Genomic DNA, 57,671 nt, shown 5'->3' with positions numbered 1-57,671 from the left:
CATATAACCCTAATATATTCGCAGGAGGATTGGGTGGATCTTTTTATGGTTTACTCTATGCTTACTCTGCTTTAATTAACGTTACTAACGGACAAGCAATTCCAGTAATAGTAACTTCTTGGAACTTCTCCCCATCAAATTGGCAACAAATTTGGCAGACTAAACCAATAAATGTCACATTAGTTATTAGAAACGATACTGGTTGGAGTAATGGGCAACCCCTAACAGCTTATGATCTTATGGCAACATGTTTAATACTAGATATGTTTGGTGCGCCTCCATTCCCAAATTACACTGTAGTTAACAATTATACGCTAATTGAGACCTGGCCCAACAATACTTTATCACCAATATTGTATACTACTACACTAATTAATACGGTAGGCTTAGGGGAAGTTGCTATTATAATACCGTATCAGGTTTGGAAGCCTATAATTAATCAGATACTAGGGAATTGGACGAAAATACAAAACACTAGCAATATGAAACTTGCACAACAGATAATTAAGAATATTAGATCAGAAATTACTCATTTTAGACCCGATCCTACAACATATCCGTATAGTGGCCCATTTTACCTATCACAACTGTCATCAAATGAGATAGTATTGAATAAGAATCCCTATTACTATAACGCCAAATATATACCATTTAACCAAATAATAGTGTATCAATATGGACAAGCAGATTTAGCAGCAGCTGCAATAACTGGGGGTCAAGTTTCTCTGGACTGGTCGGGTTTGACTGGATTATCACCAACCCAACTAGAGAGTTTGCCAACTACGCTTGAGGTTATCAAAATACCTCAACCATTCGGTTGGGGTTTGGCATTTAATTTGAAGAATCCTTGGCTAAGAGACTATCAAGTTAGGGCTGCAATCGCATATATTCTAAATAGGACTGCAATAGCAGAAGTGGGTGGTCCTTTAACAGCACCAGTTACTATCCCTAATGCAATTCCCAACGTGTCATACTATTCATTCATGACATCTCCGCAATACTATTCATCGTTAAATCCATATAATATCAATTTAACGAAGGCTGCGCAACTACTTGAAAGTGTAGGGTTCTATCAGAAATCCGGCGTGTGGTACACTCCTAACGGGACACCATTTACTTTAACTATAGGTGCAGGTGCGCCACCAACACAAGCCTTAGCTATGATGGAAGAGGTTCAGAAAGAATTACAACAATTTGGAATTAACGTACAGTTGCATGTATATACTGTAGTTAGTCAATGGCATCAGGCATGGCAAAATGGCACTGGCTATGATTTATGGTTTGAGAATTGGGGTAGTTCATATTCCCCGGGTACTGCACCATGGAGTTTAGTACTTTCATATTTTGGAGGATACCCATGGAATGTTACCCAATGGAATGAAAATCTTACTCTGCCTAATGGTACTGTAATTGACTTCCATAAACTACTTGAAGAAACCGAGTCTCCTAATAGTACACAACAGCTAATACAATCTAATCAGCAGTTATCATATTATATGAACCAATATTTACTTCCAATTTTACCTCTAGTTGAGATTGAGAATTACGTCATCGTTAATCCTTCGCTTCTTATTGCAGCTCCACCGGCCAATTCATGGATATGGTCGGAGGCACAATACGGTATAGGTGGTACTGCAATGATACAAGCTCTAATAGATTATTGGTATGCTCCATTATATAAGAGTACCATAGTTACGACAACAACGACCTCAGTGAGTACAACTACTGTTCCTACTACTTTAACTACAACAACCACGTCTGTAGCTACGACAACCACAGCTGTGGTCACTACTTCTGTTACTACAACTACAGTTACAACGACATCATCTTCAATTATTCCAATTGTCGCTGCTGTAATTGTTGTCATCATCGTTATTATTGCAGTTGTGATATTCTTGATGAGAAGGAGATAGAGAGAGGATAATATAAAAAAAGTTATTTGATTTTTCACTCTTTATTTGTATGATCTTATTCGAGGATTAGATATTTCGTCAATTCCGTAACTTAGCAATATCAGACCACTCATAAAGCCCACGATTGCAACCGTGGGAAAGGCTAGATAATATATTGCCTTTCCACCTAGGGCTGCTCCATAAGAAAGTGCTTGTTGTATCATTGCTCCCCAATTATTTGGGTTATAGGGTAATACTCCTAAGTAGTATAATCCTACTTCCGCGTAAACTGCAGCTTCTACGTTAAATATATAGTGTATTATAATATATGAACCCAAGGTTGGAGCTACTTCCCTAAATATGATATATCCCCTAGACAATCCCAATACCCTTAATACTTCTATTGTCGGGGAATTTCTAATTACTAGAACTTGAGATCTTACAGCTCTAGCTAATCCAGCCCAACTAGTTATACTCAATATCAGAGAAAGGATAATTGGATTACTAGTCTTGAAAGCGCTTACTACTACAATTAATAATATTATACTAGGTAAAGTTAGCACAATATCAGTTATTCCCATGAGTATATCATCAATTATTCCACCTAGATAGCCTGCCACTATCCCTACGGCTATCCCTATTAGTGTAGCGAATAGGCCAGCTAAGAAACTTACCTCAATTACTGACTCAGCGCCTTGAATGATTTGCACTAATATACTTTCCGCAAATGGACCAGTTCCAAAGATTAGATAAAAGTTTGATAATTGTGGTGGCATGAATATCGTAGTTGAGCTAGGGTGTAGAGAGTACGTCGTAGGAAATATAATTTCACCAAACACTGCGATTAAAATATAAAATACAGTTATAATTAATCCTACCCTAGATTTTTTGTTCTTCCATACAAGCCAGAGATACTCGAATAATTTATTCTGCATCATAATATAAATTTGCTTTACACCCTTTTATTTTCTCGAGAAGAAAAATCTATAAGTAACAAATACAAGCTATATACATGTTATGATATTGGAAGTTTATAATCTGAATGTGATTTATGATGAGGGTAATAATAGGATTGTAAGGGCGGTTAATGATGTCAGTTTTGGAGTTGAAAAGGGTGAAGTTCTTGGAATTATCGGTGAAAGTGGCTCTGGTAAGTCTACACTCATTAACGCTATACTTAGAGCTATAAGACCCCCAGGTAAAGTAGTCTCTGGGAAAGTAATCTTTAGTGGCATTGATTTATTTGCTATTCCTATAGACGAGTTTAGAAAATTATTGTGGAAAGAAATTTCATATGTCCCCCAAGCTAGTCAGAATGCCTTAAATCCGGTTTTACCGGTTAGTGAGACTTTCTATTATATAGCAATGAGTCACGGAGAAGCAGATAAGAAAAGTGTAATTGAGAGAGCAAGGGAATTATTGAAATTAGTAAGTTTAGATCCTAATCGTGTTCTTAGCATGTATCCATTCCAATTATCTGGTGGTATGAGACAGAGGGTTATGATAGCGTTAAGCCTTCTCCTAAATCCTAAGTTAATATTAATGGACGAGCCAGCAAGTGCGTTAGATATGCTTAATCAAGAATTATTATTAAAGTTAATAAAAACTATAAATCAAGAATTAGGAGTTACAATAATTTATGTAACGCATGATATACTTAATATAGCTCAAATAGCTAATAGATTGTTGGTTATGTATAAAGGCTATGTCATGGAAGAGGGCAAAACTGAGGATATCATTAAAAATCCATTAAACCCATATACATCATTATTAGTGTCCTCGATTCCTTCCTTAAAAGGAGAAGTGAAGATCATCAACGTTCCCTTAGAGGAACTATTACTGTCAAAAGAAAAGGGTTGTCCTTTTCTAAATAGATGTCCCAAAGCTTTCGGAAGATGCAAAGAAGAATTACCCGAGATTCGTTTAGTAAAAGATAGAAAGGTAAGGTGTCACTTATATGGGTCTAATGGAGCTTAAGAAAATTTCAGTAGTTTTTGAAGATAAGGTTGGATTATTCAGAAAGCGGCAATTCCATGCTTTAAAGGATATATCTTTGAGCATAAATCAAGGGGATCTACTTATAGTATTAGGTGAAAGTGGAGCTGGTAAAACTACTTTAGGACGAGTAATTGTCGGTTTACAAAAACCAACGTCCGGTGAAGTAATTTATGATGGATATAATATCTGGAAGAATAAGAGAAAAATATTTAAGAAATATAGAAAGGATGTTCAACTAATTCCTCAAGACCCCTACTCAACACTTCCCTTTAATAAGACTGTGGAAGAGATCTTAGCAGCTCCCATATTACGTTGGGAAAAGATCAACAAAGATGAGCTAAGAAAGCGTTTAATTAACTTATTGGAATTAGTAAAATTGACACCTGCAGGGGAATTTTTGAGTAAATATCCCCATCAGCTTTCAGGAGGACAGAAGCAAAGGCTTAATATAGCTAGAAGTCTTTCAGTAAACCCCAAGATAATAGTTGCCGATGAACCCGTAACTATGGTTGACGCTTCTTTGAGGATTGGTATACTAAATACACTAGCTGAAATAAAGAATAGACTCAATCTCACAATGTTGTTCATTACTCATGATATCCCAATAGCCAGATACTTTTATCATCTATTTAACAAGGGTAATGCAATAGTAATGTTTGCTGGTAGAATAGTAGAGAGTGGAGATTTGGAGGAAATACTGAAGGACCCATTACATCCTTATACAAAGGACCTGATAAAACTTACACCATCTATCGATAATCTATATAGGGAAGTTGACGTTAAGATAAATTACGAAAGGGTAGAAAAAGGATGTCCGTATAGGCTAAGATGTCCATTTGCAATGGATATATGTAATAATGAAGAGCCTAGATTATTTAAATACTCCCATGATGTTGCTTGTTTCCTATATGGCAAGGTGAAGGAAAGTGAACAAGTGCATTAGAGGGTTAGAGATAATAACACCATTAGAAAGTTTTAGAGATGATATAATAATATTAGATGGAAAAATAAGAAAAATTGGAAGTGAAATATGCAATGAGGAAATAAAGATAGAGAAAGGCAAGTACGTAGTACCTGGGTTAATTGACATTCACACCCATGGTATAGGAGGAATTCTAGTGAATGACGTTAAGAGTGTTGAAAGTTATGAAAAGATGACAAAATACTACTATTCACATGGCGTAACGACTTTCATTCCATCTACAATTTCTGAGAATGTTGAAAAATTGATTAGCATAGCGGGAATTCTGAATGAAGCTAAAAGTATTGGAATACACCTTGAAGGACCTATAATAAATCCGAATAGAGCTGGGGCGCATAAATTCTTCACTAGATTCGATGAAAGAATTTTAGAAATTTCGAAACTATTTAAAATTAAAAGGATTACTGTAGCACCCGAGATTATGAGTGATAGAGAATTGGAGACCCTCGTAGACAACTTTCAGGTTTCTTTAGGTCATACAGATGCTAACTCAGATGATACCAGAAGAGCCATAGGCTTTGGTGCATCATCAGTTACGCATTTGTTTAATGCGATGAGGCCATTTCATCATAGAGACCCTGGAGTAATTGGTGTATCATTGACTTCTCCAGTATACACTGAAGTAATACCAGATTTAGTGCATGTTAATGAGATTACAATAAATATTATAAGTAAGTTAAAAGGGGATAATACAATACTAGTATCAGATTCCTTACAAGCTGCAGGGTTAGGCGAAGGTGAATTTTTACTTTATGGAGAAAAAATTATCTGTAATAAGGCTTGTTTTGAAGGTAATAACAAGCTTGTAGGTAGTAACATAACTTTAGATGAAGGTGTAAGAAGGGTTAGTAAAGTTGTTGGACTGAAAGAGGCAATTAAATATGCAACGTATTCTCCAGCATCCTTACTTAACTTAGATGATAGAGGACAGATATCTAGGGGTTATGTTGCAGATTTAGTTATATTGGACGAAAACCTTAACGTGCTGATGACGTTAAAAAGTGGCAGTGTAGTCTTCTCAACTTTTAAAAAATCATTGTAAAAGCTAAGGATTATCACTGATATTATACAAATCCATCATAATATTCATGACATTGTTATTGAATATTTTTTAACGTAGCTTATCCAAAGCTAATTTCACTAACCAAACCGAAGTACTTCCTATATATGACATTAACCCTACATACTTTCCTTCTATTGCGTCTATTCTAGAAGATTGATCAAAAGGGTTGAGCTCCTTAATCGTTTCCCATTCCCTTTTCGCTACTTCCATTCCCTCCTTAACCATGCCCCTTAATATCATATGTGCCGCTACTGCAAAGGAGACTCTAGGCCAACATGATCTAAGTTGACCTGTTGAAGTATCTATGTTTCCATCTTCCTTCACTGCATTGGTTAAACAGTATTTAGAAGCTCTAAAGTTTAGCTCATAAATACTTCTCAAAGCTGTGTTTATCTTATCATTATCAGTAATAGGCGGTAATCCCAAAATATCACACCAGAATTGACCTAGTAATTGTGAGTTTAGGCAAGATCTATTTTCCTCATCGTTCTTCTTCCATAAAACGAAATATTTCCCATTCCATAATGAGTTAAATGTCTTCTTGCCACACTCTAAAAATCTATAATATTTAGCGTCAATCTTAACGTCTAGTATTTCAGATATTTTAATAAATGCAGTTAGTGCTGAAAGGAACATTGATGCAACATAGGATGAGGCTCCATACATATGAGTTCCATCATAAGAGTTGTCGTAACCACCCTTTGAGTCAGGTATACAATCGTTATCCATGTCCTTTCTTATGAGCCAATCAATTATCTCCTTTATTTTATTATAATTTTCCTCTAAAATTCCCCTATTAGAAGTAGATATATAGTCTCTGTACAGCATTAAGACTAAGGTTGGTCCCAGGTCAGTCCACCAGTATGGATATGACGCTCCGTAAATTGGATCTTCAATACTTTCCTCCCCGATATCGTGGGGTGTTTCCCCATTATTTATATAGTTCACGAAATAATTGTCGGCTGATATCACTAAATCTCTATAAAGCTCTAAAAGGGTAAATCCGAGGCCGTCAAAGGTCATAGAACCAATAGTGTTCATTAATTTACTAATGTAAGGATCTTCATATACGGCAAATCTGCCATCTTTAGTTAACCAAGTATTTGAGGTTAGGATGTACAAACTATTTACCAAAGCTTCCTTTAGCCACTCTACTTTTTCCTCTATACCTAAATCTGGTTCTAACTTAAGAGTGTATTCTGCAACATCTATCGAATCTTTAAAGAAGTTCTCGTAGTAATGCCCATATGGATAATGATGAGGTCTTCCGTTGAAAAACCATGAAAGGATAAACGTTTCTTCTTCATTTACATCTTTATATACAATACCCCCTATTTCCTCTCTAGCATAAGGTCTTATTATATATTTTTCATCATATTCTTCCAAATTATAAAAATAGGTGATATCTTCAGTCATTCCAACCTTAGCTGGCTTATAGTAGGCGAAATTTGTTATAACCTTACAGCCTACACATCCCAAGAAAATTTCTCCATAAGCAGGATCGGAGTTTAAGGCTTTTTCATTTCTCATTATAACACCATTTAACTTTCCCTTATAGCTCTCATTTGTTCTTCCAGCTCTTTTACTTCCAATTATATTTGGAAAAGAAATTGCAAATCTTCCTTTTCCTTTTATTTTAAACTTTAATGCTGGGAGAGAAGAATTCTTAATATCATTTTTCCTTAAAACTGAATATACTTCTATTTCAGCAAGAGGCGTTGAATACTTAATAACTGGGAACTCTACCGACATCTCCATATCCTTAATGTAAGTATATCGAGGGGGTGTTTCCACGTTTTTTCCAGGATTAGTTTGAAGAAAAATAGGTTCCCCATCTAGAAATGTTAATATGTGAAAACCCCTTATTCTTCTAAGTGGATTTGACCAGTTGTTTAGAATAGTTATATCATCAATCGTAAGATCTGGGTGGAAGTTTATCTTCCCTGTTCCTATTCCACCTAAAGGTACACCAAAATACTTCTCTATCTTCATCACTAATTTTTTATTTACACTTCTATTTATATAGGTATGCAAAACGTGGAGAAGTATGAAATTTTTCTGGATTTTAATGGATATGATTATGAAGGCATAGAGAAAATATACCTTACCTCAAACGAAGAAAAATTAGAGCTTGATAATCTCAATCTCGAAATAGAAAGTGTGAAATCCGATGGTAGAGAGGTTAAATTTGAAGCAAAAGGTGAGAAATTAATAATTTATGATAAGGTTGAAAGAGAACTTGAAGTAAGGTTTAAAGGAAAAGCTTCTCGTGATTCAATTTTGGGAATTTACGTCGCTCCATATAATGGCAAAGGAATGATTACAACACAGTTTGAGGCGATATATGCTAGAAGATTTATCCCATGTTTTGATCACCCTGCAATGAAAGCAAGATTTAGATTAAGTGTTAGAGTAGAGAAGGGATTAAAGGTAATATCGAACATGCCGGTTGAGAAAATAGAAGAGGATGCAAACGGTAAGGTAATTTATCATTTTCAAGAAACTCCTAGGATGTCTACATATCTGCTATACTTAGGAATAGACGATTTTGAGGAAATTGCAGATGACTCAAAGAGACCTACCATAATATTGGCTACAGTCCCTGGAAAGTCGAAGAGAGGACTATTCGCAATTAACGTTGCCAGAAAGGTTATCGAGTTTTACGAAAATTATTTTGAGATACCTTATCAATTACCGAAAGTTCATTTGATACAAGTTCCAGAGTTTGCAGCTGGGGCTATGGAGAATTGGGGGGCAATTACTTTTAGGGAGACTGCTTTATTGGCTGATGATTCTTCTTCTGTTTATCAGAAGTTTAGGGTTGCTGAGGTTGTTGCTCATGAGTTAGCTCACCAATGGTTTGGTAATTTGGTTACTTTGAAGTGGTGGGATGATTTATGGTTAAACGAGAGTTTCGCAACTTTCATGAGTTTTAAGAGTCTAAAGTATTTATTTCCACAATGGGATAGTGAAGGTCATCTTATTTACAGCGAAACTTTAAGCGCGCTGGAAGATGATTCCCTCACTACTACACACCCAATAGAGACACATGTAAGGGATCCACATGAAATCGAGCAAATGTTTGATAATATTAGCTATGGTAAGGGGGCTAGTATTTTGAGGATGATTGAAGCTTATGTTGGTGAGGAGAATTTCAGAAGGGGTGTAGTTAATTACCTAAATTCATTCAAATTTGGCAATGCAGAGGGCAAGGATTTGTGGGATTCTATTTCCAAGGCGGCTGGGCAGAATATAGGGGAGATTATGGCTGATTGGATTACAAAACCCGGTTACCCTGTAATTTTTGTTAACACTTATAGTAATTCCATTAGGTTTTCTCAAAAGAGATTTATGCTCCTTGATAGTGGGTTAAATGAGACGTACAAGGTTCCACTTACATATGAGATTAACGGTAAATTTAACACTCTTCTTTTAGATAAGGAATCTACTGAAATAAAGTTAGAAGAGGGTTTGAAGAGTATTAAGGTTAATGTAAATAGGACTGGATTTTATAGGGTGCTTTATGATTCTCTTGATTTAGCTTTTTCGTCCAAGCATAATGTTTATGAGGAGTTAGGGCTGGTTAATGATTATTGGAATTTCCTATTGGCTGATTTGATAGACGCAAGGACGTACTTTGATTTACTTAGCAGATTTACAAATACTTCTAACTCTTTCGTATCAAGGGAGATTACCTCCCAACTTCTAACATTATACTATCTATTTAAGAAACATTATGGAAAAGATTTTCTAGTTAATCAAGTGAAGATATTTAGGAAATTTAATGATGACTTAGGCAAATTAGCGTACTCAGCAATTATCAATGCTTTAGCTACAATGGATGAAGAGTTTGCATTAGGGTTATCTACCCTATTTGATCAATATGAAAATATAGATAGTAACATGAAGGAGGCTGTTGCAATAGCTTATGCAGTCACTACTAACGATTTCAACACTCTTCTAGAAAAGTATAAGAAGTATACCATAGATGAGGAGAAGAATAGAATGTTGAGTGCAATTTCTTCACTTCGTGACCCATCAATTGTAAACAAGGTTTTCTCATTAATATTTAATAGGACTATAAAGGCTCAAGATACTAGATTCGTTATATCTTCACTAGTACATAATCCACATATAAGGGAGGAAGTATGTGGGTATATGATGAATAATTTTGATGAAGTTAAGAAATTTATAAATACGGTTTATGGAGGTCCTTGGGGTTTAGGTTCTATAGTTAGGAGTATGTCATTCTGTGGTGTAGATAAACCTAAAGAAATTATAGACTTTCTCGAAAAGGTGAAGTTTAAGGAGATCGAAAGGCCTATCAAAGAATCTGAAGAAAGGATAAAAATATATTCTCGATTAAAAAAGAAGATGCCATAAATTATGATCTTTGTACTATTTCATCTATTTTTTTCATAAGCTGTGATTCAACATGTTGGTTCCATAACATTTCCGGTACGTCAACTACTAGGAATAATTCAGATAGTAAAAGTGTTTCTACTGCAGTTATTGCCAAATTCTTTATCCAACTGCCTACTCCTGCAGTTACCTTAAGACCTTGAGGTGTATTCTCAAATGTAAACGTTAAAGCTCTATCTGCAGCGATTATGTCTCTTAATATTCCACCTTTCTGTGCTTGAACTATTGCCTTATTTCCCTCTACTTTTTGTTGTACTTTCCATTTATCGCTATTTAGGTAAGATACAAACTCATTAACTACCTTATTTAAATCAACTTGTTTAGGATATGTTTTTTCTTTTTTAAAAGGATTCATACTATAAATGAAGACACATTATATAAAAGGTTTTCCGTAAGTCGCAATATAATTTTTTATTTTTAATATAAAATAAGTCGCATGTGTCAGATGAACTAATAGTTTTATCGTTCATAGCTTCGATTATGGTTATCATCATAATCTTAATCCTTTACTATATAGAGAAGATAAAAACTTACGTTGGAGTCTTCTTCATCTACTTTTCCCTCGTAATGATGATAACTATGTTCATTGGGGCATCAGTTTATTTAATCTCTCCATCAACCTTATCGTTGGCAATAGCGTTTGGTATAAACACTTTCACAATGATACCCCTAATTGTTTATTTTTTATTAAAAGTAAGCAAATTTTCAAATACGAAGTTTGATGGAGAAAGAATCCATATTGTCATTTTCTCACTGCTATTAGTATTGAATGAAATATTAATGGGATCTACTTTCGGTATTGCTCAATTTGGTCCATCCAGGTTTTTAACGCTATACTATGCCTTCTACTACTCGATAAATAGCTACTGGTTTTTCTATCCCATGATGGCCGAGATGCTGGCTTTATATTTATTGCATTATTTAAGGGGGTTAACGTATAGAGAGGTTTTCCCATTAATTGGAGTAGCTGCTTTTCCACCAACTGCATTTGATTATCAAGATTGGTTTTATTCAGCTCTCATATTCTCACTGGGCTTTTCTGCATTTGGTATCATGATTTCAAAGGATCTTTGGAGATATGTCTACTCCGTCCTAGCGGTATGTATCTTAATTCTCTTTTTTAATACTATAGCTTATGATGTAGCAATAATTGCCTCAATGATCCTATACTATATAAATTTATTAAGGAGGTAAATTTTCTCCGACTATTTTCCCATTAACTATGACAATAAAGAATGGAATGATCATTGATGAAGTATAGCCATTAATATTCAATATACTTTCGTTTGTTGGAATTACAGTAGGTAGATTGTAACTATAGAAGGTATAGTTTGGTAAGTTAGACGTACCATTAAACATTATTGAAAGGGATACATTAGTCAAGGAAAAATTGAGTACAAATGGAGGGGAATATGAGGTAACATTATATGTAACGTTCATAATTATTGGCAAGCTAGTTAATTGTTGTGAATTGTTGTAGGCTATCATAAAAGAGGAGATTGTGTTGTTTAAATTGTGGTTATCCATGACGTTTATTGTTATGTTTATTGGCAAATAGCCTAAGAATGTAGTAGAACCTCCGATAAGGATGGAGTTTAAACTACTATTATTGGCGTAGTTTATCATAAAATCGTAATAGTAGTAGTAAATATTACTAGTGCCAGTATAAGCTATATTAACGTTTGCTTTCGGCTTAATCCATAATTGACTATAGTTTCCTATTCTAATATATCCAGAACTTTGATTGGTAACATTGTAAGTATATAATATCATGCATAGTGGGACATATCCGTTACTGACTTCGTGGATATTAATTTTGTAATTACTAAGGAAGTTTACTGGACCATAAGTGTAATAGAAGTATGTAGTATTGTAGGAGATATTGAAAGAACCAATACGTACAGATTTTTCATCTATGTTTCCATAGACCTCACCAATCCAGTAGCCATAGCCTAAGTAAATGAGATATGTTTCATTATTCTTGGCATCAATAACCTTTACTGGGGTTACATTTTCAAAATAAGTAATATCAACCTTGTAAGAATCATATGGTATTGGAGATTCTACTGGAGGGAACGTTTCATTGTATAACGGAGGTGTTGAGTCAAAGATTAATTCATCACTCGTAATGTTTTTAGGCCCTATCAACTTCTCATTTATTGTCTTTATGGATAATATACTCTCATTTCCTATGGCAACGACGGTATAATTCTGGTTATATTCATTTGGTAAAAGCGTTTTAACTGAGGGTGGAAATAGGGCTAAGGAGAAAGAGTTTCCCGTATTGCTTACAAAACTTATTTGCCCACTAGTGATATTTGATCTAATTACTATTGCATCTCCCGGACTCAAAACTACTCCATATTTAGCTAATGAACCATTGGTAAAGATCATCAAGTTTTTGACTGGGAATGTGTAAGTCTGTCCGTTAAATGTGGTTTCTAAAATGCTTTGAATATTGTATACCCCCTCAGTATCTAGTATATATACATGAGGTATGAAGGAAATTGTTCTGTTTTTTAACTCTTCTACAACCCAATAATAACCTACTTTAGCCTTACTTAGTTTTTCGCTATTTATATTACCTTGAACATTATAGAATTGTGTAATATCATCATGGTTTAATATTATTACACCAGCTAAAATGGAAAATAGTAGTATAACCGCTAGAGTTATTGCAAGTAATCCTAAACTATCTTGCATTAATAAAATTACGGAAAGAGAAAATATAAACGTTTATATCGAAAAGGATCTCAAGATTATTGGTTCTAATACGCTAAAGAAGTGTATTGAGAGTAATGCGAGGACTAACCCAATTAACGGCATTATCATGTATTGTACAGTACCATATAGTGCTTTAGCTACCAGCAATCCTATGGCGAAGGTCGACATTAAAATGAATATGAACATTTCAGCTAGGATAAACGGAGATAAAATAAATTGGGTAATTATGTTTGGGAATTGAGGTACACCCAAGGTGCTTGCCGGTAAAGTTACTACTGTGAATGAGCTAATGATTACAATCGCTATAAGTATAGTGGCAATTAGGAGGATAGGTGTAAGAATTCCTAAAACTTGATAGGCTCTCATCCTTGAGAATGCTTCTCTCTTTGATTGTATAAAGTTAAGTGTAAATTCAGTTAGATATTCTAATAGATCTGGTCTTACCGCACCGCCCTCTATCAATATCTGAACAGTGGTAAGAGAGAACTTGCCTAACCAGCTTCTAGTGTTTATTTTAGCTCTAGTTATTGGAATCCCCATGGAATCTTGTTTTACTATCTCGTCTAGAACCCTATTAAACTCCCTTCTATATTTCTTTTCCCCAGCCAATGTTTTAATAGCCCTATTTAGATCATAACCTATCTTTCTGAACTCTGTAATATCTCTCAGAAATTGTGGTAGCGAGTTCTCTACGTCATTAATTTCTCTTATTTGGTTGTACATGAATATTGTTGAGACTATAGAGAACATCAGTAGTCCTAAACCAATTGCGTAATATATTTCATTAAGAAATATTTCAACTGTTCCCGCTATTAGAAGTGCAGCAAGAAAGGCCATTAGTAGCTGTATCTTGTTAAGACCTATATTATCCATATATCGAGGTCTATTGCTAGTTGTAATTGTGTATAATATTGTACCAAATAATATTGGTATTACAAGCAAGAACGATATAACTGCACCGTTTGTGAAGAACGCTAATGCAATTAAGAACATGGGGAAAATGAGGAATAGGATTACTATTAATTCTCCTAGGAATGAGGTTCTTTCTGAGTAAAACCTCCAACGAAACTGGAGCCAATTAAGAAACTCTCTAGCTTTTTGAAAAAGGTATGCTTCAATATCGCCACCACTCCTTATAATCGAAGTATAACCTGCTAAAAACCAAGAGTAATCTCTATTAAACGTTAATCGAGCTCTATGTTCTAAAGCGTCAAGCGGAGATTTTCCGAAGAAATCTATGTCTCTTATAATGAGCAATGCTTCCTTTTTCATAGCTTTAAATAATGGGAACTGCACAATTTTTCTCATCCCCTCATATATAGTCGTACCGCTGGCGTTAATGATAGTAATTAAGGTGACAAAGAAAGGGATCTCATCTTGGATGTTATCTCTTACTTCCCTAGCCCTACTTTTGTATTTCTGTTCTGGATAAAAGACAAAAATAAACGGAAAAAGTAATAATAGAAATGGTAGTGGAGACAATAATATTATACTTAATGCTAGTGATATCGGTATTACGAGAAGTAATGAGATCAAAAAATATGCGACGTATCTAACACCGACTTCAGTAGGGCTTTCCAGGTCAGCACTTGCGTTAATATACCTCTTACTACGCTCGCTTATCCAATTTGCTATGAAACCTAATCTACTGCTTGTAATTATCCTAGATTTCAGAATAGTTGATAAAGGAACACCCTCTTCATATTCACTCCTTATCCGCGTTAAATTTATTGTAAAACTTATACTTAAAATAACTATACCACCAATAAATAGACCTAAAAGCGACGCTTGAAGGACAAATAGAAAACCTAATGCGTCTCCTAGAGCTACCGAAGGGTTATTTACTATATATTGAAAGAAACTAGAAATTACGTACAGAATTCGTTCTCTAAATAACGTAATGATTAAATCTAGTAAACCCGATAGTAAAACTAGAAACAAGAAGTCATATGAGATTATGCTAGCCAATTTGATTCTTCTTTCAGCCATCTCTATCACCATTTATATAATATTTAACTAACTCTTTTGCCAACGCGTCGTAGTCGTAAACTCCCCTTTCAGCAAGCCCCCTTAGTAATAATAGTCTATTTTCTATCTCCTTATACAACTTATCCCTACTCCAGCCTAATAATTCTCTAGCTTTTTCCAGCTGTATACTACTAATTTCTTTTGAATTATTGGGAAGGAAGCTCTTCCTTTCATAATCATATTTAAATACTTCCCTAAATCCGTTTCCATCATTTTCAACAATGGATATCATTTTCCTATTCATCTTTCTATTCTCAGTTTCAATTCTCTTTATGATTGCAATTACTGAAATTAGCTGTTTAAATTGTAACGATAGATCCTGACCCAATAACCCACTAATTCTAGTTATTAAGTCAACGTGATTAGATCCATGAAAGGTTGTGAGCCCACCATGACCACTGGCAACAGCTTGAACTAGCCATTCTATTTCTTTCCCTCTGACTTCCCCTACTATAATGTAATCTGGTCTATATCTTAAGGAGAGTCTGACTAGTTCATAATAACTGATATCCTTACTTCCTTCATAGCTTGAAGGTCTAGTATAGAATTGTATCCAATATTTGTGAGGTAATTTTAGCTCCGGTGTATCCTCAATCGTTAAATATTTCGCTAATGGATTAAGTAGCATTAATAGTGAGTTTAATGCAGTGGTCTTTCCGCTACCAGTTGGGCCTACGAGAAATGTAAATAGCTTAGCCTCAGCAATTATCCATAAGTAAACTGCCATTAGCTCGCTTAATGTGCCATACTTGTAAACCAAGTCAATAATCGTTAGAGGCTTTTCTGGGAATTTTCTTATATTAAATGTCGTTCCTCTACTTATTTCTTCACCGTAACTCACTGCAACTCTATGACCTTCGGGTAACATGAAATCTTGTAATGGTGTAGCTGTACTTACGCTTCTCCCACCTAAAGATGCTAGCCTCTCTACTATTCTTCTAATCTTCAGCTCACTCCCTAAAATGATATTAGTCTCCAATCTAGGCCATTCACTATGTCTGCTATGGACTACTGAAATTGGTGTCGTTGGGGATACTAGTTCTATCTCTTCAATGAAAGGGTCACTCATTGGTACTTGTAGGACTGAGTATTTTATCTCTCGAGTTATATAGTACATATATTTCTTTAAGTTTCTCTTTACGTCACCTATTACTCCTAATTTAGCCGAAATTTTCAATACATCTTCTTGTAGTTTTTCCAAGTCAATTTGTTTATTTGAAACCACAGTTGTGGGAGAATATATTAAACCGTCAAGAATCGCTAATAAGATCTTCTCTTCTCTCTGATCAAGCTGTGGTTCGTTTACTAAATAGTAACCAATCCCCTCTTTTTCGACAATGTAAACTTCAACGTCAAAGTTTTTTAGAGAATAGTGCTCTACGATATTGTGATTTTCCAGGTTAGCTCTAAGAGATATTATTCCCGATTCATCAATCGATTGAAGATAATAGGATAATTCTTCAAATTTATTATGTGATTTCTTTTTACCAATAAGTACCATATACCTATTTAAAAAAATAAAAATAAAATACTTTATTGTAGTCACTCATCAATAACTTCTACCGATGTAGCATAGGTTTGTCCGTTATTGTACTTAACAATCACAGTAATAACGTAATTATTGCCTTCAATTGCTTTAGGTACAGGTAATGTAAAGGCATATGATTGGCCAGGAGGTATATTTAAACTAGAATTAGTATAGTTTGATATAACCGTACCGTTATTTTGAGGATGTACTTGAATTGTAATACTAGTTATATTACTAGCTCCTTGATTTATTAAATCTCCAGTTATAATTCCCCCCACCATTTGGACATTACTTATACTTAGTCCAGTAGTGATCATACTATGTCTAAGTACGCTAAAGAAGTAATAACTGATAAGGCTAACCGCAGCTATTGCAACTAATATTAACAATACAGTAACTAAGGCGTTTTCTAAGCCTTTTTTATACTTTCGCATAATGATATATCTCTTATTTCTCCTTTTTTACTTTTTCCCAGAAGGTGGCGCAATATAGAAACTATTTCCATAAGATGTTATGATAACATACCCATTAGCAGACTTAACGTGTATTATCACGTTAGTATTGGGTGGTACTGTAATGTTTTCGGGTATAATCGTCACATTGGTTCGATTTATTAATAATATAGCAACAATCTTAGTTACTACCGAGCCAGAATTATATATTGACAAAGAATTGTTCACATATCCTATTAATAAATTCTCTTTAGCCTTATTTGCAAGTATTTGAGAGGCTTGTAAATATTCTTTTTGTAAGCTCATATATGAGGTACTTAAATATAGTACTAAGCCTATTGTTGCAAGTATTAAGAAGAAGATTACTATCATCGCAATTACGGAAGCTTGCCCCTTCATTTTCAAGCCTCCAATTGTATCAGGTTATTGTTAGAAGTTTGTATTATTATGTTAGTAGTGTTATCGTAGACCTCTATTACATAAACAATTTGCGGATATAATATCCTAACGTTTGTATTGGTAGCGTTGTATATTATAAACTTCACCATCGTGTGATTAACGTAAATCTTACTAACGTTAATTGGTATATTTCCTATGTTCTCTACGTAAAAATAGGAACGATTATCAGTCTGATGGTAATAAACAACGCTAACCATTTGCCCAGTTGCAATGTAATAGTTTTTTAGTTCTTGGGATAAGCCATATTGGTTAAGGTTTACTACGTGAAGATAATAAATAGAAACTATTGCGATTGCAATTAACGTAACTAGAATTAGGAAAACAACTGTTATTGCTTCAGAAATACCTTTTACATTCATCACTTAAATACAATGGGTCTACTCACTTATAATTATTTTCCTAATTCAGTGGGAAAAATTAACTTATGTCCCTTACCATGATGTAGGTTAAAATTGCAGTGTAGGGTATGGTGAATATATTTACAATTGGTATTAGGCTAAGTAAAGATCCAACTAAAATTACTGCAGATGCGGCACCGTCTACATTAAATGCTCTTGAGTACCAATTTATTGCCTCGGTTAAACTCATAGGTCTATTAAGTACAGTTGCTGACGAAATTATGAAAAGTGGTATTCCAGCTAGTCCTAATACAATCCAAAGAACTCCCAAAAATCTAGTAAATCCTAATAATAGTCCCAAGATTATTAATACTATGATAATACTAGATAACTTACTTAAGGTATTCATGGCGTTACTAAATGCACTGCTTGTATTTGTCTTAATTCCCCTAACAGAATCCTGAGCCATGAAAGTGGTCGTATGAACCGTAATACTGAAAATTATTGCATATATAATTCCTAATATTACGCTGAATATTAGTGCAGTAACTAAAGCAGCAGTTGGTGAAATGAAGGAAATTCCACCAGTTATTGCAGCTAAAATACCAGCTAATACTAGTTCAATTATTAACATGATTATAGGAGGTAATATGAGTGAAAGGTTTTTGGTGAAAATATTGAATGCTGTAGTTAGCCTATCAGGTTGTGATGGACTTTGAGGTTGAGGCGAAAGAGGATAACCGCATTTTACACAATAATTTGCATCATCCGGATTTACGTATCCACATCTAGGACAAATTTTAGGCATTAGCAATCACTCATTTGATCAAGTATAAAAATTCTTACTAATATTTTATCAGGTTTGCGCCCGGTAATTCACCAATCATTTCGGCTGGACAATACGTTTTCTCCTCATCTATAAATACTTTAAACTATAGGTCATATAAAATCTTATGAGAATAAAGGATGCTGTAAACATGATTAGATGGAAATATAGGGAAAAGATTGATGATTATGTTGTTATAATTATAGATAGAGTAACTGAAAATGGATTAAAAGAAATTTCATTTAGCGAAATAGATGCTGTGGATAATAATTACTTGTATTTAAAAAGTGAAGAGAATACTGTGATTCCACTCCATAGAGTACTTATGATTAAAAGGAAGAGCGATAACGCACTGATTTGGAAGCGTTGAGGTTAACTGTTTTTCTTTCTTGATAAAGTTTTTATTGTTCTTTTCGTATATGATCATTCATGAGTAGTAGAAAAGTTATCCCTACTAGGTTACCAGTAATTGGGGGCAATGAAATTTTACCAGGGTTACCACAAATTTCACCTACAGCTTACGAAGAAATAATGCTAAGATGTAAAACATGTAATCAGATTGTATCAGTTTCCAAAGCTCTTGAGCATCAATTAATGCATAAGAATAAGGGAGAGGAAGCTTGCTTCACAGTTGAGACAAGCCAACCCAAACGTATATGGTATTCTAACGAGATAATTTAACTTGACCTTTTTCTTCTGCTAGAACATCACAAGATAAGATAGACTGGCTGTATTTTTTGACGTGATTTATGGATAGTTTTATTAGCTCAATTATTTCTGGGCTTGACATAGAATAGTACGAAAACTTACCATCCTTTCTGACTTTAACTATTCCACAATTTCTCAGACAAGCCATATGATGAGATATTAATGATTGTGATTTGCCCAGAGATTTACTTATTTCATCTACAGTAGCTTCTCCCTTATCCAATAGAAAGAGCACTATTTTTAATCTCGTCCCATCTGCTAGGGCAGAGAATAGAGATTCCAATTCATTTGTAAGAGGTTCCACATTTTTATAATGTCAATAGGCGGAAATAAGTCTTTCTATGAACATATGTTCATATGAAAAACTTTTATATTAATTAATAATAAGTATAAATAGGTGAGTTAGATGGTTAATCTAAGGCTAAATCTAAAGCAAGACGAATTAAAATGTGAGAATTGTGGTGCTAAACTATCTGAAGATGAGATATATGTAAGAGAAATCAATGGTAAAGAACATTACTTCTGTTGCTCTCATTGTGCTTATAAATATGAGGCAAGATTTAAGTAAGCATTTGGATCATCATGTTGCTAGGAGGGGATAGATAATGGAAGATCTGGTGATCATAGGCTATGGTGCAGCTGGATTTGCAGCGTTAATTAGGGCAAATCAGCTCGGAATAAAGCCACTAGTTGTAGGTTATGGAGAAATAGGTGGAACTTGCGTTAACGTAGGATGTGTCCCCTCTAAGAGAATGTTGAGAATAGGTGAGTTGTACAATAACTCTTCAAAAATAGTAGGAAAAAAGCTATTTCCAGAATTTTTCCAAGCATTTCAAGACAAGGCTGAAATCGTGAATTCGCTACGAAAGGAAAAATACGAGGATGTGATAAATTCATATGATGTTAAATTAAAAATTGGTAAAGCGCATTTCATTTCGCCTAACGCGATTAAAGTAAATGGGGAGACAATAGAGGCTAAAAAGTTTATAATAGCCACGGGTTCTTCTCCAAGTATACCTAATATCAAGGGTTTAAATGAAGTTGGGTTTTGGACTAATGTGGAAGCCTTATCGCCAAACAAGAAAATATCATCCTTGGCTATCATAGGTGGAAGGGCTTTGGCTTTAGAATTTGCACAAATGTATAGGAGACTAGGAGTTGATACTATAGTTCTTCAAAGGAGCGAAAGAATATTACCAGATTGGGAACCGGAAATTTCTCTAGCTGTTAAAAACTATTTAGGAGAGAATGACAGTATTCCGATTTTTACAAACGTTAGGGTTAAGGAGGTAAGAAAGGGAAATGGAGGAAAGATAGTAGTTACTGATAAGGGGGAAGTTGAGGCTGATGAAATTTTGTTGGCTACCGGAAGGAAGCCTAATGTGGAAATGAATTTAGATGCAGCAGGAATTGAGTTAAACGACAAGGGAGGCATAAAAGTTAATGAAGAACTGAGGACCTCAAATCCTAATGTATTTGCTGCAGGCGATGTAATTGGCGGTCCTATGTTGGAAGCTTTGGCTGGCAGACAAGGTTCAATTGCAGCAGAGAACGCAATAATGAATGTAAAAAGAAAAATTGACATGATTAGTGTTCCTCAAGTTGTATTTATAGAACCCAATGTGGCTAAAGTTGGTCTTACTGCATTAGAGGCAATGAAAGAAGGCTATGATATAGACCATAGGGTTGTTAAGATGAATAGTATAGCTAAGGCGAGAATATTAAGGGAAGATTATGGATTAATAAAGATGGTTATAGATAAGAAGTTTAGGAATATTTTAGGTGTCCAGATGTTTGGTAAATACGCTGCAGAGGTGATAAATGAGGCGGCGTTAGCGGTTAAATTTAGGGCTACAATAGATGATTTGATTGATACAATACACGTTTTCCCTACAATGGGAGAGAGTTTGAGGATAGTAGCACTAGCTTTTACTAGTGATGTTAGTAAAATGAGTTGCTGTGTCTAACTCGATTCCTTTTCTTTTTATATAATTAGTTGTTCTATTGGTTAAGTGATAAAGAAAAATTCTCCATATAGTAACACGTTTATTTCTATGTAAGTTATGAAGGTAAAAGTTTAAATACTATAAACAGTATAAATAGCATTATGCCAGAAGTTAAGAAATTGCATGAAGACGAAGAGGTCGAGGAGATAGCCCTACGTATAAGTGATGAAGAGGTAGAAATTATAGATCACAGTGGAGTTATTAAGGGGAAAATTTCATCTAAACAACTAGCTAAGAAAGCCTTAGAGAAGAAAACTTTAAAGTTTAGAATTAAAGAGGCTATAAATACAAAAATTACAACAGAAGATGAGAAATCTTTACCAAGTTTAAGAGAATTATACTTTGATCCCCACCTATTGATATATGGAAAAAGGGCTGGAGAAGTAAAAGGCTCTGGTTACGTATGTCCAATATGTGGAATTGAAATAGACGAGTATGGCTATTGCGGTTGTGGTGCTGGGTCAAGTTAATCTATATATTTTTTTCTTACGAGAGTTAGTCTCTTTCTTTATATATGTCTTTTAAACTTTCCTCTTGTAAAGTATAATTGTTAAACACTGTTAATGGTAAATAAAGTTTAAGTTGTAGAAAGAGAAAAGTAATCTATGAAACTTAAAGACGTTTTCAATAATACTAGACCTATAAAAATCGACCGACATACTAGTCTTTCTGAAGCATTAGAACGCATGGATAAACAGGGAGTTAATTTTGCTCTTATAGTTGATAATAGTAAAGGAGATGATGTCATAGGAATAGTAACTAGGAGTATAATTTTAAGGTCAATTGCCAAAGGTCTCTCACAAAATGAACCGGTATCGAAAGTTATGATCAAGAACGTGATTACTATAAACGGAGAGGAGGATTTGATAGATACTTTTATGTTCATGATGAAGAATAATATCAGTCACCTATTGGCAATTAATGAAACGGGGAAAATAATAGGCGTAGTCACCTTAAGGGACGTTCTTTCTGCCATAAATAAGGAGTGTGAAAGAAATATTGATTAGAGCAAATATTTACTAAACCATTCTAATTTAGTCTTTAGTCTGTCTATCATATTCTTAGGCTTCCCTCTTCTAGCGTGTTCATGACTGTCACCTTGATATCTTACTAGTGCAGTCGGGACTCCCTGCATTCTTAATGCCACATAAAATTGCTCAGCTTGTTCAATTGGACATCTATAATCTTCCTCACCGTGGATTAACATGGTAGGTGTTTTAACGTTTTTCACATAATAAATTGGTGACATTTTCATTAGTTTCTCTATCCCTTCAGTACTCCATGGATCACTAATCCCGGATTCAATAGCATTAAACCAGAAACCTATATCACTAGTACCACACATACTAACTAGATTCGATATGCTCCTTTCACTTATGGCAGCTGAAAACATATTAGTCTTCGTCACTACCCAATTGGTCATAAAACCTCCATAAGAACCGCCAGTAACACCAAGCTTACCTTTTAAACCATACTTTTCCTTGACGGTATTAACGAAGTTTATTAGATCCTCAAAATCCTTTCCACCCCAATCTCCCACACAAGCCTTAGCGAAATCCTCACCATATCCTTGACTACCTCTAGGATTTGCGTATATTACGTTAAATCCATTATCTACGAAGAACTGAAATTCTATGAAATAACCATAGCCATACGCCATGTGCGGCCCTCCATGGACAAATAATATTGTCGGTGCGTTAGGATCTCTAATTATACTCCATCCCTCGACTTCCATTCCGTTAGAGTTTATTATAATTCTCTCTGGAGTGTATCCTTTAACGTTAGGGTTAGGGTCATATTCCATATCTCTATATTTTAATATTACGGGCTTTTCTGGAGTGGAATAGAAATAAGCTAGCTCACCATTACTATACTCAAATCCCCTAACCATTATATTTCCACTAGTTATCTTATCTACCTTATTGTCAGAGATTTGATAGATATGTGACGTACCTCCTTCTTGGCCTAAGGAGAGTATTAGATCCCTTTCGAATACGATCTTATCCTTTATACCATCAAATAAATCAGTTAACACTTTATTACCGCAAGTTTTTCCACAAATGTAACTCTTTCCTTCTTCTGGTAACATTATTTCGAGAGAAGCCCATGGGGTTAGTCCTTTCCTATGTCCTAAAAATGCTATTTTCCCCTCGCTGTTCATAGTGATTGCTTGTACAGTTCCATCCTCCTTCGTTATTCTGTTTAACTCCCCAGTTTCTATGTTTACCTCATATAAATTTCCTAATCCATAATCATCTCCATCCTTAGTTGCTGAAATTACAACCCTATTGCCATTTGTAGCCACATCTGTGACGTCAAAGTTCCCTGTGACAAGCTTCCTCAAATCCTTACCATCAAATAAATAAAGTGATTGTCTAGCTCTCAATAAACCTCTGCTATCAAACCTATACTTTATCTTCTCTGCTCTAAACGGTAATGTTTTATCTGTATTTTCCTCTGCTATCACCAAAATTCCCTTATTATGGAAGTCATATTTTAATATTCTACCAGAAAATGTAAACACTACTTTCGGCTCGCCATAGAGTTGCGCTTCGAGTAGAGATGATTTCGTCTCCTCATTTCTTATAAAGTAAAGCTTGTCGTTATTGAACTTTGGCGAGGATTCGTTTCCTTGAAAAGTTATCCTATTAAGGTTTAAATAAATTGATGATTTGTATTTATCCTCTTCTATCCATGTCTCCACGTGAAATATTTTTCCCTTCCCTATTGCTATTTCGGGTATTAATTTAATCGAATGGTAGTAGTCTTCTGGTTTCATAATGTTAGTATATTGCTCTAAGTAATAACTTTGATTATCTTATCGTTTTATAAACTTTTAGAGCGAGTAATATGTGTGCACTCCATAACCACATATTGGTGGAAATATTATCTAGCATCCTTCTTCTCCATTCTAGTAATTGGCATAGTGGTATCATCCTTAAATATAAATCTACCCTATTTCTTTTTAATTCAAATAGGGCTAGTATTTGGTCTCTGGTACCTCATTTCTCCAATTATAATGATACTTGTATTTAAGATGAGAAGAGCTTCTCAGGATATTACCTTGATGGTAGAAGAGCTTTCAAAGAAATTTAACGTTAAGCTATCTAAAATCTACATTATAAATGATAATTTCCTTAACGCTTTTGCCTTTGGTAATATAATTTTTAGAGGAATAGCAGTTACTTTGCCACTCTATGAAAGTCTAACCCAAGAGGAGTTAGCAGCGGTTCTCTCTCACGAGATTGCCCATATAAAGAATTACGATCCAGAAGTTATGTTACTTACAATATTTTCCATTAATTCTATTTATGCAGCACTTATTTATTATCTGCCTTTAGTGTCCTTATTTTTCCTTATAATATACCTTGTTATCTTATTGCCCTTAGTCTTTTACGTGCATAGAAAAATAGAAATGAGGGCTGATTTAACTGCAGTTAAGTTTAACCCTGAGATAACTTATTGGCTAGAAAGTTCCCTAATAAAAATTGGATATTTAAGTAGAAGTATTCCGACTAATATGCTAAGGTATGTTCTCCCAATACAGATACTATTGGCTAAGGAATTTATTGTAAATAATACTGTTGATAGAAAAGGTGTTCTCTCCTTTAGAACTCATCCGTCTCTAAGGGAGAGATTGTTATATTTATCTCAATATGAAAAACAAAAAATGTATTATATTTGAAAATTACTTCTTTTCATGTGGATGACCAATACGTGGTGTAGTCTTAATAGCCCTTATCGCTTCATCAACAGAAATCGCTAAATAGGTCTTTGTCCTTACGGTACCTCTACTATTCAATTCTATTAAGGCTTTAAGGAACGTCTCAACATTATCCACTTCTACTATATTAATGAAATCTATATCACCAAATACTACATATTGTTCTTTTACCTTAGCCCCTATTTTAGCCAATTCCTCGTTAACTTCTTTTATTCTTTCCGGCTTATCTGCTATTGTCTCAGCTCCCTTATCGGTGAGGGTTGAAAGAACTACGAATATTACCATTATCATTATACTCTTTCTTAAAAAATATAAACATTTCTTATAAACAAGCACTCTTGCTGTTTACGGTTAGGAAACTGATTTATGTTCTCTCTATTGGAAGTTCAATTTTATATTTTAAATGTGGAAACTCACATGAATGGTTGCAATTATTGACGCAAACTTAACCAGATTCGGAAAGAGAAAGGAGAGCCTATTAGAGCTTGCAGGAGAGGTTGTGTTACCATTAATACGAAAATATGAAATTGATTTCGTTGTAGTCTCTAATAGCTATTCTGGAGAGTTTAACTCCCTATCTGGGATAAATAACTTAATTACAACTTATTTGTCAATTGATAGAGTGCCATCAATTAGGGTTGATAATACCAGTGGAAGTGGAGGCTCTGCAATATTAGTTGCTAAATCTTTACTTGACTCTAAAATAGCTAAAACCGTGCTAGTCTTAGGAGTTGAGAAGATGTCCGAAAAGAATACCAAGCAAGTTACATCAGTAATAGCCTCCTTACTTCCGCCAGAAGAAAAAATTGCTGGGTTAACTCTACCTTCACTTGCAGGATTAATGACCAAGGAGTATATGAGGAGATATAATGCATCAAGGGAGGCCTTTGCTTTAGTAGCAGTAAAAAACCATTATAATGGATCTTTAAATCCCTATGCTCACATACAGAAGGTAGTGTCTTTAGAGGAAGTTTTGAATTCCCCTATCATAGCAGATCCCTTAACCCTTTACGAATTTACCCCAATTAGTGATGGGGCTTCAGCGATAGTTATGGTAAGGGATGAAGACGCTTATAGTTTTACCAATAAGCCTGTGTTTATAAAAGGTATTGGCGCTTCTTCAGATACGTCATATTTATCTGAGCGTGAGGACATATTGTCAATAAATGCGGTGAGAATTGCTGGATTAACTGCTAGGAAAATGGCAAAGATTGATCAAGTTGATTTCGCTGAACTACACGATATGGCAACTGTTCTGGAAATAGTTGAGGCTGAAGAGTTGGGTTTATTAAAGAAAGGAGAAGGATGGAAGGCATATTACGATAATTACACCGCAATTAATGGTGAAATTCCAATAAACACCAGTGGAGGGTTGAACTCTAAAGGCCATCCAATAGGGGCAAGCGGTGTAGCTCAAGCAGTTGAGGCGTTTCTACAGATTAGGAACGAAGCGGGGAGTAGGCAAGTTAAAAATGCTAGAGTTGGTCTGTCGTTAAGTATGGCTGGTTTTGGGAATTCTGCAACTGTAGTAGTTTACGGTGATGAGCCTTGATCTATGTATGTAAAAATTGTGGCTATTCGTTTTGGGTTAAGAGGGCTAGATGTCCAAGGTGTTACTCGACGGAATTCAACACAAGAGATGATATAAGAGAGGGTGAACTATTAACATCATGGAAATTGACCGCTACTCCAGATGGATTTGAAGACAATTATTGGCTTTGTTTAGTCAGAATAAATGATGTGAAAATATTCTGTAGATCCTTAAGTGAGCCCAAAAATAAAATGATGATAAAAGAAAATGGCTTATGTGAGCCATTAACTTAGTTCCTTGAAAGTCTCTATTCCAGCATCATCATTAAACTTAACGTAAAATTTATACTCCCTATTTCCATTTTTAGCTGAGCACGTCCTCCCAGTATAATAATTTCCATTTATTATTAATTCATCAATTCTACTCCAATTGGATCTTTTCTTTACTTCATTAACCATGTTTATAAATTCTAACGCACATATATCACAGCAGAAGAACAACTTCTCTCCGTCAATCTCTTCATAGTAATCTCCCCAAGTTCCTCCACAGAGTGCACAACCTTTCTGCTTTGTACCAGCTTCTTTTCCGTTTACGATGATCTTCATTTAGTTATCACCTTTACCAGATTAGGTTCTATCTCAAATCCTCTTTCTAATCTGGCTAATAAATACTTTGAAAAAGCATCAAATGACTTAAGAACAGTAACTTGTACTTCTTCCCTTATATTCATCTCTTCTGCATATTTTTCAACCATCTCTAGGGCTTCTCCCGCATGTGAAATATCGGCCTCATAACCTTCCCTCAGAAAGTCCTTAACAGCTTGGGGAAACTCTTCAGAAGTGAGTATAGCTGGATTAAAATAAGGTAATCTAGCCCCATATTTAACTAAACTTCTATCAGCTACTAATTCGAGACTATGCATTGCTGCCATTGTTTCTAACCAGGTTTTACTCTCAGCTATTTTCCTCCACGTCTTTATCGCTGATTGCGTAGAGGGTAATGGTGGTGTTGATAATATTTTCTCCCTAGGCATCCCCAAGGCTTCTCCCATTCTTATTAACAACTCGTAATGGGCTGGCCTTCCATTATATCCTAAAAATTCAACTGAGATATTCTCTAACTCGTATTGTAAAACATCATCCTTATCAGTTTTGAATACTATTGATGATAACACTTTTACCCAATTCTTTAAGAAGTGTTGATGCTCAATTACATAGCCTAATAGCACACCCCTAGTTGGTTTCTGCATTGCGACGATAAACGGATGTGGATTTTCTCCATAAAACTTCTCTATAAACCTCTGTCTAATCCACATTGCTAAACCATTTGGAGTTGAGAAGAAGTTCTCTAAAGCACTTTCCAGTTCACTAACTTCCATTCTCTTAATTGATATATTTCTATTTAACCACATTACATGAGATGGATCGCTCTTATAATTTGCTATCACCTCCATGTGCTTGGCTAAATCCTCCCATGAATTAAATTTCATTTCACATGAGGGACATACTGGCATAAGTAATACTCAATGTTTTCCTTATTAAGTTTAATTTAGCTAGAGATGAGTATGTCCATAGTTTCGTTAGATAAAGGGACTATTTAGCATATTTAGTGATAAGTTAAGTTATCTCTTCCCATATGTCAATGAACTTAGAATACCAGTTTTTATATTCCTCTGGTGTGATGACGTGAATTTCAAAGGGATCCCACGCATTTATTGCCTTATGTAGTTTCACTGATATTTTACTCCTATCCCATTCATCTTTAATATTAGGGACTATTACAAGAACATCTACGTCACTATCTAGTCTGTAATTACCCCTAGCTACAGAGCCAAAGAGTATTACTTTACATTCTGCTGATATCTCATTTACACATACCCTTTTTATTACTTTTAAGTACTGTCTTGCATTTTTTAACATGTTTATCCTCCTTTCCCACTCCTCCTTAAAGTAGTCCAAGCTCATTTAATATCACCCTCACAAGTCTTAAGGTGGCTATTACGGAATTTTTACTGTAATCATATGGTAAATATCTAGCGCCTATATATGCCTGTCGAATTAAATCTAACGTGCTTGTCTCCTTATCAAGTAATTCTCTTAATCTATCGTTATTCGTAATTCTTATTACATCTTCTAGGAGTTTAATTAAATTATGAGTCCTCTCGTAAGTCCCAGTTCTCTCATATAAAACGAATTTTAAAGCTAACTGTAACGCTTGTTCCAAATGAAACATAGCTAAATTATACTCGCCTTCATTTAAATCCCTTTCAGCTTCCTTTAAAAAGCTTAACGAGTTCTTCCTTAGAAACGACATACGTAATAATTGGGTATTAACCTAAAAACAGTTTCTAAAGCGTTATACCGGAGTAGGATTCTATCATTTATAAGTTATTGGAAATCTGTTCTCAGAATTTAAATGAAGTTTATCTTCTAATAACTAAGAGTTTAGAGTAAATAAACCTAACATATATTAATCCCATCCGTATTCGCTGTATATTTGCCCTCTCTTAAGCCCAAGCTCTATTGCTTGCCTTATATATGGTACTACATTTGGAGGTAGTTCAGATAATTTAAACCATTTTATATCACCTGCTTTTTCAGGTTCCATAATCTTCGGTTCACCTTCCCCCTTATTTGCCTTGAAGAAGAAATCCACTCTCTCCTAATTTTCAAACTTATGCATCACATGAACTAGGATTAGAGCTTTAGGACCTATGATTATTCCTGCTTCGTCCTTAGCCTCTCTTACCATGGCATTTGTAGCGGATTCTTTAGCTTCTACGTGTCCAGCTATAACGCTCCAGCAACCATCTCTATAGCTTGTATTTTTCCCAAGCTGTAGAAATATTTCATTATCTCTAAGAAGAAAAAGGTGAACAGAGAGAATTTGAGGGCATCTAGCCATAAAATTAGCTTAAAAAGATGGGATAAAAAAAGTTAAGATTACGTTTATGCTAAGAGAGTTTTTTATAATTATATATTTTGACTATGTTTTCTCTTCAGTCTGGACATAATGTTGTCATTAGGATACAAATTTGTAAAATGATTATGTCTTTACAGAGAGTATGTACATTAAATAAGGTATCACTATACACCAAAAACCTATAGAAATATAAATCACAAATTAACTACACTATGATTAAAGTAACACACTAATATCCAATCTATTTGGCATAATATTATTCAATCTCAATTCATTATTAATAATACTCATGAATTATCATTTTAATCAACTAGGATAACGTTAGAGGGCGTTCAGTAATGGGCCATTCAGGTTTCCCACTACAAATTCACTATATTTCAAAAACTATGACGAATTTAATTGTGTAATAACGGTTAATAAAGGGAATACGTGCTTAATCATGTTAATACTTTTATATTTATATTATTCATAAATTACAATTCGCAATAGATCCCAGAATCGCCCTTAGTAATAAATCTTTCGATCAAATTCCTATATAGGATTTTTCTCCGTAGGAGTAATGCTAGTTGTACAAAAATAAATAGGTTAATAATGACATTATTAAATGCTTAAACGAAATTTCAAAGCTCATCTTACACTATTAACGTGAGTTGTCTAACTCCATTTTGCAATTTAACCCTAAAGGTATTGTAAACGAGGCTGAGAGTTGCAAGATAGCTAGTCTTCTGGTAGCAATTTCATGCAAACGTCGCATAATATATACTGTCCGTGTTTATGAACCTTTAAGCCGATAAAGTATTTTGAATCTATATAAGAATATTAATAATAAATAGTCCCATATCTTCCTAAAGAGATTCTACTAAAATATTTTAAGTAAAAGGTATTTGAGGTAATTTCTCTAAAGCACTTAGCGGATAAAACGAAAAATAGTTAAACTACTAAATTCTCTTATTATTAGGTGATTTTTTGCAAGATGATTATGGCTATACTTTTCTTCTATTGTCAAGAGTTTTAAGAAGTGTTGGGATAATTTATATAACTCTCTCCTCTTCACTTTATTTATCTGCGATCGGTGTTAAACCAGAAATTATAGGAATAATATTTCTAGGAGCCATAGGATTCTCCTCAGCTCTTAATCTAGCCCTAGGCATGATAGGTGATAGGACTGGCTACAAAAAAGTCCTAATCTTTGTAGAAATATTAGCTTCCATTGCATCAATATTACTCGCGCTTTCGATAAATCAAATACTAATCTTTGCAGCTCTTATAATAGGGGGAGTTGGAGGAGCTGCAGGCGGTATAAGAGGAGTATTTTCGCCGGGGTTAACAGCACTAGTTGCAAGCAATTGGGCTGATGAGAGAGAAAGAGTGAGAAGATTAAGCTTTTTGATGTCCGCTTCATCCTTCTCAGGGATAGGAGGTAGTATTCTTCTTTCACTAAGGTCTTACATAAGTAATTCCGTTGAGGGATATAGAATGCTATATTTCATATCATTTGTATTACTCTTAGGCTCAGCAATATCGTTGCTTTTCGTTAAAGAAGTTAAGAGGCCTAAAAAGACATCTAAGGTTATGAAGAAGTCTAGTCTGAAGTTTATCTCAAAAGTCATAGTTTCTAACTCGATAACCGGATTTGGACTAGGTATAGCTATCCCGCTACTACCATTATGGTATAGCTTGGCTTTTCATGCAAGTTCCTTCGAAATAGGATTAATCTTTACAATATCTTACTTAACAACTGCACTTGGTTCACTACTTTCAAATAAAATAAGATTTGACCCATTGAAAGTGGCTTCGATAACTAGAATACTGAATGGAGTATTTTTAATTGCAATGGCTTTCTCACCATGGTTACCTTTAGCAGCTGGATTATACATTGCAAGGGGATTAAACGCTGGGATTGGGGCACCTAATAGAAGTGCTGTTAATGTTAGAGGAGTTTCTGCTGAAGATTTCGGTACTGCTTCTAGTTTTCAAGGTTTAGCGACTAGGCTATCCCAGATGAGCTCAGGCATTAGTGGTTACTTACTAGATATTTCATACTCATTACCATTGGAAATAGGAGGTTTACTTCAAGCTGTAGGCGGTTATCTTTACATGAGATTATTGAAAACCACTAGTAATAGAAAAGTCGATTCTTAACGACTGGAATTAGGCCTATTATAATTATTGTAAGAATTTGTTCTAGAAGTAAGTAATAGGATGAGAGTTGTAATGAAGTATAGAAGCCATATGCAAGTAATCCTAGACTTATGAAGCCTAATGGCTTTAGCAAGTTTCTAATTGATAAGATCATTGAGATAAAGAAGATCATTAACGATACGTAAAGTGCTGTTAAGGAGGGTACAATTGTGTATACATAGTACATAGAGGGATTTATTAGGCTAGCTAGGGTGAATCCTAGGAATCCTAGAATTAAATAGTTTTTACTCTTGAAACTAAATCTAGATAAGACACTCTTTAGAGAGTAAAATTCCACTATGATTAACGAGAACGTACTAAATGATGAGATAAGATAAATTACTTTAGGAACGTTGAAGAAAGAATCTAAAAGTAGTATTGCTCCAGTTATTAAATATGCAAAAATTATACCATTAATCCCCTCTTTACTACCGTTTCCAACGAAAGGCGTAAGGGTTATACATATGTATAGTAGGGAAGTGGTAAGAGTATTAGCTATGTTTAATTCATAAGGGTTCGCAAATTTAAGATGCCAATTTATCGGGAGTATGAATAAGATCTGAAGAATCATCGAGGCAAATAGGAATTCTAACTCCCTATCTAAGATAGTTATTATTATGATAAATCCTGCTATTCCTATTGTTAATAGAATAGCCGTTAATCCATCTAGATTTAATATGTAATATACTATATAATCTACAGTATAGCTTAAATAAAGAAAATACGAGAAAACCCAAAAGTAGAGGAAATAATTGGAGAGTTTGGGATTGAATTTGACTATGTAATCGTAAAGTCCTCCCTTATCCCAGATTTTATTCATTGAGTAATATGTAAGGAAAGTTATTGGTGCAAATACGAGGAGCGATACTGCTACTTCTAACGTGTTTACATTTTCTAAGAATTGCCCAACTAGCGCTAAAGGTCCACCAATAGAAGAAAAAGAGAAACTAAAAACAAGTAACTTTCTATTTACCCCCATACTGCTCCACTGGAACTCGATGAGGTTGTAGTTGTAGTGGAAGACGATGTACTAGGTGAGGTAGTAGTTGTCGTATATGTTGACATATGGCTTGTTGAAGTTACTGGCTGATGGGATGTAGCAGCCATCCCGAAAAATGCCCCACCAATTAATAGAATTATTATAGAGATCCCTAGTATTACAAGTCCTATTTTACCTATTTTCATTATCTCGCAATATCCTCCTCTTTTTACATTGATTTAAATCTTTTCCCAAATAGTGTTTTCAATCTAATTAAAGATTTGGGCAAAGTCTTATTATTTATTGAATTTGATAGTAGCATATGCCAAGAGTTTCAGTTTCATTATTAGTGGTAGGAGTAATTGCAGGAATAGTTAGTTTCGCGTGGACTGCAGACCATTTACCATTATACAATTTTCGAATTTTACCATTCGGTATAAGGGCATTCTTCCTTTTTGATGCAATTCTTTCAATAATTGCCGGTATACTCTTTATACTCTCATTCAGACTCTTTAGTTTGAAAATTATTTATCTCTTAGAAGTAATATATTGGTGGATAAATTATTTGCTCTTGACTTTAACTAGAGTGCTTCCAGCTCCATTGGTAGGTAGACCATTACCAGTAACTACTGGGCCCGCTTTAACAGCCTTTATTCTAGATATTATACTCATAATACTATCTACAACTTTATACATTTTCATAACTGGCAAGCGATAGTTAAGTCATTATAATTTTATGATTTTTTAAAAACACATGATTGTTATTGAGCAAAAGTTTTAATAAATTAAAGTTAGGTCTTTAACTATATGGTTCAGTACAAGTGGGTTGCCTTATCTAATACAAGTCTTGGGGCATTTATGGGATTCATGAACGCTAATGTAGTATTAATAGCGTTACCAGCAATATTTAGGGGAATTGAAATAAATCCATTTAACTCTTTCCAATACCTATTATGGATCCTATTTGGTTACAGTATAGTATCAGCAATTTTAGTAGTAAATGTAGGCAGGATTTCAGATATCTTCGGAAGGGTGAGAATGTACAATTTAGGATTTCTAATTTTTACAATTGCGTCAATATTATTATATCTAACACCTGGCAAAGGAGACATAGCGGCAATTCAATTAATAATTTATAGGATACTTCAAGGTGTAGGGGGATCCTTTTTGATGGCTAATAGTGCCGCAATATTATCCGAAGCCTTCCCACCAAATGAGAGAGGATTTGCATTAGGATTAAATGGTGTAATAGGAATATTTGGTGGAGTTGCTGGAATAATCATTGGTGGAATACTGGCTTCAATATACTGGCGTGACGTCTTCCTAGTGAGCGTACCAATAGGCATTATAGGAACTGTTTGGTCCTACAAATCGTTAAAGCAACTGAATAAGCCCAATAGAAATCAAAGTATTGACATAGTTGGAAATATCCTATACGCTGTTTCCCTTATATCAATATTGCTAGGGATAACGTATGGCATATTACCATATGGTAATCAAGTGACTGGTTGGACAAATCCATTTGTAATATCGGGTATTGTAGTAGGCGTTGGAATGTTCATTGGTTTCCTCTTTGTTGAGAGTAGAGTTAAAGACCCTATGTTTAGAATAGAGCTATTTAAAATAAGGGCATTTACGTCTTCTGCAATATCAATAATCTTAGCGCAGTTAGCGTTTGGAGGTCTCCAACTAATGCTGGTATTATTACTTCAAGCCATATGGTTACCTTTACACGGTTATAGTTACGAGGTAACACCTTTCTGGGCTGGAGTATATCTTCTTCCATTGTTGGCTGGGTTTGGAATAATGGGATCAATAGCGGGTAGGCTTGCAGATCGTTACGGTGCGCGAAGTCTAGCCACTATTGGACTTCTAATCATGGGAATAGGAGTTTTAACGTTAACCACATTGCCATACAATTTCAACTATGTAGAATTTGCTCTGATAATATTCTTTATAGGGATCGGAAATGGGTTATTTGTATCACCTAACATGACGGCTTTAATGAACGCCGCACCACCCCAACATAGAGGATCGGCCTCAGGGATAAGAGCAATGTTAACTAATACTGGCAGTACATTAAGCATCGGAATATTCTTTACTATAGTAATTGATACCTTATATGTTTCATTACCTCCTGTATTAACTAGTGCGCTGACTGCAGCTGGGGCTCCTCAACTAGCGCCATTATTAAGTAAAATACCTCCAACAGCCGCGATATTTGCTAGTTTTCTAGGCTACAATCCCGTTTCCACAGTACTTTCACAGTTACCGACTTCACTAGTTAACACAATTCCTGCTTCTACAATAGCTACCATAACGAGTACACATTGGTTCCCTAATGTAATAGCCTCACCTTTTATGGAAGCTCTGAGAGTCGCATTTTATGTTGCAGCCTCTTTGGCGTTTTTAGCTACCATAGCTTCAGCTCTAAGAGGAAAAACAGTAATTTATGAAAGAGATTACATGAACTCTACGCTTACAAACGTCTTAGATGATAAAAAGGATAAAAGCTAGTATATATTAAAGTACTAAGCATGGAGTCAAATTTAATTACCTTAAGTAATTACAAGGCAGTTTTAGGAGAAGGTCCAGTTTACGATATGGATTTAAACACGCTTTTTTGGGTTGATATTGAGGGAAAGAGAATATTAGTTAACGATCTTAACACCGGTACTGAGGTATTCTACGAGATGCCGGATTTTGTCTCATCCTTGTGTGTTATCGATGATAAGAGGGTTATCGCTACTATTAGACATGGATTTTATGTAGTAAATTTAGAAAGAGGCGAGATTAAGAAGGTTGCTGAAGTGGAAACTGATGTTGAATCGAATAGATTTAACGATGGTAAATGCGACACGCTTGGACGATACTGGGCTGGGACTATGAATATGAACGAAAGGAAACCAACTGGAAGTTTCTATAAGTTTGATGGAAGTAAAGTAATTAAGATGCTAGAAGGTCTCACAGTGTCAAATGGTTTAGGTTGGGATCCAGATAATAAGCAAATGTTCCTTATTGATAGCCCAGTCAGAAAGGTTTTTGTGTTCGATTTCGATTTAAATAAAGGAGAAATCTACAATAGAAGGGTTGCAGTAGATTTTGGAAATGAACCGGGAAACCCCGACGGAATGGCAGTTGATGAGGAAGGGAATATTTGGGTAGCCCATTGGGGTGGAGGAAAGGTTAGTAGATGGAATCCTAAAACAGGAAAGAAACTACTTGAAATAAAAGTTCCAGCAACCTATGTTACCTCAGTGACTTTCGGTACTCCAGAGTTAAATCAATTATTCATTACCACCGCTGGGAAGAGCCAAGATCCATTAGCTGGTAAAACGTTTACAACAAGAGCCAATGTAAGAGGATTACCCAATTTTAGGTTTAAAATCTCGTAAGTTTTATATCCTTAAGTGTTATTTTTCATTATGAATCCAGTTCACATTTTGGCTAAAAAGGGAGAAATTGCGGAAAGGGTTCTGATAGCTGGAGACCCAGGTAGGGTCAGACTGTTATCGTCACTGTTAGAAAGCCCTAAACTAGTTAATGAAAATAGGGGATTCCTAGTCTATACCGGTAAATATAATGATGATCTTGTAAGTATAGCAACTCATGGAATTGGAGGTCCTTCAATAGCAATAGTTTTAGAAGAGTTAGCAATCTTAGGAGCCAAGGTTTTCATTAGATATGGCACAACTGGTGCATTGGTCCCCTACATTAACTTAGGTGAGTATATAATAGTAACTGGTGCATCCTATAACCAAGGAGGGTTATTTTATCAATATTTGAGGGACAATGCTTGCGTGGCCTCTACTCCAGATTTTGAGTTAACTAACAAGTTATTAACGTCTTTCTCTAAAAAGGGTTTGAAGTATTATGTAGGAAACGTATTTAGTAGTGATGCATTCTATGCTGAAGATGAGGAATTTGTAAAGAGGTGGAGTAGTAGGGGTAATATAGCTGTTGAGATGGAATGCGCGACGCTGTTTATGTTAAGTAAGATTAAGGGATGGAAGAGTGCAACTGTTCTGGTTGTAAGTGATAATTTGGCTAAAGGTGGCGTTTGGATTTCAAAGGAGGATTTGGAGAAAAGTGTAATGGAAGGAGCTAGAGCTGTTTTAGATACCTTGACTAGTTGACGTATGAATTGTTTTTTAAATAAATATAAAAATTAACTCGATAAAGCTATTTGCTCATTATCATTTCAAGTGTTAAAATACGTCGATGACGAGATGTTAGAAGTAGTACTAGAAATTCAGATAATATCTAGATAAATGGAGATGCTGAGTTTATTAATATTTGCCTTTATTAGTAGTTTCTAAATAGAAAGCACAATTTAAATACGGGGTCCATTAATTCTATAATATAGTTTATAGTTAATAAAAATAATTTTAACGTTAGGATATTAGAGGAGATTAATAAAAAATTAAATTTGTGGACCAGCTAATAGGGAGAACTCTCCTGGACCTAATAGCAGTAATACTATTGCCCCTGCTAGGAATAGTATATCTAGATCTATCCCTGGATTCATTCCAGTAGCTAGTGGTTTTTTCATCCTATGGCTTACTACTATAGTACCTATGAAGAACAAAATTAACACTGCTGAAACTATTAGCGATATTGCTCCAACTATTACTAAAAGCCCTCCTAGAATTTCAACTAACATTGAAAGATCTACAAATATTGGCGGTACACCTAACTGCTTCATAAATCCTTTAAACTGGGAATTAGCATTTTTATTAGCCTTAGCTACACCGTGTGGTATTAGCGAAATTCCATACAGTATTCTGAATATTAATAGACCAATTGAGGCTAGGGTCGGATCCATGTTGGTTTCCTCCGGAAAACTACTTTACTTAGTAAAGCTTATATAATCAACTTAACTTCGGTTAACTTAGTTACTAGATGTAAAGTTAGTATGATAGAAGCATTATATACTTTTTTAATGGAATTATATTTATTCACGTTCTCTAGTGTTAATTCGAATAGTACTTGTAGAAATGATTTGATTCACTTAACTTTTTTAAAGTTGTATTCCCTTTCTCATCTAATGCACTTAGGAAAGATAAATGAGGATGTATTTAATAAGGTAATCTACCCTCACCTTGGGGAAAAACGAAAAGAAGTTCTAGTTGGTCCCCAGCACGGAGTCGATACTGCAGCAATAGATCTTCAAGATGCTAGAGTCTTAGTAGTAAAGACTGATCCGGTCTTCATAGTGCCACAATTCGGGTTTAAGAAGGCAGCGTGGTTTGCAGTACACATACTAGCTAGCGATGTAATGACCTCTGGCATTCCACCTCAATATGCTGTGATAGATCTAAATTTACCGCCCAAAATTAAAGATGAGGAATTTGAGGAGATGTGGATTGGTATTCATGAAGCACTAAAGGAGATTGAAGTTATGGTAGTTGGTGGTCATACGGGAGTATATGAAGGTACTGATTATCCGATGGTTGGGGGATTCACTATGTTTGGAATAGGGGAGAAGGAAAAATTGGGAATGCCGTCTAAGGTTAAAGTAGGAGATAGTGTAATAATGACTAAGGGGCCAGCAATAGAGGCTACTGGTCTCCTAACTAACCTTTACCCTGAGTATTTTAAACAAAGATTGGATAAGGAGATCTTTAACGAGGCTTATAATATGTACTGGAAGATGAGCTGTTGGAAAGACGGTTTAATAGCATCTAGAAGTGGTATTCATCTAATGCACGATGCTACTGAGGGAGGTGTCTTTGGAGCTTTGACAGAGGTTGCAAAAGCAAGTGGTAAGGGTATGAAAATATATGACGATAAGCTTTTCATCCATAGGGCTGTTAGAGAGGTAACAAAGTTGGTTAACATAGATCCGTGGATATCTATAAGCGAGGGTACAATGATCATAGTTACTGATAAGGGAGAAGAAGTGAGGGAAGCGTTAATAAAAGAAGGAATTGAGGCTGAAATAATTGGAGAAGTAGTAGACCAAAGTGGAGATGTAACGTTGGTTAAGAAAGACGGAAGTAGAGTAAAGATTGAACATCCATTAGAGGATCCCTTCTGGAGAGCGTTTTTCGATTTAGCTAGCAAAACTTAACTAATACTTTCTCTATAAGTTCTCTGGTTTTTTCCTTAAATTTTCTCTCCTTACTTTCTTCACAAATAATTTCTCTATATTCCTCCGTCTCCTCTAAATATTCTGTTAAAGCTTTTGTAGCTCTTCTCTCATCAATCTCTGCTAGGACTTCTACTTCTGTTAGTTTTATGTAAGGGTTATCTGGATCAATATCTATAGCTTTCTTTATGGTCTCATAAGCCTCATTAATTTTTCCCATAAAGATTAATGTTCTAGCTTTGCCTTCGTAATGATACGGATCTTCTGGATTTACACCTATTGCCCTATCATAGTACTCAAGGGCTTGGTCATATTTTCCTATCGTAAAATACGTATACGCTATTGCGTAGAGGTTTTTATCATCGTTTAAATTAGTCCTATACTCCTCAATTGCTTCGTTGTATTTCTTCAATTGAAATAAAATATCACCTTTTAACTTATGAACTTCCGGAGAGTTGTCAAATTTTAAAGCCTCATTAACCTCTTTTAAAGCTTTTTCATAATCTTCTAGTTCATATAAGATATTAGCCATGTAGTAATGATATTCCTTCTCCTTATTAGGTATATCCTTATCGATCTCTACTGAAAGTTGAAGTTCCTTTAAGGCCCTTCTTATTAATTTTTCATCGCCATTGGCATATCCTTCCCCATACAGTGAATAACCTAACAGGCAATGGTATTTTGCCTCATCCCTCTTTAGCCTAATCGCTTTACTTAAGCTATCTATTGCCCTTTTATACTTACCAGCCTTAAAATATACTAGCCCCATCAAATAATATAGTTCTGGATCATCTTTCTTTTGCTCTATTTTTTCTTTAATTCTCTTTAAGGCCTCACTGTATTTCCCTTTGTTTATTAGCTCTAATATTTCACTCATCTCTTCTTCTTCAGCTCCTCTTATTTAATAACGTTTTCTTTTGTTCACTAGCTTTAAGTCTCCAATTTCTATATTAATATTAGGATAACCATTTATTTTTCAAATTCCATTTCTTCGTATATGAAAATTAACGCTGATCAGATTAATCTAATAACGAAGAGAGGTTTAAGAGGTGATTTGAAAAGCTTCGAGAGATTACTAGACTTTCTAGAGAAATATGAGAGTACATCTGTAGTAAAGTATGGTATGTACTCTTTGATATTTCAGATCGCCATGAATAAATTTATAGATACTTCAAAAGACTGTGAGGAGTGTGGAGGGAAATGTTGTCAAATTGGATATCCCATACCAGTTTATGGATTTGATTACGAGGAGTTAAGGAATAGGTTGAACACAGATGATTTGAAGAAATTGGAAAAAGTAGAGAACAACTTATTTTTATTACGAAGACCTTGCCAGTTTCAAAAAGGATGGCTCTGCAGTATTCACAAAATTAAGCCATACGCATGTCTCTCGTATCCATTCGCAACTGAAGATGAGCAAAAGGAAGTAATTAATTCATATGATGGGAAAGGAATTCCAGATTTCAAAGTACCGGAATATTGTCCAGCAGGGAAGCGAGTAAAGGATATTATGAACCAAATTATTAATGATTTAATTAACAAGCTGGGAAGGGTTCCTACTCCGAGAGAGTTATATAATGAGTTAAAATCAAGATATTATAGTAATGAGGAAACCACCAGTAAATGAGTTGATGATTAGACCTTCAGTGGACTGATTTTGACCTGGGTTATTTTTTTAAAGTAGAAGTTGTATCTGATAAACATGAAAGCTATTTCAACTCTTGCAATAGCCATTATAATAATAATTGTGATAGCTATAGTAGCTGCTGCAGCGTATTTCATCACCTCAAGTAGTCATCATCCTTCTGTTGCGACGACTACTACACCGACCATTGCTACCAATACAACTGCACCAGTTACACTAACAGTAGTTACATTTAGTGGAGAATCCGCGAACTTTATCCAATACGCTGGTGAGTTATTCCATCAAGTGCATCCAAACGTTCAAGTTGAAGTTATTCAATACCCATTTAGTGAGTACATTCAGAAAGAACTTACAGCTCTTGAAGCTCATTCTTCCCAATATGATATTGTAGGCTTCACTTCCACTTCCGCCCTAGATGTAGCATCATATTTGTTGCCTTTAAATCAATCAGTTTTCAATTTCTCTGATATAATATATCCTCAAGAAGATTTCGGAGGATTGTACTATAATGCGTCTACAAATAAAACTGAAATAATAGGTATTGCGTACGAGACTGCTGTTTATTTAATGGCATACAATGCCACAATATTTGATAATCAGACCTTAGCACAAGAATTTGAGCAAGAATATCACATGAACTTTTCACCTATTACGTATGAGAATTGGACTGTAGTTTTAGATGTTGATCAATTTCTAATGTCACACCATATTACAAAATACGGTTTCCTAATTGATGACCATGTCGCACATGGGATTATTGACGCATTCCCTGCAGTATATGGCTGGTACTACTTTAGGAATAGCTCATTAAATATGGGTAATCTAGCGGGTTTACCTAACTATAACATAATGTTTGAAGGGAAAATATTGCCAGGTTTCAACTATCCTCTACCATCGTTTAATTCTACCTCTGGCGTTCAAGCTCTAATCACCTATAGGGAATTGGTTAGTTATGAGCCCAGCCCATCACAAATTCAAATATCATATGATAATCTTCCAGAATTCTTCTCTCAAGGAGCAGGTGCATTTCTATTTACTTCCCAGTTGAGTTATATTAACAATTCTAAAGATGTATTACTAGCACCATTACCTGGAGGATACGCGGAAACTGGTACTGACTTTTTAGGCATTAGTAAGTACTCATCACATCCTCAATTAGCTTTAGAGTTTTTGCAATTTTTAGTATCTCCCAAAGTACAAGAGATTGCATTCTTAAAGTACGGTAAGTTCCCAATTTCTAAACAAGCTTTTCTCTCACTAATAAGCAACTCCTCATTGCCATCCTATCAAAGGGAGTGGTTACAAGAGACTTATTTAGCAGCGTTAAATGCGACAGCGAACCCTCCAAATGTTCCACAAACGTATCCGTCGTTAATTCCAAGCTTCAACAATGAGGCGTTCCAGTTCTTAACAGCATCTCAGTATAATGAGACATATGCCATGTACGTATTACAACAAGCGGCAAACGCATGGATCAAGGCTCTTTCTTCATAACAAAAGTTAATACTTTTTATTTTTATATCTTATTGATAGTTCGTGATTACGCTAAAGGAGGTTACAAAGTTTTTTGGGAGTTTTAAGGTCATAGACAACATTAGCCTTAATGTTGAGAAAGGGGAGTTTTTCGTAATTTTAGGGAAGTCCGGTTCAGGTAAAACCACCTTGTTAAGGCTAATTGCTGGTTTAGAGAGAGTTAGTAGTGGGAAAATATTTATTAACAGTATGGACGTTACTGATTTACCACCCTCAAAAAGAGATATTGGAATGGTTTTTCAAAATTATGCGTTATATCCGAATAAAAAGGTTTTTGAGAACTTGATGATTGCATTGGAAAATTCAAGAATTGACAAGAAAAATAAAGAGGAAAGAATTATAGAAATTGCCAAGGAACTCGAGATATATCATTTAATGGACAAATATCCGGTTCAACTATCTGGAGGACAACAGCAGAGAGTCGCTATTGCTAAAGCGTTAGTGAGAAGACCCAAGGTATTATTGATGGACGAACCCTTATCTAACCTCGATGTGCAATTGAGGTATTCGGCTAGGAAATTGATCAAGAAAGTTCAAAAGGAGTTCAACATTACCACAGTATACGTTACACATGACTCAAATGAGGCCTTAGCAATTGCCGATAGAATTGGTGTAGTTGACAAGGGTAAACTATTACAAGTGGGGATTCCCGAAGAGATTTACAATAATCCATCAAGTGGAGAAGTGGCATCTTTGATTGGTAATCCTCCAATGAGTTTTGTTAAAATTGATGGTAAGATAATTGGCGTTAGACCAGATGATGTTACTATAAGGAATGATGGTAAGTATGAAGGGGTTGTGAGTAATTGTGAATTTTGGGGTTCATATTATTTAATTTACATAGATTTTATTGATAATGAAGTTAAGGCGATAAGTAGGGAAAGGATCAAGGAAGGCTCCAGGGTTAAATTTGATTTTATTAATTATAAGGTGTTTGGTAATGGTTAAGTACTCTATCCCTTATTTAACATATATTGCAATTTTCGGCATAATACCATTAATTCTAACCTTTGTTATTGTTGGAGTCAATTTCTCCGGCGCGATAAAGTCTTCCTTTAGCACTGCTCCTCCACTAGCAATAATATATAATACGTTTTTCTTTTCATTATTTACAGCAGTAGTATCAACTCTATTAGGGTATATTTTGGCCATCACTGTTGACATGTATCCCAAAAAGCTACTAATTCTTCTAATATTACTACCATTTACAATACCATTTACGGCGTCAGCCTTGATATGGGTTATAAGCTTTTACGGAGGTTACGGATGGTTTACATATTTATTGGGTATAAATTATGATCCATTATACTTTTCTAAAAGTGCATTATTTGCAGTAAGTTTAGTAAGTGCGTGGAGTTCTGTTCCTTTAGCTTTCCTTTTAATTTTGGCATCCTTGAGGAGTATTCCTAAGGAGATAAAAGAGTCTTCCCAAATAGATGGCTTAACGTTATCTCAATATTACTTTAAAATAGCCTTTCCGTATTCATTAAAGGGAATTTTACTAGCGTTTTTGATAACCTTTGTCCTTTCCATGGGTAACTTTGACTTACCTTATGTTATGACTCAAGGAGGTCCAGGTTTTTCTACAACAACGTTACCATTAATTGTATACTTCATGATGTTTCAATACGATAACTTCTCTGGTGGGGCGCTTTTCGCGTCGATTTTAGCGTTAATAGCCTCAATACCGGCAATCGGCGTTGCATTACTGGTGAAAAGCAAGGGTTTCAGATTTTCTCTTCCAGCAGTAAAAATTCCTGACAAAGTATTCAGAGTGTTAATGTTAGTCGTGTCTTCAATTATCATAATATTCTTAGACTTTCCAGTATATTGGATGATATTAGTAGCTACTAGACCAAATACCTTAGACTTTTTAAAACCCCCCGTTTTAATCCCAAAGGAGTTTACGCTCTCATACGTAATTTCATCATTAGAGTCATCTGTTCCATATATTATATCTTCAGTTGTAGTATCATTGATTGTAGGTATCCTTACAATAGTGTTATCTAGTCTGGGAGCATATGAGGGTGCCAGAAAGTTCTGGTTCTGGTTACTATTATTATCAATTTACCTCTATGCGTTACCATCTACCTCATACATTATTCCAGTATATTTAATGACTTCTGACTTACATTTAATAAACACCTGGATAGGATTAGCATTACCCTCGGCAATATTTACAGCATCGTTTGCCTTTTGGACCATGTTTAACTTCTACATAGACTTTCCAAAAGTGTATGAGGAAGCTGCTGAAATTGATGGTATGAAGAACAAAATATTAAGACTAATATTGCCACTCTCAAGGCCATTTCTAATTGCAACATTTGTAATCTCATTTACGTTTGCTTGGCACCTTCTATTCTATCCTTTAGTTCTAAGTGAGACTCCTTATCAGATGAACTTTCCACCAACTGGGAGTGAGACTGCAACAATTTTCGCTTTAAATGCCATAAGTCAAGGGTCAGTTAATTGGGCCTTATTAGCTTCATCAGCTTTAGTGGCATCATTACCGGTAATAATAGTTTCATATGTGGCGCAAGACTACATGTTAAGAGGTTTATATTCTGGTGGTGTTAAGGGGGCATGATAATTGATCAGTTCGTTAAAAATTATCGGGTTTACCGTTTATTAAGCAAACTTTTTAAGGTCTAATGTATCAATTTAAGCGCAATGAATACTAACTCTATCTTATTTGTATTAACTCTAGGATCCCTAATGGCTGCAGTAGACACTACGATAGTATTATTAGCACTTCCTACTATAACATCAAGTTTACATACCGATTTATTATCGTCAATATGGGTACTTTTAGCTTACATGATAGTTATTTCAGTTTTATCAACACAGGCTGGTAGGATAGGTGATTTATTCGGAAAAGGAAAGATCTACAATTTGGGGTTTGTAATATTTACAGTAGCCTCAGCCTTATGTGGTATTTCAACCAATATAGATATGTTGATTATATTTAGAATTGTACAAGCCATCGGAGGGTCAATGCTAGTGGCTAATAGTTCATCCATTGTGGCTGACGTTTTTCCACCTAATAGAAGAGGTAAGGCTTATGGAATAACTAGCTTAGGGTGGAACATAGGGGCGTTAGTTGGTATTGTTCTAGGTGGAATTTTGACTACTTTCTTAGGCTGGCAGTACATATTTTACATCAATGTACCAATTGGGATAGTCGCAGTCCTTTTAGGAGTAATGAATATTAAAGACATCAATAAGGTTAATACGAAACTGGATATACCTGGAGCAATCCTTTTGGGCGCTTCGTTAGCATTAATATCGCTATCATTAATGTTTATCGCTGCATCTGGAACTTCCACTGATAGTATTATTGAGTTAGCTTTAGGTATAGCGTTAATACCGTTTTTCTTGTTAAATGAAACTAGGAGTAAATATCCCATATTGAATTTGAAAATATTTAAAATAAGGCTTTTAACGTACTCAATCTTAGCTAATTTCCTCCAAGGTATTGGAGGACTTTCCTTGAGTTTCTTACTTATAATGTATCTTCAAGGTGTTAGAGGACTTAACCCTTTAGATAGTTCCTTATTGTTAACTCCAGGATACGTTATTGCTAGCATTTTAGCCCCATTTATGGGAAAGGTTGCGGATAGAGGAAAGCCAGGTATAGTAGCTGGTATAGGATTGATGTTCATTTTCATAACCTTGATTCTCTACTTCTTCTTACTAACACCCACTACTGAATATTATTTAATTATAGGAATTAGTGCGATTACTGGTATAGGCTCTGCGATGTTCTGGCCTTCTAATTCGACTGCCATAATGTTTCATGCACCTAAAGAATATTATGGTTCAGTTTCGGGGCTATCTAGAACGTTAGGTAACATAGGTACTATTCTAAGCTATGTCTTAAGCATAGTAGTTGCAACTTTAAGTATACCAAGGAATGTTGCCTTTGAGATATTTATAGGAACTACCAAGTTAAATGGAGATGTTAGTGCAACATTTGTGAATGGTTTACATTTTGCTTTTCTTATATCTTCGATAATAATAATAGTTGCTATGATATTCTCTTTTATGAGTGGGAAAACTAAAGAGAGTGTAACTAAGTAGAATCCATTTTTACGAGGACTTTTATGTTAGGTTGTTCTATTACGCATTTTCTGAACCATTCACTAATACTATCTATTGAGCATACCTTGTCTACTATCTTATTGAATTTTTCTCTATTTTCAGTAACTAGTTTTATAGAATTTAAAAAGTCATCTCTACTATATATAATCGAACCTTTAATTATTACCTCATTCCTAACTATAATATCTCTATTTAAGCTAATCTGTTCCTCGTCTAACCCAGTAATTATTAGCTCAGATCTAGCTACTGAGTTTTTAAGAATTGTCTGAGCTACTGTTATACTCTCTTGGTTATTTATGGTATCTATCAACGCAATTCTATCATTGAACTCAAATTCACTAGTTACTTTAAACCCTTTTTCTTTAAGGATTTCCTCTTTTCTTTTATCCTTCTCTATAATAAATGCTTCTAATCCGTTTATTTGAGCTACTATCGATATTAGAGTTCCAGTACTACCGCCCCCTAGTATTACAACTTTCCCTATCTCTTTGTCTATCTTATTTAATGCGGCAAGAGCAACTGCGGTAGGTTCTACTAAAGCTCCCAATTTTAAATCTAAGGCATCAGGTATTCTAAATACGAAATCTTTAGGCACGTTAATATATTCTGCCATTCCACCATCAGCGTTAACGCCAATAGATATTTTATTTTTACAACTGCTATAAAATCCCCTTATACAATTATTACAGTAACCGCACCAATAATTTGGAAAAATAACTACCTTTTCCCCTTTTTCAGTTATCCCAGATATTTCATGTCCTAAGACAATTGGTTCCTTAACTGGCTTTTTACCTAAATAGATGTTCTTATCAGTCCCACATATTCCTATGTATTTAGGGAAAACCTTTACTTCATTAGGTTTAGGAGACTCGTCTCTAACATTTTCCTTGACGAAATCTCTATTAAGAAAAAATACCTTCCACAATTCTAGCTCACCTTTATTTGCCTATAACTAGTTACTAATACAGTTCCTATGAAGTATATAAGCCCTATTCCAATCAAAATCTCCATTCCTAAAAGATATGCTTTGGTAACTTGCACAGTAGCTCCAAACACTATTGGTATTACTATTCCCCATAAAGTTTCCCAAAAACCAATATGGCCTCCAAATTGACCAGCTAATTCTGGCGTAACCAAGAAGGATGGTGCTGCCCATTGTATACCAGACCACCTTAGGAAAAAGAAAGTTACCATTAGAATTTCAACGGCCTCTATGGGGGAAGAAACTAGAGTGGCAGCTGCAAGACCTATGGTTACAGATAACGAGCTAACAGCAAACCCTACTTTGAACCCTAAATTGGGATTTCTCTTAATCAATTTATCAACCACATAACCCCCTACTAGCTCTCCTACGAAGCCGAAACTCCAGATCAATGCGGTGTATTCTAATGTAAAGGCTAAGGAAAGATGTCGAGCATAAAAAAGATACAAAGGTAACCAGGTAAATAGACCGAAAAATATTCCGGCCTGTGCTCCTAAGCCTTGCATATATCCCCAATAATTTTTGCTTCTTAACCAATATGATAACGGTAACTTAGCTTTTGTATTAACGTTTTCCCTCCCGGATAAGATGTAATCTAATTCCTCTTTGGAAATCTTTGGATGTTGTTCTGGTAAATCGTACAAGAGACGACCTAATATGATAGCGAGAATTATCGCCAAAAGTCCGCTAATTAAAAATCCTAACCTCCAAGCTAACTCTTTAGTAGGAATTATTGCAAACAATCCTAACATAAATAATGAACCAAAAACTATTCCTAGATTCACGCCAGAGTCCGAGATTGTACCACCTCTAGCCTTTTCATCTTTTCTAAGCCAATTTGCGACTATCTTTGTAACTCCAGGGAAGCCTACGGCTTCACCAATTCCCAATAATACTCTAGTTGCTATGAAGTAAAAAGCCGAGAAGGCAAATACGTTAATGGCTTGTACGGCTCCCCAAAAAATTGCAAATCTGCTAAAAACCCTCTTAGGCCCATATTTGTCCAAAAAATAACCAACCAAAGGGTTCATTATAAGGTATCCAAAGGTGAAACCATTTCCTATGATTCCAGCTTCAAAAGAACTTATGTGGAATTCACTTTTTAGTACTGGTAATGCAGTATTTATTAGCCCCCTATCTATGTAGTCTATTATAATTAACGCAAATACAATCAGAACGATCTTCCATCTTAGATTTCCTTTCATAAGGAGAGAATATAATTAGATATATATAAACTATTACGTTTACAAGTTTGTTAAAAAGGACCGTATACTAGTAAATAGTTTAAATTTACAATGTATACTTAACTTTAAAAGTTATTTTCACATTCTTGTGGATTAATAACTCATCAAATCGAATCAACCCCTTATCCAAACACTTTAACCAGTTGATAGATTTATTTATATTTTCTCAGAAAGCGGGATATGTCCATTTAACTAAGCTAATAACCTCTTTATTAGTACTTTCACTAAAAATACTCTTTTTATTATACGCTATTATTTTCTTATAATGGTTTAAAAATTTTTATTAATTTTATAATAGAAACTGTCTTTAACAGTATATTTCTCAAGGTCGTGTGAATTACATATGCTAGATTAATTTATAACTTCCACAATCAGTATCTATATAAATGCCAGATATAGCTAGAAAATTTCACGTTAAGGACGGTAAGAAAATTTATCTAAGAATTGGGGAAAGCCCGCCTATCATTAGAGAGGGAAAGGTAAATGAAGGAGCATTCTTTATAGTAGTTGGGGATGATCTAGGAGAAAAGAGGATAAGGCTAAGTGATCAAGAAGCTTTGGATATAGCGTATAGGATTATAACTATGTATCAAATGCATATAAGAATTTATAGAAAATTAGATAGACAATCATATCAAGAATATAAGCAGAGAATGGGAATAAGAAATGAGGGAAAAGAGGTAGAAACAGAAATCATTAGGTTTGTTATTAAGGCAGGAGGCGAAACCACAATAGATGAAATAAAGAGAACGCTGGGTTCTAAGTATGCCGATTATTTGGAGACCTTACAGAAGAAGGGATTAATTATCTTAAAGGAAAACAAAGTTTTGTTAAACCTCTCTAAATAACATCGTTAAGAATTTTTAACCTATAGTTAATATATTATTTAATGGATCCAGAAAGATTCTTAACAACTTTTCATTCATTAACCGATATAGGTTGGACTATCGACGGGGTAATGAGGCTTGCTTTAAACGAATATGATATAAAAGTAAGAGAGGAACTAATAAAAATTCTATCGAGTATAGGTGTTGACATAAAGGTCGATGATGCAGGAAATATAATTGGAGAATTAAGGGGTAAATTGGATGATACTATTGCGATTGGATCACACATGGATTCTGTGCCTTATGGAGGAAAATATGATGGTTTTTATGGTGTTATAGCCGGGCTTGAAGTATTACGAAGTACTAAAGAAAGAGGCATATCCAATCATTCCATTACACTTATAGATTTTACGAATGAAGAGGGTGCTAGATTCCAACCCTCACTTCTGGGATCTGGATTAACCACTGGAGTTTTCGATAAAAATTATGTTTACTCAAGGAGAGATAAGGATAATATGAGTTTTGAGGAAGCATTAAGGACTTCGGGTTTTATGGGAGATGAGAGTAATAGATTAATGTACAGGAAGCCTAAGTACTATTTAGAGCTTCACGTAGAACAAGGTCCAGTTTTGGAGGAGGAAGGATATCAAATTGGAATACCTTTAGGGATTGCTGGTTTAAGTGTCTATGAGATAACATTTAAGGGGCAATCCAGTCAGGCTGGGCCTACACCAATGGATAGGAGAAGGGATGCCTTAGTTGGAGCTTCCAAATTTGTAACCAGCGTTAGGGATTACGCAAAGAGACAGGAAAATCTAAGGGCAACAGTTGGTATACTCAACGTTAAACCAAATATATACAACGCCATACCTAGGGAAGTCAGACTTACTGTTGACGTTAGGAGTATTGAGAGGAATAGGATAGATCAAGCTATAAATGAGTTAGTTGATATTGCAAAGAGGATTGCCGATGACGAGAGATTAGAAGTTGAATATAGACATTTGTGGACAGCTAATCCTGTAAATTTCTCTGAAGAAGTTATTAGCACTATAGAAAGAGCGTGCAAAGAATTGGGTATGAGATATAAGTTCATGTACAGTTGGGCTGGACATGATGCCCAGTATATGACTAAGATCTCTAAAGTTGGGATGATATTTATTCCATCTCATTTAGGTATTAGTCATGCAAAGGAGGAGTTTTCTTCAGATGAGGATATGTTAAATGGGCTAAGAGTTTTTGAAAAAGTTGTGAAACTTCTAGATCGGTAATGATGTTAGAGATATATAGTTCCGTACTAATTTTAACTATATGTGTAAAAAGTTTATAATGCATTTTATAATATAATAAAATATGGGAGATGAAGAAGATAAGAAGATTATTAAGGAGCATACCTTCAAAACGTGGAGTAAACAAAAGGGCTGGGATCCCATAATTGTGTCAAGTGCAAGAGGAGTTTACTTTTATGATGTAGAGGGAAAGAAATACTTAGACTTTTCCTCACAATTCGTTAACGTAAATTTGGGTTATGGAAATGAAAGGGTTATAAGCAGTATAAAAGAACAACTGGATAAGTTACAATATATTAATCCCTCTTTCGGTGCTGATGTTAGGGCTAAGGCGACGAGAGCTTTACTCAAGGTTATGCCTAGAAACATTAGTAAGTTTTTCTATTCTACTTCCGGTACTGAGGCTAACGAAGCAGCAATAAAAATAGCTAGGCTTTACAGGAAGCCTAAATATAAGGTCATAGCTAGGTATAGATCATATCATGGATCCACTGAGGGGTCAATATCTCTTACCGGAGACTATAGGAGGTGGTTTGTAGAACCTAATACTATGCCCGGAGTTGTGAGAATACCAGAACCATACTGCTTTAGATGTCCACTTAAGCTGAAATACCCTGACTGTGGAATGGCGTGTGCGAATTACGTGGATTACGTTATTAGACAAGAAAAGAACGTTGTAGCAATGATCGTTGAGCCAATAACTGGTACAAATGGTGTTATAGTGCCTCCTAAAGAGTACATGCCTTTAATGAGGAAAATAGCTAAGGAGAATGACGTTTTATTTATTGCTGATGAAGTTATGACTGGTTGGGGAAGAGTAGGGGAATGGTTTGCCGTAAACTTATGGAATATCGAGCCAGATATATTGACTACTGCTAAAGGCGCTTCCGCATCTTATGTTCCAATAGGAATTACCGGTGTAAGTAAAGAGATAGGAGAGTTCTTTGAAGATGAAGTTTTCGCTCATGGACATACTTTTGAGGCTCATCCAGTTTCATTGTCTGCCATCCCTGCAGTAATAGAGGAGTATGAAAGGCTTAACATTCTCTCCCATGTGAAAATAATGGGGGACTATTTGGGTAAAAGACTTCAAGAATTGAAGGAGAGACATAGAAGTATTGGTGACGTGAGAGGTGTCGGGTTATTCTGGGCAATTGAGTTAGTAAAGGATAAGAATAATACTCCATTCGGAGGGTATGAGGATAAGTTTGAAGGTAAATTCACGCTCGTCGATATCTTAGCTAGAAAACTATTAACGGAGAGAAATATTTATGTTTACAATGGTCCCTCATGGTTCATAATCTCTCCTCCATTAATAATAAATAAAGAGGAAGTAGATGAGGGCGTGAACGCTATAGATGACATATTAAAAGAGGCCGATAAGGAATTTCACGGTTAAAAGGCTATTTCTATAAAAAAATAATATTCTTGCTGTTTGTTATATAATTACCCTATAACAAATTGATGCGTTTTCACTTTATTTTCTTCCAAAATTATATAAGTAGCATGCAACATTCCCAAATGATACTCACTACCTGGATTAATAATAATAGTCTTATTTATCTTGTCAAATGCCCTTGATTCGTGAATATGTCCATGAATACCCAATAAGGGTTGAAATTCCTCCTCCAATTTCCTTATTGAAATAGAGCCTACATGTGTCATCACTATTTCACCGTTTTTTACCACAGGCTTTAACGTTTTATCTAATAAGGGGGCATTATCTAAATTTGTACCATATGGCGGGGCATGTAAGTTGAAAATTGCCTTTGCAGGATTCTCAACTTTCTCTATCATCTGCTTTAGGTTAGAGTAGATCTCATCTTCGATCATTTCCCTTGGGGTGTTCCATGGCGTAGGATTGACATAGCCGAAAGTGATCATCTCGTATCCATTTATATTGACAATTTCTCCTTCACATTTCACCATTCTTTCGCTCTTGCCTATAACATCAAACATGTATAGGGGATCGTCATTGCCTAAGTTAGTATAGATTTTTAGATTAGTTCCTTTCAATTTCTCTTGGGCTATCCTATCCCATTCTTCTAATCTCTCTAGTATTACTCTCCTAAATTCCTCATCTAATGCTTTTCGATTCTCATTTAGTTCTGTAAGGCCTTTTTGATCAACTATTGTGTAATAAACTCCAGAAGATTTATATTTCTTAATAATTTCATCCAAACCCTCTTTTCCCACAGTCTTATCTTCTACCTTAAACTTACCATCTCCAATATCTATTATTGGAACTAGTGATTTACCGGCTAGGTCTCCTCCTATAATTAACGTATCAGCTTTCGTCATTAAAGCAGCGTTAAGGAATTTTCTAAAAGCGGTTTCGGAACCGTGAAGGTCACTGGTAAACAGTATCTTAAGGCCCCCTATCTTATTTGAATCTGGATTATTCCTTTTGAATAGTCCCACAAGTGTTAGACTGGCATTAACTCATATTTAAAATTAAATATCTAAAAAGAAGATGAAAGAATAAACAAAAGAGTTAACTTATTCTGGTGGTATTTCCTCAAAAATCAAGTTCATCTGAATTCCTCTCTGCTTATTAATGATGTATGATGCTACGTAAATCATAATTCCGCTTGCATATATTATTACTAATGAAAGTATTGTGGGAAAGTTTATTGGTAGCAACACTGGATTTCCCCAAGTTTGATATAACGCATAGAGAAGGAATCCAAATACTGGAAACCCTATTAGAGATACTATGGGGATTCCACCTATATTTTTAATATGGACACCTCTGTTGAAGAAGTTCCTCTTTATGAAAGGTGATAACGCAGTAGTTAAGGCGAAAATTCCATAGCTTATTTCGAATATCACTGTTACATCTACGATCGATATTGATGAGACATATGCGTAAAGTAATACTCCTATTATACCAACAATTACAGTAATTATTGTAGAGATTAATGGTATGTGAAATCTTTCATTTACATCAGCCAATTTCTCTGGCATTATCCTATCAAACGCCCATGCAAAGAGATATCTAGTTAGGGAAACAACTAAGGGAGGATTGCTATAGAAATTGGGTAGCCAAAATGCTATCCACATTATAATGTATAAGAATACGTTGTGGTTTACTAATAAGGCGAAAAAGGGAGTGAAAGTACCCATGGTACTTAGATCATTATAAACTGTACTATTTAACGAATTTGCGGAAATGTAGGACCAAGATGTTAAAAATCTCTCACCAAAGGCGTGGAGATTAAGGGAGGTAAATAAAATATAGTAGACTCCTATGAATAGTACTGCAACCACTATACCTAGTAGTGAATTATACTTTACTTTCTTCATCTCTCCACTCCAAGATGCTGGTAAATTATACCATACATAATAATACCATACTACTGGAATTGCTAGTAAGGCTCCATAAAGTGGTGATACGAAACTTAAGCCATTTGAAGTAGCGGTTGATATTACTTCGTCATATGCATTATTTACTCCAGTGAAAGATGATAGTGCGCTAGAGAACTGTGAAGGACTTATTAGGACTAAAGCCACGAATGTTATAATTGTTGAGAGTATCGATATAATACCAGTTACAAATACAAAACTCCAACCGTATTTTCCTATAGAAGCTACGATTGCTCCCATAATCAATATTATAATACCTACTATTACACTTCCTAGAGTTGTGGTAAAAAATGAGCCTAAGTTTAGTAATGCTTGATCATTGTAAAAAAGCCCTAAGCCACTAAATAAATAAGCAAACCATTGCGCACCTAAATAGCTATATAATCCCAAGGATAGTGCAAAGGCTATCCATAACGCCCAATAATTGACAAATGCAACTAGGGAATGTGATGATCTAGCTTGAAATACGTAATCTCCACCTGATCTAGGGGTTGAGATTGACGCAATGTAAAAAAGAAATGCCATTCCTAAAGTGGGTAACAATGATATTAAGTAAGATAAGGTCCAATTTGCCCCTGGAGCGAGATAAAGCCATGATACTATTAATATAGGTATTCCACCCGTTACCAGTCCAAATGTAGCAAAGAATGATGCCCAAGGACTAACTTCTCTTACTAAACCAGAGGATTGTCTTATGAAAACAGATTGGTTTTTATCTGGCATTTTAAATAGTGTGGTATATAAAGTGCTTAAAAACCTTACTACTATCACATTTTTAAAGTATTTAAAGTCATATGTGGATTCGAATTTTCTTTTTTAACAAAAATACCTACCTCGATGGCGAGAAAAGTTATATTGATCTCTTCAATTTCTATTTGATAATTTCCCCAATTACACTTATAAGTATTGTACTAGTATAAACTGTAACTATTTTAGAAATTATTACAACTTTCTTTTCCTTGGCAAGGATGGTCAATTTCATACAGGCGAGTAGATGATCAGCTTTTAAGCAGTGCTAGGAAAGTTAGTTATATGGAAGAAAATTTTGACGCAAGTGTATTGGAAGCTCCAATAATTAATGTGACCCCTCCTGGTCCTAAATCACTTAAGTTATTAAAAGATCAAGAAGAGTATGAGACTTCAGCTGTAAATTACCCTAAATACTTTAAGATAGCAATTGATAAAGCTCAAGGTTCTACCATAACTGATGTTGATGGCAATGTATACATTGACATGGTTACCGGGATATCCGTGGTTAATCTAGGTCACAACAATCCCTTTATAAGAAGGAGAGTTCAAGAGCAATTGGAAAAAGTATGGCACACCTTAGAAATACCAACGGAAATAAGAGTTAATTTCAGTAAAAAGTTATTATCTACCTTAGGATTTAAGGCTAAACTGTTGTTTACGACAACAGGTGCTGATGCTGTCGAGGCAGCAGTGAAAATAGCCAGATACGTGACTGGAAAGAAAACTATAATTGCCTTTGAAGGTTCGTATCACGGGATAACTGCTGGCACTTTAGGTTTAACTGGTGCTAATAGATTTAAGGAGTTTAATCCGTTCTTTGACGACAGAGTGGTGAAGTTCCCTTATCCTTATCCTTATAGATGCCCATTTAAGGACTGTTTAAATGAAATATTACACTTACTAGATTACGCAATGTCAAATCCTGGATATTTAGGTGGTGATGTGGCTGGGATATTAGTTGAACCAATTCAAGGTGAAGGAGGCTATGTAGTTCCACCTAAGGGTTTTCTCAAGGGTCTCAAGGAATTAGCGGAAAAATATTCAGTCCCATTAATAGTCGACGAAGTTCAAACTGGTGTAGGAAGGACTGGAAAAATGTGGGCGTATCAATGGGAAAATATTGAGCCGGATATAGTTGCAATTTCCAAGGCAATAGGTGAAGGAATACCAGTTTCAATGGTAGGCTATAGGGAAGATTTGAATAAACTACCCACTGGCTTTCACCTTGGTACTTATAGGGGAAATCCCTTAGGATTGGCGGCTGGATTAGCTTCTTTAGAATTTATAGAGAAATATAACATTCTCCCAAGGGTAGAGAGGTTAGGTAAAAAGATTCTAGAGGAGTTGAGTGAAGTTGAAAATCCACACGTAGGCGATATAAGGGGATTAGGCTTCATGATAGGAATAGAGTTAGTTAGAAACGGAAAGGAACCTTGGAGTGAAGGGACAAAGATTGTCATAGAGGAAGCGTTAAAAAGAGGGTTATTGGTGTATAAGGCTGGAAGATGGGATAATGTGATAAGACTTATGCCACCATTAACAATCCCAGAGCCATTGCTTAATAAGGCAGTAGAAATTTTAAAGAGAATCCTTAATTCAATTTAGCATATTTTTAAAAACTGTACAACTGTTTGAATATTAAAGCTTATTATTCTTATTTTATTTTATTCCTATTGATTTCCTATGGAAAAGTCTAAAAAGGGAGTATTCTTAAGGGAGTCGTCTGGTTTAGTAAGAGAGTTTGGCATATTAGACGCCTTGTGGTTTAATATTGCCTTACTTGGGCTACTATTTTCCACATATTATGTAGCTTCCACTGGTCCTCTAGTTGGCGGAAATCCTTTATTAGGATTAATATTACCTATACTTGGATTTTTCCTAGTAGGAATGATATTCTCGTATGTTGGCTCTAAGGTTCCAAGAGTTGCTGCTGATTATGTTTATGTCAGTAGGAATTTACATCCTGCATTAGGTTTCGTAGGAAATGCTGGATACTTTTTAGCAACTGTGCCTTTATTCATGGGAATTACTGGAATAACATTACAAACATTTGGTCTAATACCCCTATTAACAATCCTAGGCTACTACACCCATAATCTCTCCCTAATAGCAATAGGTTCGCAAATAGATAGTAATCCGTATTTGATAATGGCCATAGGTGCTACTGAGATAGTTATTATGTCCTTGATTCCAATCTTTGGAAATAAGGTATATAGAGTTTTTCAATGGTTGGCAATTCCTCTGGCGTTGATAGCTGCTATAGGAATGATCATAGTAGAGGCAGTAGTTCCACACTCCTTAGCCATAAGTAGGCTGAACGAATTCGCGTTAACCTACGCAAACGTTACAAACTTATATGCCAATGTAACATCATCAAATGCTCCAGTGCCAGCATATTATAACATTTACAATATCATTTCATTAAACCCGGTCTACGTAGTGGGATTCTCTTATATAATTAATACTGTGTATATAGCGGGTGAAGTAAGGAACCCAAAGAGAAGTATGCCAATAAGTATTCTAGGTACTCTAGTTATAACTGGATTCATATTTACAGCAGCATTAGCTCTTGAGTATAACCAATTTGGATATGACTTCACCACTAAAATGATGTATTTAAGTATAGTTCAAGGAACTTTACCAATACCTACCCCATATTTAGATTTGTTGGAGGGTGTGGCTAGTGGAAATGTTGTATTAGGTGTCCTGTTCGCCTTAGCTAGTATTTTACAACTGCTCATGTACTTGTCAGCAGCGTCTTTCGTGGGAAGTAGATTACTATTCTCTTACGCGATGGATAGAATTATGCCGGATTTCGTAGGTGATGTTAGTGAAAAAAGGCATGTTCCCATTAAGGCAATAGTCATATCAATGATAGCTGGACTCATAGGATTAACAGTGTTTACGTTACCTGTCACTTCGGCAGGGGCGTTCTTGCTTTCAAGCGTTGCAGTTGCGATATTAATGCTATTTCCAATGACCATACTGTCAATAGCTGTTTTGAAGACTGAGAAGGGTGAAAACAAGATAAGAACTGTTGCAATACTATCCATAATTTATCTAATTTATACGTTCTATCAATA

General features: G+C 35.0%; 58 protein-coding genes (2 of these 58 running past the window's edge). 31 read left to right on the top strand and 27 right to left on the bottom strand.

The genetic code is table 11. The annotated features are described in order from the left end of the window. Positions 1–1,913 carry the 3' portion of an ABC transporter substrate-binding protein gene (locus J5U23_RS04295; protein WP_218267077.1) on the top strand. It extends 166 nt beyond the left edge of the window, so 1,913 of the gene's 2,079 nt are visible here — the last part of the coding sequence; the start codon falls outside the window, past its left edge; its stop codon occupies positions 1,911–1,913. 41 nt (positions 1,914–1,954) lie between these two features. On the opposite strand, the gene J5U23_RS04290 is transcribed toward J5U23_RS04295, so the two are convergent. Next, positions 1,955–2,830, bottom strand: coding sequence for an ABC transporter permease (locus J5U23_RS04290; RefSeq protein ID WP_218267076.1), 876 nt, complete (start codon positions 2,828–2,830; stop codon positions 1,955–1,957). Positions 2,831–2,909: 79 nt separating this feature from the next. On the opposite strand from J5U23_RS04290, the gene J5U23_RS04285 reads away from it, so the two are divergent. From J5U23_RS04285 to nagA, 3 genes are read left to right on the top strand one after another with little or no spacing between them, the layout of a single operon-like run. Continuing rightward, positions 2,910–3,869: an ABC transporter ATP-binding protein gene (locus tag J5U23_RS04285; RefSeq protein ID WP_218267075.1), complete on the top strand. Its 960-nt coding sequence runs from the start codon at positions 2,910–2,912 to the stop codon at positions 3,867–3,869. Further along, on the top strand, positions 3,850–4,833 hold the full coding sequence (locus tag J5U23_RS04280) for an ABC transporter ATP-binding protein (RefSeq protein WP_218267074.1): 984 nt from the start codon (positions 3,850–3,852) through the stop codon (positions 4,831–4,833). Before J5U23_RS04285 ends, J5U23_RS04280 begins: the two co-directional genes overlap by 20 nt. Further along, positions 4,817–5,914: an N-acetylglucosamine-6-phosphate deacetylase gene (gene nagA / locus J5U23_RS04275; protein ID WP_218267073.1), complete on the top strand. Its 1,098-nt coding sequence runs from the start codon at positions 4,817–4,819 to the stop codon at positions 5,912–5,914. Before J5U23_RS04280 ends, nagA begins: the two co-directional genes overlap by 17 nt. Before the next feature lie 69 nt (positions 5,915–5,983). Here the strand turns inward: nagA and J5U23_RS04270 are convergent, their stop codons facing one another. Then, positions 5,984–7,969 carry a glycoside hydrolase family 116 protein gene (locus tag J5U23_RS04270; protein ID WP_218267072.1) on the bottom strand — a complete coding sequence of 662 codons (1,986 nt, stop codon included), beginning with the start codon at positions 7,967–7,969 and terminating at the stop codon, positions 5,984–5,986. Here J5U23_RS04270 and J5U23_RS04265 point away from each other — a divergent pair. Next, positions 7,964–10,318 carry a M1 family metallopeptidase gene (locus J5U23_RS04265; protein ID WP_218267071.1) on the top strand — a complete coding sequence of 785 codons (2,355 nt, stop codon included), beginning with the start codon at positions 7,964–7,966 and terminating at the stop codon, positions 10,316–10,318. The genes J5U23_RS04270 and J5U23_RS04265 overlap by 6 nt on opposite strands. 1 nt (position 10,319) lies before the next feature. Here J5U23_RS04265 and J5U23_RS04260 read toward each other — a convergent pair whose 3' ends face one another. Then, a complete protein-coding gene (locus J5U23_RS04260) occupies positions 10,320–10,712 on the bottom strand; it encodes a hypothetical protein (protein ID WP_218267070.1) in 393 nt (130 codons plus the stop codon). A gap of 83 nt (positions 10,713–10,795) precedes the next feature. Between J5U23_RS04260 and J5U23_RS04255 the strand changes: the two genes are divergently transcribed. Beyond that, positions 10,796–11,551: a hypothetical protein gene (locus tag J5U23_RS04255; protein ID WP_218267069.1), complete on the top strand. Its 756-nt coding sequence runs from the start codon at positions 10,796–10,798 to the stop codon at positions 11,549–11,551. Here the strand turns inward: J5U23_RS04255 and J5U23_RS04250 are convergent. Genes J5U23_RS04250 through J5U23_RS04220 form a run of 7 tightly spaced genes read right to left on the bottom strand, consistent with a single transcriptional unit; the run spans position 11,540 to position 18,694 of the window. Then, entirely contained in the window at positions 11,540–13,060 is a 1,521-nt protein-coding gene (locus J5U23_RS04250) for a hypothetical protein (RefSeq protein ID WP_218267068.1), read from the bottom strand. The genes J5U23_RS04255 and J5U23_RS04250 overlap by 12 nt on opposite strands. Positions 13,061–13,093: 33 nt before the next feature. After that, positions 13,094–15,070: a type II secretion system F family protein gene (locus J5U23_RS04245; RefSeq protein WP_218267067.1), complete on the bottom strand. Its 1,977-nt coding sequence runs from the start codon at positions 15,068–15,070 to the stop codon at positions 13,094–13,096. After that, positions 15,063–16,655: a type II/IV secretion system ATPase subunit gene (locus J5U23_RS04240; RefSeq protein ID WP_218267066.1), complete on the bottom strand. Its 1,593-nt coding sequence runs from the start codon at positions 16,653–16,655 to the stop codon at positions 15,063–15,065. The genes J5U23_RS04245 and J5U23_RS04240 overlap by 8 nt, the downstream gene beginning before the upstream one ends. After that, a complete protein-coding gene (locus J5U23_RS04235) occupies positions 16,652–17,071 on the bottom strand; it encodes a COG1361 family protein (protein ID WP_218267065.1) in 420 nt (139 codons plus the stop codon). Before J5U23_RS04235 ends, J5U23_RS04240 begins: the two co-directional genes overlap by 4 nt. Before the next feature lie 27 nt (positions 17,072–17,098). Beyond that, complete coding sequence (locus J5U23_RS04230; protein ID WP_218267064.1) at positions 17,099–17,488, bottom strand: hypothetical protein; 390 nt, start codon at positions 17,486–17,488, stop codon at positions 17,099–17,101. A gap of 2 nt (positions 17,489–17,490) precedes the next feature. Further along, positions 17,491–17,907 (bottom strand): hypothetical protein, encoded by a 417-nt coding sequence (locus tag J5U23_RS04225; RefSeq protein WP_218267495.1) that lies wholly within the window; start codon positions 17,905–17,907, stop codon positions 17,491–17,493. Between the two features lie 58 nt (positions 17,908–17,965). Continuing rightward, on the bottom strand, positions 17,966–18,694 hold the full coding sequence (locus J5U23_RS04220; RefSeq protein WP_218267063.1) for a zinc ribbon domain-containing protein: 729 nt from the start codon (positions 18,692–18,694) through the stop codon (positions 17,966–17,968). A 145-nt stretch (positions 18,695–18,839) separates the two neighbouring features. Here J5U23_RS04220 and J5U23_RS04215 point away from each other — a divergent pair, with 145 nt between their 5' ends. Both J5U23_RS04215 and J5U23_RS04210 read left to right on the top strand, forming a co-directional pair. Further along, a complete protein-coding gene (locus J5U23_RS04215; protein ID WP_218267062.1) occupies positions 18,840–19,082 on the top strand; it encodes a DUF504 domain-containing protein in 243 nt (80 codons plus the stop codon). 59 nt (positions 19,083–19,141) lie between these two features. Further along, entirely contained in the window at positions 19,142–19,393 is a 252-nt protein-coding gene (locus tag J5U23_RS04210) for a hypothetical protein (RefSeq protein ID WP_218259576.1), read from the top strand. Here the strand turns inward: J5U23_RS04210 and J5U23_RS04205 are convergent. After that, a complete protein-coding gene (locus J5U23_RS04205) occupies positions 19,377–19,724 on the bottom strand; it encodes an ArsR/SmtB family transcription factor (RefSeq protein ID WP_218259575.1) in 348 nt (115 codons plus the stop codon). The genes J5U23_RS04210 and J5U23_RS04205 overlap by 17 nt on opposite strands. Before the next feature lie 102 nt (positions 19,725–19,826). Between J5U23_RS04205 and J5U23_RS04200 the strand changes: the two genes are divergently transcribed. From J5U23_RS04200 to J5U23_RS04185, 4 genes are all read left to right on the top strand, one after another. Further along, entirely contained in the window at positions 19,827–19,988 is a 162-nt protein-coding gene (locus J5U23_RS04200; RefSeq protein WP_218267061.1) for a transcriptional regulator, read from the top strand. A gap of 37 nt (positions 19,989–20,025) precedes the next feature. After that, positions 20,026–21,387, top strand: a complete 1,362-nt coding sequence (merA, locus tag J5U23_RS04195) for a mercury(II) reductase (protein WP_218267060.1) — start codon at positions 20,026–20,028, stop codon at positions 21,385–21,387. Positions 21,388–21,527: 140 nt separating this feature from the next. Further along, positions 21,528–21,896: a sulfolobus mercury resistance protein, MerI gene (locus J5U23_RS04190; protein ID WP_218267059.1), complete on the top strand. Its 369-nt coding sequence runs from the start codon at positions 21,528–21,530 to the stop codon at positions 21,894–21,896. Between the two features lie 135 nt (positions 21,897–22,031). Then, complete coding sequence (locus J5U23_RS04185; protein WP_218267058.1) at positions 22,032–22,433, top strand: CBS domain-containing protein; 402 nt, start codon at positions 22,032–22,034, stop codon at positions 22,431–22,433. On the opposite strand, the gene J5U23_RS04180 is transcribed toward J5U23_RS04185, so the two are convergent. Then, complete coding sequence (locus tag J5U23_RS04180) at positions 22,430–24,205, bottom strand: S9 family peptidase (protein ID WP_218267057.1); 1,776 nt, start codon at positions 24,203–24,205, stop codon at positions 22,430–22,432. The two genes, J5U23_RS04185 and J5U23_RS04180, sit on opposite strands and share 4 nt — an antisense overlap. 75 nt (positions 24,206–24,280) lie before the next feature. Here J5U23_RS04180 and J5U23_RS04175 point away from each other — a divergent pair, with 75 nt between their 5' ends. Then, on the top strand, positions 24,281–25,111 hold the full coding sequence (locus J5U23_RS04175) for a M48 family metallopeptidase (RefSeq protein WP_218259569.1): 831 nt from the start codon (positions 24,281–24,283) through the stop codon (positions 25,109–25,111). Between the two features lie 3 nt (positions 25,112–25,114). On the opposite strand, the gene J5U23_RS04170 is transcribed toward J5U23_RS04175, so the two are convergent. Beyond that, on the bottom strand, positions 25,115–25,435 hold the full coding sequence (locus J5U23_RS04170; RefSeq protein ID WP_218259568.1) for a GYD domain-containing protein: 321 nt from the start codon (positions 25,433–25,435) through the stop codon (positions 25,115–25,117). Positions 25,436–25,571: 136 nt separating this feature from the next. Between J5U23_RS04170 and J5U23_RS04165 the strand changes: the two genes are divergently transcribed. Next, positions 25,572–26,702, top strand: coding sequence for a thiolase family protein (locus J5U23_RS04165; RefSeq protein ID WP_218259567.1), 1,131 nt, complete (start codon positions 25,572–25,574; stop codon positions 26,700–26,702). Continuing rightward, a complete protein-coding gene (locus J5U23_RS04160) occupies positions 26,699–26,974 on the top strand; it encodes a zinc ribbon domain-containing protein (protein ID WP_218259566.1) in 276 nt (91 codons plus the stop codon). The genes J5U23_RS04165 and J5U23_RS04160 overlap by 4 nt, the downstream gene beginning before the upstream one ends. Here J5U23_RS04160 and J5U23_RS04155 read toward each other — a convergent pair. The 6 genes from J5U23_RS04155 to J5U23_RS15660 all read right to left on the bottom strand — a co-directional run bounded on the left by J5U23_RS04155 (position 26,966) and on the right by J5U23_RS15660 (position 29,585). Further along, positions 26,966–27,286 carry a TA0938 family protein gene (locus J5U23_RS04155; RefSeq protein ID WP_218267056.1) on the bottom strand — a complete coding sequence of 107 codons (321 nt, stop codon included), beginning with the start codon at positions 27,284–27,286 and terminating at the stop codon, positions 26,966–26,968. The genes J5U23_RS04160 and J5U23_RS04155 overlap by 9 nt on opposite strands. Further along, a complete protein-coding gene (locus J5U23_RS04150) occupies positions 27,283–28,194 on the bottom strand; it encodes a thiaminase II/PqqC family protein (protein WP_218267055.1) in 912 nt (303 codons plus the stop codon). Before J5U23_RS04150 ends, J5U23_RS04155 begins: the two co-directional genes overlap by 4 nt. A gap of 103 nt (positions 28,195–28,297) precedes the next feature. Further along, entirely contained in the window at positions 28,298–28,645 is a 348-nt protein-coding gene (locus tag J5U23_RS04145) for a nucleotidyltransferase domain-containing protein (protein WP_218267054.1), read from the bottom strand. Beyond that, complete coding sequence (locus tag J5U23_RS04140) at positions 28,626–28,994, bottom strand: HEPN domain-containing protein (RefSeq protein ID WP_218267053.1); 369 nt, start codon at positions 28,992–28,994, stop codon at positions 28,626–28,628. Before J5U23_RS04140 ends, J5U23_RS04145 begins: the two co-directional genes overlap by 20 nt. A 156-nt stretch (positions 28,995–29,150) precedes the next feature. Then, positions 29,151–29,288: an NUDIX hydrolase gene (locus tag J5U23_RS15665; protein WP_240781435.1), complete on the bottom strand. Its 138-nt coding sequence runs from the start codon at positions 29,286–29,288 to the stop codon at positions 29,151–29,153. A gap of 54 nt (positions 29,289–29,342) precedes the next feature. Then, the gene (locus J5U23_RS15660; RefSeq protein ID WP_244988820.1) at positions 29,343–29,585 is read right to left on the bottom strand and encodes an NUDIX domain-containing protein; all 243 of its coding nucleotides are present in this window, start codon (positions 29,583–29,585) and stop codon (positions 29,343–29,345) included. A 984-nt stretch (positions 29,586–30,569) separates the two neighbouring features. Here J5U23_RS15660 and J5U23_RS04130 point away from each other — a divergent pair. Continuing rightward, positions 30,570–31,745 (top strand): MFS transporter, encoded by a 1,176-nt coding sequence (locus J5U23_RS04130; RefSeq protein WP_218267052.1) that lies wholly within the window; start codon positions 30,570–30,572, stop codon positions 31,743–31,745. Here J5U23_RS04130 and J5U23_RS04125 read toward each other — a convergent pair. Further along, positions 31,720–32,763: a hypothetical protein gene (locus J5U23_RS04125; protein WP_218267051.1), complete on the bottom strand. Its 1,044-nt coding sequence runs from the start codon at positions 32,761–32,763 to the stop codon at positions 31,720–31,722. The two genes, J5U23_RS04130 and J5U23_RS04125, sit on opposite strands and share 26 nt — an antisense overlap. Then, positions 32,754–32,969, bottom strand: a complete 216-nt coding sequence (locus tag J5U23_RS04120; RefSeq protein WP_218267050.1) for a sulfocyanin — start codon at positions 32,967–32,969, stop codon at positions 32,754–32,756. The genes J5U23_RS04125 and J5U23_RS04120 overlap by 10 nt, the downstream gene beginning before the upstream one ends. A 116-nt stretch (positions 32,970–33,085) precedes the next feature. On the opposite strand from J5U23_RS04120, the gene J5U23_RS04115 reads away from it, so the two are divergent. The 4 genes from J5U23_RS04115 to J5U23_RS04100 all read left to right on the top strand — a co-directional run bounded on the left by J5U23_RS04115 (position 33,086) and on the right by J5U23_RS04100 (position 36,899). Continuing rightward, positions 33,086–33,481, top strand: coding sequence for a hypothetical protein (locus J5U23_RS04115; RefSeq protein ID WP_218267049.1), 396 nt, complete (start codon positions 33,086–33,088; stop codon positions 33,479–33,481). Between the two features lie 89 nt (positions 33,482–33,570). Further along, positions 33,571–35,280 carry an MFS transporter gene (locus J5U23_RS04110; protein WP_218267048.1) on the top strand — a complete coding sequence of 570 codons (1,710 nt, stop codon included), beginning with the start codon at positions 33,571–33,573 and terminating at the stop codon, positions 35,278–35,280. Positions 35,281–35,300: 20 nt separating this feature from the next. Then, positions 35,301–36,158, top strand: a complete 858-nt coding sequence (locus J5U23_RS04105; protein ID WP_218267047.1) for an SMP-30/gluconolactonase/LRE family protein — start codon at positions 35,301–35,303, stop codon at positions 36,156–36,158. A gap of 30 nt (positions 36,159–36,188) precedes the next feature. After that, positions 36,189–36,899 (top strand): purine-nucleoside phosphorylase, encoded by a 711-nt coding sequence (locus J5U23_RS04100; RefSeq protein WP_218267494.1) that lies wholly within the window; start codon positions 36,189–36,191, stop codon positions 36,897–36,899. 287 nt (positions 36,900–37,186) lie between these two features. Here J5U23_RS04100 and J5U23_RS04095 read toward each other — a convergent pair whose 3' ends face one another. Beyond that, entirely contained in the window at positions 37,187–37,588 is a 402-nt protein-coding gene (locus J5U23_RS04095) for a DoxX family protein (RefSeq protein WP_218259553.1), read from the bottom strand. Between the two features lie 42 nt (positions 37,589–37,630). Here J5U23_RS04095 and J5U23_RS04090 point away from each other — a divergent pair, with 42 nt between their 5' ends. Then, positions 37,631–38,836: an AIR synthase family protein gene (locus J5U23_RS04090; RefSeq protein ID WP_218267493.1), complete on the top strand. Its 1,206-nt coding sequence runs from the start codon at positions 37,631–37,633 to the stop codon at positions 38,834–38,836. On the opposite strand, the gene J5U23_RS04085 is transcribed toward J5U23_RS04090, so the two are convergent. Further along, complete coding sequence (locus J5U23_RS04085; RefSeq protein WP_218267046.1) at positions 38,823–39,731, bottom strand: tetratricopeptide repeat protein; 909 nt, start codon at positions 39,729–39,731, stop codon at positions 38,823–38,825. The genes J5U23_RS04090 and J5U23_RS04085 overlap by 14 nt on opposite strands. Positions 39,732–39,851: 120 nt before the next feature. Here J5U23_RS04085 and J5U23_RS04080 point away from each other — a divergent pair, with 120 nt between their 5' ends. The 5 genes from J5U23_RS04080 (at position 39,852) to J5U23_RS04060 (ending at position 46,112) form a co-directional block, all read left to right on the top strand. After that, entirely contained in the window at positions 39,852–40,481 is a 630-nt protein-coding gene (locus J5U23_RS04080) for a YkgJ family cysteine cluster protein (protein WP_218267045.1), read from the top strand. Between the two features lie 75 nt (positions 40,482–40,556). After that, the gene (locus J5U23_RS04075) at positions 40,557–41,993 is read left to right on the top strand and encodes an ABC transporter substrate-binding protein (protein WP_218267044.1); all 1,437 of its coding nucleotides are present in this window, start codon (positions 40,557–40,559) and stop codon (positions 41,991–41,993) included. Between the two features lie 42 nt (positions 41,994–42,035). Further along, positions 42,036–42,980 (top strand): ABC transporter ATP-binding protein, encoded by a 945-nt coding sequence (locus J5U23_RS04070; RefSeq protein WP_218267043.1) that lies wholly within the window; start codon positions 42,036–42,038, stop codon positions 42,978–42,980. After that, entirely contained in the window at positions 42,973–44,619 is a 1,647-nt protein-coding gene (locus tag J5U23_RS04065; protein ID WP_218267042.1) for an ABC transporter permease, read from the top strand. Before J5U23_RS04070 ends, J5U23_RS04065 begins: the two co-directional genes overlap by 8 nt. 83 nt (positions 44,620–44,702) lie before the next feature. Continuing rightward, positions 44,703–46,112 (top strand): MFS transporter, encoded by a 1,410-nt coding sequence (locus J5U23_RS04060; protein ID WP_218267041.1) that lies wholly within the window; start codon positions 44,703–44,705, stop codon positions 46,110–46,112. Here the strand turns inward: J5U23_RS04060 and J5U23_RS04055 are convergent. Next, entirely contained in the window at positions 46,105–47,058 is a 954-nt protein-coding gene (locus tag J5U23_RS04055) for a zinc-dependent alcohol dehydrogenase (protein ID WP_218267040.1), read from the bottom strand. The two genes, J5U23_RS04060 and J5U23_RS04055, sit on opposite strands and share 8 nt — an antisense overlap. Before the next feature lie 2 nt (positions 47,059–47,060). Beyond that, a complete protein-coding gene (locus tag J5U23_RS04050; protein WP_218267039.1) occupies positions 47,061–48,320 on the bottom strand; it encodes an MFS transporter in 1,260 nt (419 codons plus the stop codon). Positions 48,321–48,745: 425 nt separating this feature from the next. On the opposite strand from J5U23_RS04050, the gene J5U23_RS04045 reads away from it, so the two are divergent. The 3 genes from J5U23_RS04045 to J5U23_RS04035 all read left to right on the top strand — a co-directional run bounded on the left by J5U23_RS04045 (position 48,746) and on the right by J5U23_RS04035 (position 51,871). Beyond that, positions 48,746–49,207, top strand: a complete 462-nt coding sequence (locus J5U23_RS04045; RefSeq protein ID WP_218267038.1) for a hypothetical protein — start codon at positions 48,746–48,748, stop codon at positions 49,205–49,207. A 41-nt stretch (positions 49,208–49,248) separates the two neighbouring features. Next, positions 49,249–50,454, top strand: a complete 1,206-nt coding sequence (locus tag J5U23_RS04040) for a Zn-dependent hydrolase (protein ID WP_218267037.1) — start codon at positions 49,249–49,251, stop codon at positions 50,452–50,454. Between the two features lie 82 nt (positions 50,455–50,536). Beyond that, entirely contained in the window at positions 50,537–51,871 is a 1,335-nt protein-coding gene (locus J5U23_RS04035) for an aminotransferase family protein (protein WP_218267036.1), read from the top strand. 47 nt (positions 51,872–51,918) lie between these two features. Here the strand turns inward: J5U23_RS04035 and J5U23_RS04030 are convergent, their stop codons facing one another. Next, positions 51,919–52,893 carry a metallophosphoesterase family protein gene (locus J5U23_RS04030; protein WP_218259541.1) on the bottom strand — a complete coding sequence of 325 codons (975 nt, stop codon included), beginning with the start codon at positions 52,891–52,893 and terminating at the stop codon, positions 51,919–51,921. Positions 52,894–52,971: 78 nt separating this feature from the next. Further along, positions 52,972–54,561, bottom strand: coding sequence for an APC family permease (locus J5U23_RS04025; protein WP_218259540.1), 1,590 nt, complete (start codon positions 54,559–54,561; stop codon positions 52,972–52,974). 309 nt (positions 54,562–54,870) lie between these two features. Between J5U23_RS04025 and J5U23_RS04020 the strand changes: the two genes are divergently transcribed. Together J5U23_RS04020 and J5U23_RS04015 are read left to right on the top strand one after the other, a co-directional pair. After that, positions 54,871–56,193 carry an aspartate aminotransferase family protein gene (locus tag J5U23_RS04020; RefSeq protein WP_218267035.1) on the top strand — a complete coding sequence of 441 codons (1,323 nt, stop codon included), beginning with the start codon at positions 54,871–54,873 and terminating at the stop codon, positions 56,191–56,193. Between the two features lie 78 nt (positions 56,194–56,271). After that, positions 56,272–57,671, top strand: partial view of an amino acid permease gene (locus tag J5U23_RS04015; protein WP_218267034.1) — the 5' portion only. 160 nt of this gene lie beyond the right edge of the window; only the first 1,400 of its 1,560 coding nucleotides appear in the window; it begins with the start codon at positions 56,272–56,274; its stop codon lies off the right edge, out of view.

Origin of the sequence: Saccharolobus shibatae B12 (assembly GCF_019175345.1) — an archaeon.
In the GTDB taxonomy this organism is placed as follows: Archaea; Thermoproteota; Thermoprotei_A; order Sulfolobales; family Sulfolobaceae; genus Saccharolobus; species Saccharolobus shibatae.
This window is presented reverse-complemented; position numbering and strand designations above follow the sequence as displayed.

Bases quoted from the DNA above. Each gene is read 5' to 3' on its own strand.
- J5U23_RS04290 (WP_218267076.1), bottom strand. From the start codon at position 2,830: ATGATGCAGAATAAATTATTCGAGTATCTCTGGCTTGTATGGAAGAAC.
- J5U23_RS04285 (WP_218267075.1), top strand. From the start codon at position 2,910: ATGATATTGGAAGTTTATAATCTGAATGTGATTTATGATGAGGGTAAT.
- J5U23_RS04280 (WP_218267074.1), top strand. From the start codon at position 3,850: ATGGGTCTAATGGAGCTTAAGAAAATTTCAGTAGTTTTTGAAGATAAG.
- J5U23_RS04265 (WP_218267071.1), top strand. From the start codon at position 7,964: ATGCAAAACGTGGAGAAGTATGAAATTTTTCTGGATTTTAATGGATAT.
- J5U23_RS04260 (WP_218267070.1), bottom strand. From the start codon at position 10,712: ATGAATCCTTTTAAAAAAGAAAAAACATATCCTAAACAAGTTGATTTA.
- J5U23_RS04250 (WP_218267068.1), bottom strand. From the start codon at position 13,060: ATGCAAGATAGTTTAGGATTACTTGCAATAACTCTAGCGGTTATACTA.
- J5U23_RS04245 (WP_218267067.1), bottom strand. From the start codon at position 15,070: ATGGCTGAAAGAAGAATCAAATTGGCTAGCATAATCTCATATGACTTC.
- J5U23_RS04235 (WP_218267065.1), bottom strand. From the start codon at position 17,071: ATGCGAAAGTATAAAAAAGGCTTAGAAAACGCCTTAGTTACTGTATTG.
- J5U23_RS04230 (WP_218267064.1), bottom strand. From the start codon at position 17,488: ATGAAGGGGCAAGCTTCCGTAATTGCGATGATAGTAATCTTCTTCTTA.
- J5U23_RS04225 (WP_218267495.1), bottom strand. From the start codon at position 17,907: ATGAATGTAAAAGGTATTTCTGAAGCAATAACAGTTGTTTTCCTAATT.
- J5U23_RS04220 (WP_218267063.1), bottom strand. From the start codon at position 18,694: ATGCCTAAAATTTGTCCTAGATGTGGATACGTAAATCCGGATGATGCA.
- J5U23_RS04215 (WP_218267062.1), top strand. From the start codon at position 18,840: ATGAGAATAAAGGATGCTGTAAACATGATTAGATGGAAATATAGGGAA.
- J5U23_RS04210 (WP_218259576.1), top strand. From the start codon at position 19,142: ATGAGTAGTAGAAAAGTTATCCCTACTAGGTTACCAGTAATTGGGGGC.
- J5U23_RS04200 (WP_218267061.1), top strand. From the start codon at position 19,827: ATGGTTAATCTAAGGCTAAATCTAAAGCAAGACGAATTAAAATGTGAG.
- merA (WP_218267060.1), top strand. From the start codon at position 20,026: ATGGAAGATCTGGTGATCATAGGCTATGGTGCAGCTGGATTTGCAGCG.
- J5U23_RS04190 (WP_218267059.1), top strand. From the start codon at position 21,528: ATGCCAGAAGTTAAGAAATTGCATGAAGACGAAGAGGTCGAGGAGATA.
- J5U23_RS04185 (WP_218267058.1), top strand. From the start codon at position 22,032: ATGAAACTTAAAGACGTTTTCAATAATACTAGACCTATAAAAATCGAC.
- J5U23_RS04180 (WP_218267057.1), bottom strand. From the start codon at position 24,205: ATGAAACCAGAAGACTACTACCATTCGATTAAATTAATACCCGAAATA.
- J5U23_RS04170 (WP_218259568.1), bottom strand. From the start codon at position 25,435: ATGGTAATATTCGTAGTTCTTTCAACCCTCACCGATAAGGGAGCTGAG.
- J5U23_RS04165 (WP_218259567.1), top strand. From the start codon at position 25,572: ATGGTTGCAATTATTGACGCAAACTTAACCAGATTCGGAAAGAGAAAG.
- J5U23_RS04155 (WP_218267056.1), bottom strand. From the start codon at position 27,286: ATGAAGATCATCGTAAACGGAAAAGAAGCTGGTACAAAGCAGAAAGGT.
- J5U23_RS04150 (WP_218267055.1), bottom strand. From the start codon at position 28,194: ATGCCAGTATGTCCCTCATGTGAAATGAAATTTAATTCATGGGAGGAT.
- J5U23_RS04145 (WP_218267054.1), bottom strand. From the start codon at position 28,645: ATGAGCTTGGACTACTTTAAGGAGGAGTGGGAAAGGAGGATAAACATG.
- J5U23_RS04140 (WP_218267053.1), bottom strand. From the start codon at position 28,994: ATGTCGTTTCTAAGGAAGAACTCGTTAAGCTTTTTAAAGGAAGCTGAA.
- J5U23_RS15665 (WP_240781435.1), bottom strand. From the start codon at position 29,288: ATGGAACCTGAAAAAGCAGGTGATATAAAATGGTTTAAATTATCTGAA.
- J5U23_RS15660 (WP_244988820.1), bottom strand. From the start codon at position 29,585: ATGGCTAGATGCCCTCAAATTCTCTCTGTTCACCTTTTTCTTCTTAGA.
- J5U23_RS04125 (WP_218267051.1), bottom strand. From the start codon at position 32,763: ATGGGGGTAAATAGAAAGTTACTTGTTTTTAGTTTCTCTTTTTCTTCT.
- J5U23_RS04120 (WP_218267050.1), bottom strand. From the start codon at position 32,969: ATGAAAATAGGTAAAATAGGACTTGTAATACTAGGGATCTCTATAATA.
- J5U23_RS04115 (WP_218267049.1), top strand. From the start codon at position 33,086: ATGCCAAGAGTTTCAGTTTCATTATTAGTGGTAGGAGTAATTGCAGGA.
- J5U23_RS04110 (WP_218267048.1), top strand. From the start codon at position 33,571: ATGGTTCAGTACAAGTGGGTTGCCTTATCTAATACAAGTCTTGGGGCA.
- J5U23_RS04105 (WP_218267047.1), top strand. From the start codon at position 35,301: ATGGAGTCAAATTTAATTACCTTAAGTAATTACAAGGCAGTTTTAGGA.
- J5U23_RS04100 (WP_218267494.1), top strand. From the start codon at position 36,189: ATGAATCCAGTTCACATTTTGGCTAAAAAGGGAGAAATTGCGGAAAGG.
- J5U23_RS04095 (WP_218259553.1), bottom strand. From the start codon at position 37,588: ATGGATCCGACCCTAGCCTCAATTGGTCTATTAATATTCAGAATACTG.
- J5U23_RS04085 (WP_218267046.1), bottom strand. From the start codon at position 39,731: ATGAGTGAAATATTAGAGCTAATAAACAAAGGGAAATACAGTGAGGCC.
- J5U23_RS04080 (WP_218267045.1), top strand. From the start codon at position 39,852: ATGAAAATTAACGCTGATCAGATTAATCTAATAACGAAGAGAGGTTTA.
- J5U23_RS04075 (WP_218267044.1), top strand. From the start codon at position 40,557: ATGAAAGCTATTTCAACTCTTGCAATAGCCATTATAATAATAATTGTG.
- J5U23_RS04065 (WP_218267042.1), top strand. From the start codon at position 42,973: ATGGTTAAGTACTCTATCCCTTATTTAACATATATTGCAATTTTCGGC.
- J5U23_RS04060 (WP_218267041.1), top strand. From the start codon at position 44,703: ATGAATACTAACTCTATCTTATTTGTATTAACTCTAGGATCCCTAATG.
- J5U23_RS04050 (WP_218267039.1), bottom strand. From the start codon at position 48,320: ATGAAAGGAAATCTAAGATGGAAGATCGTTCTGATTGTATTTGCGTTA.
- J5U23_RS04045 (WP_218267038.1), top strand. From the start codon at position 48,746: ATGCCAGATATAGCTAGAAAATTTCACGTTAAGGACGGTAAGAAAATT.
- J5U23_RS04040 (WP_218267037.1), top strand. From the start codon at position 49,249: ATGGATCCAGAAAGATTCTTAACAACTTTTCATTCATTAACCGATATA.
- J5U23_RS04035 (WP_218267036.1), top strand. From the start codon at position 50,537: ATGGGAGATGAAGAAGATAAGAAGATTATTAAGGAGCATACCTTCAAA.
- J5U23_RS04025 (WP_218259540.1), bottom strand. From the start codon at position 54,561: ATGCCAGATAAAAACCAATCTGTTTTCATAAGACAATCCTCTGGTTTA.
- J5U23_RS04020 (WP_218267035.1), top strand. From the start codon at position 54,871: ATGGAAGAAAATTTTGACGCAAGTGTATTGGAAGCTCCAATAATTAAT.